Annotated in this window: 55 protein-coding genes, 3 tRNA genes, 1 other RNA gene and 1 pseudogene (1 of these 60 cut by a window edge); 28 read left to right on the top strand and 32 right to left on the bottom strand. The window is 71.7% G+C overall.

Annotated features, from left to right (window positions below; translation table 11 throughout):
- The 8 genes in view from C1I92_RS11935 to C1I92_RS11900 are tightly spaced (at most 45 nt apart) and all read left to right on the top strand, a layout consistent with a single transcriptional unit that may run on beyond the window.
- Nucleotides 1–743, top strand: partial view of a GntR family transcriptional regulator gene (locus tag C1I92_RS11935; protein ID WP_111254883.1) — the 3' portion only. Its footprint begins 19 nt before the window's first position; 743 of the gene's 762 nt are visible here — the last part of the coding sequence; its start codon lies off the left edge, out of view; its stop codon occupies nt 741–743.
- 45 nt (nt 744–788) lie between these two features.
- Nucleotides 789–2,087, top strand: coding sequence for an extracellular solute-binding protein (locus C1I92_RS11930; protein ID WP_111254882.1), 1,299 nt, complete (start codon nt 789–791; stop codon nt 2,085–2,087).
- Between the two features lie 4 nt (nt 2,088–2,091).
- The gene (locus tag C1I92_RS11925; RefSeq protein ID WP_111254881.1) at nt 2,092–3,006 is read left to right on the top strand and encodes a carbohydrate ABC transporter permease; all 915 of its coding nucleotides are present in this window, start codon (nt 2,092–2,094) and stop codon (nt 3,004–3,006) included.
- Complete coding sequence (locus tag C1I92_RS11920) at nt 3,003–3,860, top strand: carbohydrate ABC transporter permease (RefSeq protein ID WP_146605109.1); 858 nt, start codon at nt 3,003–3,005, stop codon at nt 3,858–3,860. Before C1I92_RS11925 ends, C1I92_RS11920 begins: the two co-directional genes overlap by 4 nt.
- Nucleotides 3,857–4,804, top strand: coding sequence for an N-acetylglucosamine kinase (locus tag C1I92_RS11915; protein ID WP_111254879.1), 948 nt, complete (start codon nt 3,857–3,859; stop codon nt 4,802–4,804). Before C1I92_RS11920 ends, C1I92_RS11915 begins: the two co-directional genes overlap by 4 nt.
- Nucleotides 4,797–5,462, top strand: coding sequence for an N-acetylmannosamine-6-phosphate 2-epimerase (locus C1I92_RS11910; protein ID WP_111254878.1), 666 nt, complete (start codon nt 4,797–4,799; stop codon nt 5,460–5,462). The genes C1I92_RS11915 and C1I92_RS11910 overlap by 8 nt, the downstream gene beginning before the upstream one ends.
- On the top strand, nt 5,459–6,679 hold the full coding sequence (locus C1I92_RS11905) for a hypothetical protein (RefSeq protein ID WP_111254877.1): 1,221 nt from the start codon (nt 5,459–5,461) through the stop codon (nt 6,677–6,679). Before C1I92_RS11910 ends, C1I92_RS11905 begins: the two co-directional genes overlap by 4 nt.
- Nucleotides 6,680–6,683: 4 nt before the next feature.
- Entirely contained in the window at nt 6,684–7,454 is a 771-nt protein-coding gene (locus C1I92_RS11900) for a sugar isomerase domain-containing protein (protein ID WP_111254876.1), read from the top strand.
- On the opposite strand, the gene bla is transcribed toward C1I92_RS11900, so the two are convergent.
- Nucleotides 7,455–8,387 carry a class A beta-lactamase gene (gene bla / locus C1I92_RS11895; RefSeq protein WP_111254875.1) on the bottom strand — a complete coding sequence of 311 codons (933 nt, stop codon included), beginning with the start codon at nt 8,385–8,387 and terminating at the stop codon, nt 7,455–7,457.
- A 17-nt stretch (nt 8,388–8,404) separates the two neighbouring features.
- Nucleotides 8,405–9,343 carry an aldo/keto reductase gene (locus C1I92_RS11890; RefSeq protein WP_111254874.1) on the bottom strand — a complete coding sequence of 313 codons (939 nt, stop codon included), beginning with the start codon at nt 9,341–9,343 and terminating at the stop codon, nt 8,405–8,407.
- Nucleotides 9,344–9,495: 152 nt separating this feature from the next.
- Here C1I92_RS11890 and C1I92_RS34870 point away from each other — a divergent pair, with 152 nt between their 5' ends.
- Nucleotides 9,496–9,708 carry a cation:proton antiporter regulatory subunit gene (locus C1I92_RS34870; protein ID WP_111254873.1) on the top strand — a complete coding sequence of 71 codons (213 nt, stop codon included), beginning with the start codon at nt 9,496–9,498 and terminating at the stop codon, nt 9,706–9,708.
- Between the two features lie 77 nt (nt 9,709–9,785).
- Here C1I92_RS34870 and C1I92_RS11880 read toward each other — a convergent pair whose 3' ends face one another.
- The 9 genes from C1I92_RS11880 to C1I92_RS11840 form a co-directional block, all read right to left on the bottom strand.
- Complete coding sequence (locus tag C1I92_RS11880; RefSeq protein ID WP_146605108.1) at nt 9,786–10,718, bottom strand: hypothetical protein; 933 nt, start codon at nt 10,716–10,718, stop codon at nt 9,786–9,788.
- A 126-nt stretch (nt 10,719–10,844) separates the two neighbouring features.
- Entirely contained in the window at nt 10,845–12,305 is a 1,461-nt protein-coding gene (locus tag C1I92_RS11875) for an amidase (RefSeq protein WP_111254871.1), read from the bottom strand.
- Entirely contained in the window at nt 12,302–13,753 is a 1,452-nt protein-coding gene (locus C1I92_RS11870) for a M14 family zinc carboxypeptidase (protein WP_111254870.1), read from the bottom strand. The genes C1I92_RS11875 and C1I92_RS11870 overlap by 4 nt, the downstream gene beginning before the upstream one ends.
- Nucleotides 13,750–15,378 (bottom strand): dipeptide ABC transporter ATP-binding protein, encoded by a 1,629-nt coding sequence (locus C1I92_RS11865; RefSeq protein ID WP_111254869.1) that lies wholly within the window; start codon nt 15,376–15,378, stop codon nt 13,750–13,752. The genes C1I92_RS11870 and C1I92_RS11865 overlap by 4 nt, the downstream gene beginning before the upstream one ends.
- On the bottom strand, nt 15,375–15,995 hold the full coding sequence (locus C1I92_RS11860) for a GbsR/MarR family transcriptional regulator (RefSeq protein WP_111254868.1): 621 nt from the start codon (nt 15,993–15,995) through the stop codon (nt 15,375–15,377). Before C1I92_RS11860 ends, C1I92_RS11865 begins: the two co-directional genes overlap by 4 nt.
- A complete protein-coding gene (locus C1I92_RS11855; protein WP_111254867.1) occupies nt 15,992–16,891 on the bottom strand; it encodes an ABC transporter permease in 900 nt (299 codons plus the stop codon). The genes C1I92_RS11860 and C1I92_RS11855 overlap by 4 nt, the downstream gene beginning before the upstream one ends.
- A complete protein-coding gene (locus tag C1I92_RS11850; protein WP_111254866.1) occupies nt 16,884–17,810 on the bottom strand; it encodes an ABC transporter permease in 927 nt (308 codons plus the stop codon). Before C1I92_RS11850 ends, C1I92_RS11855 begins: the two co-directional genes overlap by 8 nt.
- Before the next feature lie 16 nt (nt 17,811–17,826).
- Complete coding sequence (locus C1I92_RS11845; protein ID WP_111254865.1) at nt 17,827–19,422, bottom strand: peptide ABC transporter substrate-binding protein; 1,596 nt, start codon at nt 19,420–19,422, stop codon at nt 17,827–17,829.
- A gap of 150 nt (nt 19,423–19,572) precedes the next feature.
- Nucleotides 19,573–20,265: a FadR/GntR family transcriptional regulator gene (locus C1I92_RS11840; RefSeq protein WP_111254864.1), complete on the bottom strand. Its 693-nt coding sequence runs from the start codon at nt 20,263–20,265 to the stop codon at nt 19,573–19,575.
- Between the two features lie 83 nt (nt 20,266–20,348).
- Here C1I92_RS11840 and C1I92_RS11835 point away from each other — a divergent pair, with 83 nt between their 5' ends.
- The 3 genes from C1I92_RS11835 (at nt 20,349) to C1I92_RS11825 (ending at nt 23,722) form a co-directional block, all read left to right on the top strand.
- Nucleotides 20,349–21,758 (top strand): carboxyl transferase domain-containing protein, encoded by a 1,410-nt coding sequence (locus C1I92_RS11835; protein WP_111254863.1) that lies wholly within the window; start codon nt 20,349–20,351, stop codon nt 21,756–21,758.
- A 321-nt stretch (nt 21,759–22,079) separates the two neighbouring features.
- Nucleotides 22,080–22,580, top strand: a complete 501-nt coding sequence (locus C1I92_RS11830) for a sigma-70 family RNA polymerase sigma factor (RefSeq protein ID WP_111254862.1) — start codon at nt 22,080–22,082, stop codon at nt 22,578–22,580.
- Nucleotides 22,577–23,722 carry a hypothetical protein gene (locus tag C1I92_RS11825; protein ID WP_111254861.1) on the top strand — a complete coding sequence of 382 codons (1,146 nt, stop codon included), beginning with the start codon at nt 22,577–22,579 and terminating at the stop codon, nt 23,720–23,722. The genes C1I92_RS11830 and C1I92_RS11825 overlap by 4 nt, the downstream gene beginning before the upstream one ends.
- A gap of 335 nt (nt 23,723–24,057) precedes the next feature.
- Here the strand turns inward: C1I92_RS11825 and C1I92_RS11820 are convergent.
- Both C1I92_RS11820 and C1I92_RS11815 read right to left on the bottom strand, forming a co-directional pair.
- Nucleotides 24,058–24,131, bottom strand: a tRNA-Pro gene (locus tag C1I92_RS11820).
- A gap of 63 nt (nt 24,132–24,194) precedes the next feature.
- Nucleotides 24,195–25,118, bottom strand: coding sequence for a metallophosphoesterase (locus C1I92_RS11815; RefSeq protein ID WP_111254860.1), 924 nt, complete (start codon nt 25,116–25,118; stop codon nt 24,195–24,197).
- Nucleotides 25,119–25,164: 46 nt separating this feature from the next.
- On the opposite strand from C1I92_RS11815, the gene C1I92_RS11810 reads away from it, so the two are divergent.
- From C1I92_RS11810 to C1I92_RS11790, 5 genes are all read left to right on the top strand, one after another.
- Complete coding sequence (locus C1I92_RS11810) at nt 25,165–26,670, top strand: MFS transporter (RefSeq protein ID WP_111254859.1); 1,506 nt, start codon at nt 25,165–25,167, stop codon at nt 26,668–26,670.
- A gap of 14 nt (nt 26,671–26,684) precedes the next feature.
- The gene (locus C1I92_RS11805; RefSeq protein WP_111254858.1) at nt 26,685–27,137 is read left to right on the top strand and encodes a GatB/YqeY domain-containing protein; all 453 of its coding nucleotides are present in this window, start codon (nt 26,685–26,687) and stop codon (nt 27,135–27,137) included.
- 2 nt (nt 27,138–27,139) lie between these two features.
- Nucleotides 27,140–27,760 (top strand): CG0192-related protein, encoded by a 621-nt coding sequence (locus C1I92_RS11800; protein ID WP_111254857.1) that lies wholly within the window; start codon nt 27,140–27,142, stop codon nt 27,758–27,760.
- 93 nt (nt 27,761–27,853) lie between these two features.
- The gene (locus C1I92_RS11795) at nt 27,854–28,480 is read left to right on the top strand and encodes a nucleotidyltransferase domain-containing protein (protein ID WP_111254856.1); all 627 of its coding nucleotides are present in this window, start codon (nt 27,854–27,856) and stop codon (nt 28,478–28,480) included.
- Nucleotides 28,477–28,902: a hypothetical protein gene (locus tag C1I92_RS11790; RefSeq protein WP_111254855.1), complete on the top strand. Its 426-nt coding sequence runs from the start codon at nt 28,477–28,479 to the stop codon at nt 28,900–28,902. Before C1I92_RS11795 ends, C1I92_RS11790 begins: the two co-directional genes overlap by 4 nt.
- On the opposite strand, the gene C1I92_RS11785 is transcribed toward C1I92_RS11790, so the two are convergent.
- The 7 genes from C1I92_RS11785 to ffs all read right to left on the bottom strand — a co-directional run bounded on the left by C1I92_RS11785 (nt 28,903) and on the right by ffs (nt 35,892).
- Nucleotides 28,903–29,967 (bottom strand): aspartate-semialdehyde dehydrogenase, encoded by a 1,065-nt coding sequence (locus tag C1I92_RS11785; protein WP_111254854.1) that lies wholly within the window; start codon nt 29,965–29,967, stop codon nt 28,903–28,905. It lies immediately after the preceding gene.
- Nucleotides 29,964–31,238, bottom strand: a complete 1,275-nt coding sequence (locus tag C1I92_RS11780; protein WP_111254853.1) for an aspartate kinase — start codon at nt 31,236–31,238, stop codon at nt 29,964–29,966. Before C1I92_RS11780 ends, C1I92_RS11785 begins: the two co-directional genes overlap by 4 nt.
- A 92-nt stretch (nt 31,239–31,330) precedes the next feature.
- Nucleotides 31,331–31,930, bottom strand: a complete 600-nt coding sequence (locus C1I92_RS11775) for a DUF5063 domain-containing protein (RefSeq protein WP_111254852.1) — start codon at nt 31,928–31,930, stop codon at nt 31,331–31,333.
- Nucleotides 31,923–32,522, bottom strand: coding sequence for a recombination mediator RecR (gene recR, locus C1I92_RS11770; protein WP_111254851.1), 600 nt, complete (start codon nt 32,520–32,522; stop codon nt 31,923–31,925). Before recR ends, C1I92_RS11775 begins: the two co-directional genes overlap by 8 nt.
- 12 nt (nt 32,523–32,534) lie before the next feature.
- The gene (locus C1I92_RS11765; RefSeq protein WP_111254850.1) at nt 32,535–32,987 is read right to left on the bottom strand and encodes a YbaB/EbfC family nucleoid-associated protein; all 453 of its coding nucleotides are present in this window, start codon (nt 32,985–32,987) and stop codon (nt 32,535–32,537) included.
- Nucleotides 32,988–33,119: 132 nt separating this feature from the next.
- Entirely contained in the window at nt 33,120–35,750 is a 2,631-nt protein-coding gene (locus C1I92_RS11760; RefSeq protein ID WP_111254849.1) for a DNA polymerase III subunit gamma and tau, read from the bottom strand.
- A 45-nt stretch (nt 35,751–35,795) separates the two neighbouring features.
- Nucleotides 35,796–35,892: signal recognition particle sRNA small type (gene ffs, locus C1I92_RS11755), an RNA gene on the bottom strand.
- A gap of 84 nt (nt 35,893–35,976) precedes the next feature.
- Here ffs and C1I92_RS11750 point away from each other — a divergent pair.
- Nucleotides 35,977–36,064 (top strand) — tRNA-Ser (locus C1I92_RS11750).
- Nucleotides 36,065–36,129: 65 nt separating this feature from the next.
- Here the strand turns inward: C1I92_RS11750 and C1I92_RS11745 are convergent.
- The 3 genes and pseudogenes from C1I92_RS11745 to C1I92_RS11735 form a co-directional block, all read right to left on the bottom strand.
- Nucleotides 36,130–36,987 carry a glycerophosphodiester phosphodiesterase gene (locus tag C1I92_RS11745; RefSeq protein WP_111254901.1) on the bottom strand — a complete coding sequence of 286 codons (858 nt, stop codon included), beginning with the start codon at nt 36,985–36,987 and terminating at the stop codon, nt 36,130–36,132.
- 120 nt (nt 36,988–37,107) lie between these two features.
- Nucleotides 37,108–37,671: pseudogene (locus C1I92_RS35580) on the bottom strand (dihydrofolate reductase family protein); the annotation flags it as partial.
- 71 nt (nt 37,672–37,742) lie between these two features.
- A complete protein-coding gene (locus C1I92_RS11735; protein WP_111254848.1) occupies nt 37,743–38,522 on the bottom strand; it encodes an alpha/beta fold hydrolase in 780 nt (259 codons plus the stop codon).
- A 65-nt stretch (nt 38,523–38,587) separates the two neighbouring features.
- Here C1I92_RS11735 and C1I92_RS11730 point away from each other — a divergent pair, with 65 nt between their 5' ends.
- The 4 genes from C1I92_RS11730 to C1I92_RS11715 all read left to right on the top strand — a co-directional run bounded on the left by C1I92_RS11730 (nt 38,588) and on the right by C1I92_RS11715 (nt 41,221).
- Entirely contained in the window at nt 38,588–38,932 is a 345-nt protein-coding gene (locus C1I92_RS11730; protein ID WP_111254900.1) for a YciI family protein, read from the top strand.
- The gene (locus C1I92_RS11725; protein WP_111254847.1) at nt 38,929–40,170 is read left to right on the top strand and encodes an RNA polymerase sigma factor; all 1,242 of its coding nucleotides are present in this window, start codon (nt 38,929–38,931) and stop codon (nt 40,168–40,170) included. Before C1I92_RS11730 ends, C1I92_RS11725 begins: the two co-directional genes overlap by 4 nt.
- Before the next feature lie 71 nt (nt 40,171–40,241).
- Complete coding sequence (locus C1I92_RS11720) at nt 40,242–40,583, top strand: type II toxin-antitoxin system VapB family antitoxin (protein WP_111254846.1); 342 nt, start codon at nt 40,242–40,244, stop codon at nt 40,581–40,583.
- A 77-nt stretch (nt 40,584–40,660) separates the two neighbouring features.
- Nucleotides 40,661–41,221 carry a LytR C-terminal domain-containing protein gene (locus C1I92_RS11715; protein ID WP_111254845.1) on the top strand — a complete coding sequence of 187 codons (561 nt, stop codon included), beginning with the start codon at nt 40,661–40,663 and terminating at the stop codon, nt 41,219–41,221.
- A 144-nt stretch (nt 41,222–41,365) separates the two neighbouring features.
- On the opposite strand, the gene C1I92_RS11710 is transcribed toward C1I92_RS11715, so the two are convergent.
- On the bottom strand, nt 41,366–41,953 hold the full coding sequence (locus C1I92_RS11710) for a TetR/AcrR family transcriptional regulator (RefSeq protein WP_111254844.1): 588 nt from the start codon (nt 41,951–41,953) through the stop codon (nt 41,366–41,368).
- Nucleotides 41,954–42,032: 79 nt separating this feature from the next.
- Here C1I92_RS11710 and C1I92_RS11705 point away from each other — a divergent pair, with 79 nt between their 5' ends.
- Both C1I92_RS11705 and C1I92_RS11700 read left to right on the top strand, forming a co-directional pair.
- Entirely contained in the window at nt 42,033–42,809 is a 777-nt protein-coding gene (locus C1I92_RS11705) for a nuclear transport factor 2 family protein (protein WP_111254843.1), read from the top strand.
- 12 nt (nt 42,810–42,821) lie between these two features.
- Entirely contained in the window at nt 42,822–43,106 is a 285-nt protein-coding gene (locus C1I92_RS11700) for a putative quinol monooxygenase (RefSeq protein WP_111254842.1), read from the top strand.
- Nucleotides 43,107–43,128: 22 nt separating this feature from the next.
- Here C1I92_RS11700 and C1I92_RS11695 read toward each other — a convergent pair whose 3' ends face one another.
- The 4 genes from C1I92_RS11695 to C1I92_RS11680 all read right to left on the bottom strand — a co-directional run bounded on the left by C1I92_RS11695 (nt 43,129) and on the right by C1I92_RS11680 (nt 46,882).
- Entirely contained in the window at nt 43,129–44,640 is a 1,512-nt protein-coding gene (locus C1I92_RS11695) for a potassium/proton antiporter (RefSeq protein ID WP_111254841.1), read from the bottom strand.
- Between the two features lie 134 nt (nt 44,641–44,774).
- A tRNA-Ser gene (locus tag C1I92_RS11690) sits at nt 44,775–44,864 on the bottom strand.
- A 55-nt stretch (nt 44,865–44,919) separates the two neighbouring features.
- Entirely contained in the window at nt 44,920–46,380 is a 1,461-nt protein-coding gene (locus C1I92_RS11685) for an ATP-binding protein (RefSeq protein WP_111254840.1), read from the bottom strand.
- Between the two features lie 31 nt (nt 46,381–46,411).
- Nucleotides 46,412–46,882, bottom strand: a complete 471-nt coding sequence (locus C1I92_RS11680; protein WP_233506927.1) for a nucleoside deaminase — start codon at nt 46,880–46,882, stop codon at nt 46,412–46,414.
- Between the two features lie 131 nt (nt 46,883–47,013).
- On the opposite strand from C1I92_RS11680, the gene C1I92_RS11675 reads away from it, so the two are divergent.
- A complete protein-coding gene (locus C1I92_RS11675; protein ID WP_111254838.1) occupies nt 47,014–48,285 on the top strand; it encodes a Glu/Leu/Phe/Val family dehydrogenase in 1,272 nt (423 codons plus the stop codon).
- On the opposite strand, the gene C1I92_RS11670 is transcribed toward C1I92_RS11675, so the two are convergent.
- Complete coding sequence (locus tag C1I92_RS11670) at nt 48,282–48,755, bottom strand: tRNA adenosine deaminase-associated protein (protein WP_199521155.1); 474 nt, start codon at nt 48,753–48,755, stop codon at nt 48,282–48,284. The genes C1I92_RS11675 and C1I92_RS11670 overlap by 4 nt on opposite strands.
- Before the next feature lie 327 nt (nt 48,756–49,082).
- On the opposite strand from C1I92_RS11670, the gene upp reads away from it, so the two are divergent.
- A complete protein-coding gene (gene upp, locus C1I92_RS11660; protein ID WP_111254836.1) occupies nt 49,083–49,724 on the top strand; it encodes a uracil phosphoribosyltransferase in 642 nt (213 codons plus the stop codon).
- Nucleotides 49,725–50,279: 555 nt separating this feature from the next.
- Here the strand turns inward: upp and C1I92_RS11655 are convergent.
- From C1I92_RS11655 to C1I92_RS11645, 3 genes are read right to left on the bottom strand one after another with little or no spacing between them, the layout of a single operon-like run.
- The gene (locus C1I92_RS11655; protein ID WP_111254835.1) at nt 50,280–51,770 is read right to left on the bottom strand and encodes an NAD(P)(+) transhydrogenase (Re/Si-specific) subunit beta; all 1,491 of its coding nucleotides are present in this window, start codon (nt 51,768–51,770) and stop codon (nt 50,280–50,282) included.
- Complete coding sequence (locus tag C1I92_RS11650; RefSeq protein ID WP_111254834.1) at nt 51,767–52,111, bottom strand: NAD(P) transhydrogenase subunit alpha part 2; 345 nt, start codon at nt 52,109–52,111, stop codon at nt 51,767–51,769. Before C1I92_RS11650 ends, C1I92_RS11655 begins: the two co-directional genes overlap by 4 nt.
- A complete protein-coding gene (locus C1I92_RS11645; protein ID WP_111254833.1) occupies nt 52,108–53,232 on the bottom strand; it encodes an NAD(P) transhydrogenase subunit alpha in 1,125 nt (374 codons plus the stop codon). Before C1I92_RS11645 ends, C1I92_RS11650 begins: the two co-directional genes overlap by 4 nt.
- Before the next feature lie 152 nt (nt 53,233–53,384).
- On the opposite strand from C1I92_RS11645, the gene C1I92_RS11640 reads away from it, so the two are divergent.
- Both C1I92_RS11640 and C1I92_RS11635 read left to right on the top strand, forming a co-directional pair.
- Nucleotides 53,385–53,567 carry a tail-anchor membrane protein gene (locus C1I92_RS11640; protein ID WP_111254832.1) on the top strand — a complete coding sequence of 61 codons (183 nt, stop codon included), beginning with the start codon at nt 53,385–53,387 and terminating at the stop codon, nt 53,565–53,567.
- A gap of 79 nt (nt 53,568–53,646) precedes the next feature.
- Nucleotides 53,647–54,855: a family 16 glycosylhydrolase gene (locus C1I92_RS11635; RefSeq protein ID WP_111254831.1), complete on the top strand. Its 1,209-nt coding sequence runs from the start codon at nt 53,647–53,649 to the stop codon at nt 54,853–54,855.
- Nucleotides 54,856–54,958 lie beyond the last annotated feature (103 nt).

Below are 54,958 nucleotides of genomic sequence, written 5' to 3'. Positions count from 1 at the left end.
GATCGGCGGCCGGCAAGGTCGCACAGGTGCGCGGCCGCCTGCTCGAGCTCATCGACCACGAGGACGAAGGCGTGGCGCTGCCGTCGGAACGCCGGCTGGCACACGACTGGGGAGTGGCCCGCATGACCCTGCGGCGGGCCCTCGACGACCTGGCGACGGCCGGGTTCGTCGTACGCGAGCACGGCCGGGGCAACTTCGTCGCGCGACCGAAGCTGACCCGCCGCCTGGCGATGACCTCGTTCTCGGAGGAGATGCGCCGCCGCGGCCTGGTGCCGGGCAGCGAGACGCTGGAGTTCCGGCGGCTGCCGGCCGGGCCACGGCAGGCCCGGACGCTGCGCATCCCCGTCAACACGACGATCGTCCGGTTCACCCGGCTCCGCACCGCCGACGGCGACCCCATCGGCCTGGAGACCACCTGGGTCGCCGACGACCTCGTGCCCGGCCTGGCGCCGGCGGACCTGAACGGCTCCTGGTACGACCTGCTGGCCGGCCGCTACAGCATCCCGATCCTCACCGGCCGCACGACCATCGAGCCGACGCTGCTGGACGAGCACGACGCCGCACTGCTGCACACCGACCCGGGCCGCCCGGCGTTCCAGCTCGACGTCGTCACGTTCGGCACGAACGGACGCGTCGTCGAGTGCGGCACCGACGTCTTCCGCGGTGACCGGTTCCAGTTGACGGCCGAGCTCCGGCCGGTGCCCGCGCCCGCCCTGCGCGGACGCACCCGGCGTTCCGCCTGACCTTCCGCGCCGCCCTCCGGGCGGACCGACGAAAGCGAGCAACCCATGAGCACACGAGCGCGCGCCCGCGCGGTCCTGATCCCGGCCGTGGCCGTGCTGGCGGTGACCGCCGCGTGCGGCTCCGACGACGGCGGCTCGACCGGCGACGGCGGGCAGATCGAGCTGACCTACTGGACCCACACGCACCCGCCGATGAACGAGCTGAACGAGCAGCTGATCGCGGAGTACGAAGAGGCCAACCCGAACGTCGACATCACCTACGAGATGATCCCGAACAACGACTTCGGCACGAAGATGCTGACGTCGCTGAGCAACGGCTCCGGCCCGGACATCATCAACATGGACGACAGCGCGCTGCGCGGCGAGTACATCCCCAAGGAGCTGCTCGCGCCGATCGACCCGGCGGCGTTCGGCGCCGACTCCGTCGAGGAGCTGGAGGCGCTCTACGTCGACGGCACGCTGGACGGCGCGAAGGGCGAGGACGGCACCCTCTACGGCGTGCCGAGCGAGTTCAACGCGACGGCGTTCGCCATCAACACCCAGCACTTCGCCGACGCCGGCCTCGACCCGGCCAACCCGCCGCAGACCTGGGACGACGTCGCCGAGTACGGCCAGCAGCTGGTCGCCGCCGGGCACGAGGGCTTCAACTTCGTCTACCTGCACTCCGGCTGGTACACCCAGCAACTGCAGACGTTGCTGAACGAGACCGGCGGCTCGATCCTCAACGAGGACGGCGACGGGTCGGCGCTCACCGAGCCGGAGTCGGTCGAGGCGCTGCAGATCTGGTACGACCTCATCCGCGAGGACCAGGTCGGCAACGCCGACACCGCCTCCCGCGAGGCGACGTCGCCGTTCGAGGACTTCGCCTCCGGCCGCCGGTCGATGACGATGATCTATCCGTGGGCGGTCGAGCAGATCGCCATCGACAACCCCGAGACGTTCGAGAACCTGGCCGTCGTCCCGCTCCCGCAGGTCGACCCGGCCAACCCGTCCGGGCGCTGGTACGGCTACTACTTCGCCGTGAACAAGGCCTCCGAGCAGCAGGAGGAGGCATGGAGGTTCATCGAGTACATGACGTCGCAGAGCGAGCGCTGGCTCGAGGACGTCAGCTTCGTCCAGCCGCTGCAGGGCTGGGAGGAGTCGCCCGCCGCGGCGGAGATCCCGTTCCTCGAGGTGTGGTCGCAGGCCTACCAGCAGGGCAGGTTCGACGAGGTCGGCCCGCACTGGAGCGAGGTCCAGGACGCCATCAAGGCGGCGATCGAGCGGTCCATCTTCGACGGCCAGCCACCGGCGGAGAGCCTGGAAGAGGCCGCGGAGTCCGTCGAGCAGAGCGTCACGAGCTAGTCGCATGGCGTTGACCAGAACCGCACCGGACCGGGCCCGCGGCACGCGGGCCCGGCCTCCGGGCGCCGGCCGCCCCGGCTGGCGCCGCCGCCGTGACGCGATCGGGCTGGTGTTCGCGCTGCCCGCGCTGGCGCTGTTCGCGGCGTTCGCGATCTACCCGATGCTGCGGGTGTTCCAGCTCAGCCTGTACGACTACAACCTGACCAGCCCGCCGGTGTGGGTCGGGCTGGACAACTTCCGGTTCCTGTTCGGCGACGACCGGTTCCTCGCCTCGCTCGGCGCCTCGCTGTTCTACGTCGTCATCACCTACGGGCCGGCGGTGCTGCTGGCGCTGGTGCTCGCGCTGGGCCTGAACAACCGGATGCGTGGCAGCGCGTTCGTCCGGCTGCTGTACTTCGCGCCGGTCGCGACGTCGTGGGTGGCGGTGTCGGTGATCTGGCGGCTGGTGCTGCAGCCGGAGGGGCTGCTGAACCAGACCCTGAACACCGACATCCCGTGGCTGACGTCGAGCACCTGGGCCAAGTGGGCGATCGCGATCGCGGCGATCTGGAAGGAGGTCGGGTTCTTCCTGATCATCTTCCTGGCCGGGCTGCAGAACGTCCCGAAGGACCTGCTGGAGGCGGCGTCCCTGGACGGCGCCGGCGCGCTGCGGCGGCTGCGCTACGTCACGCTGCCACTGCTCAAGCCGATCACCGTCGTCGTCCTGGTGATGGCGGTGATCCGCGGCTTCCAGTCGTTCAGCCCGCAGGTGGTGCTCACCGGCGGCAGCTTCGGCACCGAGGTGATCAACCTGTTCGTGTACAAGACGGCCTTCGCCAGCGCCCGCATGGGCCGCGCGTCCGCCGTCGCCGTCCTCATGTTCGTGCTGCTGCTGATGGTGACGTTCGTGCAGCTCCGGGCGCTGCGGAGGTCGGCATGAGCACTGGGGCGATGGTCGTCTCGCGCAAGCGCCGCCCGGTCGGCAAGGTCGTCGTGTTCACGCTGCTGCTGGCCGGCGGCCTGGTGTTCGCGTCGGTGTTCGTCTACGCGGCGCTGTCGGCGGTGAAGCCGGCCGACGAGGTGCTGGCCAGCCCGATGCGCTGGCTGCCGTCGCAGTGGCTGTGGAGCAACTTCACGCTGCCGTTCGAGCAGGCGCCGTTCGCCCGCTACTACCTCAACAGCACCGTCGTGGGCGTCTCGGTGACGCTGCTCAACGTCGTCACCTGCACGCTGGCCGGCTACAGCTTCTCCAAGTTCGCCTACCGCGGCCGCAACGTGCTGTTCTTCGTCGTGCTCGCGACGCTGATGGTGCCGCTCGAGGTCATCTACGTGCCGCTGTACGCGCTGGTCTTCGACCTGGGCTGGGTGAACAGCTTCGCCGGCCTGATCATCCCGTCGGCCACCAGTGCGTTCGGGATCTTCCTGATGCGGCAGAGCATCGACGGGCTGCCCGACGAGCTGCTGGAGGCCGCGCGCATCGACGGCGCCGGCGAGCTGCGGATCCTGCGGCACGTCGTCGCGCCGATGATGGTGTCGCCGATGGCGGCGCTGGCGCTGTTCATCTTCATGACCAACTGGGACAGCCACCTATGGCCGCTGCTGGTCGGCAACGACGCCGACCACCAGACGTTGCCGGTCGGGCTGGCCGCGATGCAGGCTAACAACCTCGGCTCCGGCGGTCTGCCGATGATGATGGCGGCCGCGTTGCTGGCGCTGCTGCCGACGCTGCTGCTCTTCCTCGTCCTCCAGCGCAAGTTCGTCGAAGGGATCACGATGACGGCGGGGATCAAGTGAGCCTGGAGCTGGCCGTCGACGGCGGGCAGACGAACCTGCGGATGGCGCTGGTGCACGACGGTGTGGCCGTCGAGATCACGCACGCCGGCGGGTTCGCCTACAGCGCCGAGACGGACCTGCTGGACAGCGTCGCCAACGCGGTGACCGAGGCGTACGAGGCGCTCGGCTCGCCGGCCGCGGTGCGCCGGATCTGCCTCGGACTGACGGCCGCGCCGCTGCAGCCGGACCGGCGCCGTCGCCTGGCGGCCCGGATCCGGGACCGGCTCGGCGACCCGGAGGTGTGGCTCGGCCCGGACATGGTGACGGCGCACGCCGGCGCGCTCGGCGGCGCCCCCGGTGTGGTCACGACGGCCGGCACCGGCGTCGTCTGCCTGGGCATCTCCGCCGACGGCGGGGCGCACCAGGGCGACGGCCACGGCTACCTGCTCGGCGACGCCGGCAGCGGGTTCTCGATCGGCCGGGCGGCGCTGCGGGCGGTGCTGGCCGCCCGCGACGGCCGCGGCCCGGCGACCACGCTGACCGAGGCCGCCCGGGAGGCGCTGGGCGATCTCGCCGGGTTGTCGCAGCGGATCTACACCTCGCCGGCGCCGGTGCGGATGGTCGCCCGGTGCACGCCGTGGGTGGCAGCGGCCGCCCGGGAGGGCGACGCGGTGGCGCAGGCCATCTGGGCCGACGCCGTCGACGCCCTGGTCGTGACGACGGCGGCGGTGCTGGCCCGCTCGTTCCCGTCACCGGAGGGGGTGCCAGTGTCCTGGGCCGGCGGCCTGTTCGCGATGGAGGACCTGGTGCGGCGGCCGTTCACCGACGCCATCCAGGCCCGCTGCCCGGGCGTCGAGGTGCGCGAGCCGCTGGGCAACCCGCTCGACGGCGCCGTCCGGCTGCTGGCCGGGCTCGGCCCGTACGAACCGCTGATGCTGACCGCCGGGAGGGACGCCCATGTCTGACGCCGTGTTCCCGTACCGCTCGATCGTGGTGTCGTGCCAGGCCGGCCCGGAGAACCCGCTGCACGGGCCGGAGCCGATGGCGCTGATGGCGCGGGCCGCGGAGGCCGGCGGCGCGGCCGGCATCCGGGCGAACGGCCCGGCCGACGTCGCCGCGATCAGCGCCGTCGTCTCGGTGCCGGTGCTGGGCATCAACAAGACCGGCGACCGCGACGGCGTCTACATCACGCCGACGTTCGAGTCAGCAGCCGCGGTGGTGCGGGCCGGCGCGACGGTAGTGGCGCTGGACGGGACCGATCGGCCCCGGCCCGGTGGCGACCTCGCCGAGCTGATCGCCGCCATCCACGACCGGCTGGGCGTGCCCGTCATGGCCGACGTCGACACGCTCGCCGCGGGCCGATACGCGCGGGCAGCGGGCGCCGACCTCGTCGGCTCGACGCTGTCCGGGTACACCGGCGGCGAGCCTGTCGACGGGCCGGACCTCGCGCTGGTCCGGACGCTGGTGGACGAGCTGGACTGCCCGATCGTCGCCGAGGGACGGTACTGGACCCGCGACGACGTGCTGGCCGCCTTCGACGCCGGCGCGCACACCGTCGTCGTCGGGACCGCCGTCACGAACCCGATGGCGATCACCCGGCGGCTGGTCGAGGCGGTGCGGTGAGGGTCGGGCACGGGTCCGCGACGCTGGCCGTCCCGGACGGCACGCCGCTGGGCGGGTACGCCGCCCGGACCGCGCCGTCGGCGGGGACGCTGGCGCCGCTGCGGGTCGACTGCGTCTCGATCGCCGCGGGGACGGACCGGTTCCTGCTGGTCGTCGCCGAGCTGGTCGGGGTGAACGCCGACCTCGCCGCCGAGGTCCGCCGCCGGTTGGCCGGCATCGGCGAGACCTGGCTGTGCGCGACCCACACGCACTCCGGCCCCGACGTCGGATCTGGGCCGGGCGGCGGTACGACGCCGGACGGCTGGCTGTCCGCCGTCGCCGACGCGGCGGCCGCGGCGGCACGGGACGCCGTCGCGGCCGAGGCGGAGTGCGTCGCGAGCCACCGCTCGGGCCGGCTGGACGGCGTCGGGTCGCGCCGCGGCGCCGACACCGGCGACCACCGCGTGCCGGTCGACGTGCTGCGCTTGGGCGGCGATCGCGTGGCCGGCGTGCTGGCCGTCGTGCCGGTCCACCCGACCGTCCTGCCGGCGTCGTCGTCGGTGGTGAGCGGGGATCTGACGGCGTGGATCCGGGACGAGCTACGGGACCGGCTCGGCGGGTCGGCCTGGGTCGTCGTCGCGACGGGAGCGGCCGGCGACGTCAGCACCCGCTGGACCCGTCACGCCCAGACCGAGGCCGACGGCCGGCGGCTGGCCGCGCTGGCGGCGGACCAGCTCGCCGAGCTCGTCACCATGCCGGGCCGGGTCTGGACCGCCGACGACGGGATCGCCGCTGCCCGCGCGACGCTGCCGCTGCCGGCCCGGCACGACGACGGCGACCTACTGACCGGGCTGCGCGCGGAGTTCACCGGCCGGCTGGCCGGGCTGGCCGACGACGACCCGGCCGGGCGGGCTGCCGTCACCGCGCTGCAGGGTGTCGAGGCGGCCGCCCGCCGCGTGGGCGGCCCGGAGACGGTGCCGCTGGAACTGGCCGCGGTCCGGCTCGGCGGGCTGACGCTGCAGGGCATCGGCGGCGAGCCGTTCCTGTCGCTGCGCGACACCGCGGCGCCGTCGGTGCTGCTCGGGTACGCCAACGGCTACGCCGGCTACCTGCCCGCCGCCGCCGACTTCGACACCCCCGGCTACGAGGTGCTGATCTCACCGTTCCGTCCCGACGCCGCCGAGCGCGCCGCCGGGGTCCTGCACGAGCTCGTCCACCGAATCACCCACGGAGGCTGACACGATGACCACCGACGCCGAGACGATCGACCAGAACGCCGCCGCCCGGATCCTGCTGGCCGCGGCCGACCGGCTGGTCGCCACCCAGGCCGAGGCCATCTCCGCCGCCGCCCGGCTGGTCGCCGACGGGCTGCGCGCCGGCGGGCTGATCCAGGCGTTCGCGACCGGGCACTCCCGCTCGATCACCGCCGAGATCGTCGGCCGGGCCGGCGGGCTGGTCCCGGCGAACGCGCTGTCGATCAAGGATCTCGTCATGTACGGCGGAGCCGACCCGCGGGAGATCCTCGATCCCACCGTCGAGCGGGACCCGGCGCTGGCGCAGCGCATCCTCGACCTCGTCGAGCTGCACCCCAGCGACGTCTTCGTCATCACGTCGAACTCCGGCGGCAACGGCTCGGTCGTCGAGATGGCCCGGCTGGCCAAGGACGGCGGGCACCCCGTCATCGCGATCACGTCGGCCGAGCACAGCGGGCAGATCACCTCGCGGCACCCGTCCGGCCAGCGGCTGTTCGAGCTGGCCGACGTGGTCATCGACAACGGCTCGCCGCGTGGCGACGCCACCCTGGAGCTGCCCACGGGCGTCCGGATCACGCCGACGTCGTCGCTGACCGGCGTGCTGATCGCGCAGCTGCTGCTGACGGAGGTGTGCGGGCTGCTGCTGGCGACCGGCGACGAGGTGCCGGTGCTGGTCTCGGCGAACGTGCCCGAGGGCGACGCGCACAACGAGGCGCTGTTCGCCCGCTATGGCGCGCGGCTGCGCCCGTCGGAGCCGTGATCAGCCGCTCAGCTCGTCCACCACGATCGCGGTGGCGGCGGCGATGAGCGCGGGGTCGGACTCGGCGTCCGGGTCCAGCCGGTTGGAGTAGACGGCAAGGACGATCGGGGCGGCGCCCGGCGGCTCGATGACGGCGACGTCGTTGCGGCCGCCGTGCGTCGCCGATCCGGTCTTGTCCGCGACGAGCCAACCGGCCGGGACGCCGGCCCGGATCAGCTCGTCGCCGGTCGTGTTGGCGCGCATCGTGTCGTGCAGCAGCGCCCGGTCCTCGTCCGCCAGCAGGTCGCCGAGCAGCAGCCCCTCGACGTTGGCCGCCATCGCCCGCGGCGTCGTCGTGTCCCGCGTCTCGCCCGGCGCCCACTCGCTCAGGTCCGGCTCGATCCGATCGAACGACGTGGTCGCGTCGCCGAACCCGCGCACCGCCGCCTCCAGCCCGTCCGGCCCGCCGAGCTGCTCGAACAGCAGGTTGGCGGCGGTGTTGTCGCTGACGGTGATGGCGGCCTGGATGATCTCCAGCAACGTCAGCCCGGCACCGGCGGCCGGCTCGGTGACCGGCGACCAGCCGACCACCTCGGCGGCGTCGATCGGCACCAGCTGCTCCAGGTCGGCCGGCTCGGTGGCCTGCAGCACCGCGGCGGCGGAGAGCATCTTGTGGGTGGACGCGAACGCGAACCGCTCGTCGGCGCGGTGCTCCACGATCTGGCCGGTCCCGGTGTCGATCGCGTAGACGCCGAGCCGGGCCTGGTAGTCGGCCTCCAGCGCGGTCAGCGCGGCCGCGACCGCCGGGTCGGTCGTCGCCGCCGGGGTGCTGACGGTCGGCGTGGGCGTGGCTGTGGGCGTGGGCGACGGCGCCGCCGGTGTCTCGGCCGGGTCGTCGCTGCAGCCGGCGAGAGCGGCGACAGTGAGGAGGACCAGAAGCGTGGTGCGTCGCATGCCGTGTGCTCTCCGTCTCAGGTCCAGGTCAGGGCGGAGCGGGTGGCCCAGTAGGCCTTCGGGTCCTCGGCGACGTCCGGTTCCGGTGGCGCGTCGAGGTCGCGGGCGGCGAGGTTGCTGGTCAGCTGGCTCTCGGTGGCGGCGCCGCTCAGGGCGACGTCGGTGAACGGCTGCCGCAGCGCGACGGCGAGCGCCAGCGCGTCGGGCGTCGTCCCGGCGGCGTGCGCCGCGGCGCGGAACGCGGGCACGTCGCCGCGCTCGGTGAGCCGGCCGTTGGCGACCGCCTCCTTGACGACGACCAGCCAGCCGGCGTCGTGCGCGCTGGCCAGCGCCGGACCGGCGGACGGCTCGAGCGGGTTCCACGTCGCCTGGATCGCCCGGAACGGCGCGGCGCCGTCCGCCGTCAGGGCGAGCGCGCGGTCGATGACGGCGCCTTGGTCCGGGCCGCTGGCCGAGAACCCCACGGCGACGCCGCCGGCCGCCAGCTCGCCGAGCGCGGCCAGCAGGCCGGCGTCGTCCAGGGCCGGGCTGTCCGACGTCAGGCTGTGCACCAGGTAGACGTCCGGCGGCCCGCCCAGCGCGTCGAGCGTCTCGCGCCACTGCCGCCGGAACGTCGCGAGCGAGTGGTCCTTGACCTCGTGCACGTCGGCGTCGACGCGCCAGCCGGCGGTGTAGGTGTAGCCCCACTTCGAGCCGACGGTCAGCTGGTCGCGGCGGCCGGGATGCGCCGCGAGCCACTCGCCGAGGAACCGCTCGGCGAGCCCGTACGACCGCGCCGCGTCGACGTAGCGCACACCCGCCGCCCACGCGGTGTCGAGCAGCGCATGCGTCCGTCCGCGCAGGTCATCGACCGTCGCGCCGGACCCGAAGTCGTCGCCGTGGCCGAGGTTCAGGTACCCCGGACGGCCCAGCGCGGCCAGCCCCAGCCCGATTCCACGAGCACCCTGCGTCGTCACCGGACCAGCCTAGGACCCGCCGGGGGCGATGAGCCGCGGGGCCAGGCGGGCGACTACAGGGTCACTCTGGGCGCCACTCCGACAGCGCGGATCGCGTGGGGATCTTGACGGTCTCTTAACACCCGGGAAGGGAGGACGGCGCTCCGTGTCGCCTGCGCAGCGATAGGTTCGAGCATCGTGCGGCGATCGGGCGGCGTCTCGGCGATTCGGAGATCAGGAAGAAGCACCGCGTGACCATCGTCGCGGTGAAGAAGCCGGGCGAAGGATTCACCTACGCCACCGCCGACACCGTGGTCGACGAGGGCGACACGCTCATCGCCTCCGGCCTCATCGAGGACGCCGAACCGTTCAGCGACCCGACCTGAGCGCGAACGCTGCGGCGAGCCGCACACCGGCAAGGGTGCCGTCCGGATGCGGCGAACCGCCACGTGCTCTCATTTGATCACGCTCCGCGTGGGATGGTGCCGAAGGGGAAGCTGTTGGTGACGAGCCGGTAGGCCCACTGGCCCTGGAGCTGCCCCCAGCTGGTGATCGGGGTGCCCGTGCCGTTGAGGAGGCCGAGGTGGTAGGCGTAGGCCAGGTCGGTCGCACTGTTGATGGCGACGAGCATCGTGCCGGAGTCGCACACCTCGATGGCGAGCTGGTCGAGTGCGCCCCACGTGCGCGTCCGGATCACCGAGCGGGTGGCGGTCATGGTGGCCGTCGTGGGAATCCTGATCGAGGTCAGCTGCCCTGTGGTCGTGGTGGCCAGCAGCGTGTCGTAGCCCGATCTGCGGCTGATCAACGTCATCGTCCGGAGGTCGCCGAATCCGGCCACGCTGCCGTAGGAGGTGACACTGGGCGTGCCTCCGCCCCAGCTGAGTCGATACCGGTACAAGGCGCCGTTGTCGTGCAGGCCGTAGATCAGGTTGGGCACTGACTCGCCCGGCTGACCGGCTTGCACCAGGTGGCGGAAACCTCCCCATCGCGGCGCCACCAGTTCGGCGGTGACGCTGTCGTGCTCACCGGTCCAGGAATCGCTCTGGGCGCGGATCAGGTACAGCCCGGCCGCGGACGTCGCGAGGTGCCAGTTGTCGTGGAACGGCTGTGGTTCGGCGTGGTCGCCGTAGTCGATGCTGCCCGTGCCCAGGGTTCGGAGGTCGGCCGCGCCAGGAAGGTTGCCGCCCTCGCCGATGACGGTGGCGAGGTTGCTGGACACGTTGAGCTTGCGGTAGTTGCCGCTCTGGTCGAACGTGCCGAGGTGTGTCTGGCACACGGCCGCTGGTGCTGCGGCGGGCGCCGCGGCGGGGCTCGAGGGTGCGGTCGCGCTCGACGTGACACCGCTGCTCACGACGGCCGCGACGATGACGCCGACAGCGGTTGCGGTGAGTCTCATGGCATTCTCCCGGGGTCGAGACTGCATGCGGGGGCCCGAATGTGGTGCCCCTCACCTAGCCATGACCCTCCTGCGGGGTGCCCGGTTGCATTGGAGCTAGGGTCACCCTCTGGACGATCGAACCGATCAGAAGGCCGGTCTCCTGGAATGGTGGCCAGTGAGCTCCTCGAACGCCTGTGCGGCCAGCAGCAGCTCGACGTCCTTGCCCGGCGCCGCGACGAGCTGGACGCCCACGGGCAGTCCGTCCGGGGTGAAACCGGCCGGTACGGAGATGGCGGGACAGTCGGTCGCCGAGATGACCGTCGCCGCTCGCATCCACTCCAGGTAGTCGCGCATAGGGGTGCCGGCGATCTGACGCGGGTACTCCAGGCTCGCATCGAACGGCGCCACCTGACTCGTCGTGAGCACGAGCAGGTCGTGATGCGAGAAGAAGTCCTCGATCGAGGCCAGCAGGCGGACCCGCGCCTCTTCTGCCGCGACGATCTCGTCGACGGTGAGGGCGAGTCCCAGCTCGGTGTTCCAGACGACCGCCTGCTTGACCTCGTCCCGATGGTTGCGGACGATCTCCCGATAGTCGGCGGCGAAGTCGAGGGCCCGATAGACCCGGAACACCTCATCCGCGTCGTCGAGAACCGGCAGGACGTCGTCGACCCGCGCTCCCGCGGCGGCGAGCGTCTCCGCGGCGGAGCCCACGACCGCCGCCACCGCGGGTTCGACCGGGAGCAGCCCGCCCAGGTCGGTGGAGAAGCCGACTCGTACGCCTGCGAGCCACGAACCGGGCTCGTGCCGGCCCGGTTCGGCGAACTCGGGGCGGTCGAACACGGATCCGGGCTCCTGAATCGACAACGGCGCGCCCGGGGCCGGTCCGCAGACGGCGGCCATGAGGAGTGCGACGTCGTCCACGGTTCGCGCCAGGACACCCGGTTGGGCGAGCCACTTCCACGGGTCGGCGGGCAGCGCATGGGGGATGCGCCCGTTCGACGGGCGCAGGCCGACGACGTTGTTGAACGAGCCGGGCGTCCGCAGGGACCCACCCATGTCCGACCCGTCGCCCGACGCCTGGATGCCGGCCGCGATCGCGGCCGCCGCTCCGCCGGAGGACCCGGCGGCCGACTTCGTCGTGTCGTACGGGTTCACGGTCGTCCCGAAGAGCGGATTGAACGTGTGCGAACCGGCGGTGAACTCGGGCACGTTCGACTTGCCGGTGGTCACCACTCCGGCGGCTCGCAGCCGGGCGATGATGAGCGCGTCCCGAGCAGGCACGTTGTCCACCAGCAACGGCGAGCCGCGCGTGGTCCGCAGCCCGGCCGTGTCGGTGGACTCCTTGTGGGTCAGCGGCACGCCGTGGAGCGGGCCGAGCCGTTCCCCGCGGGCATGCCGGGCGTCGGCGCGTTCGGCCCGCTCGTAGGCGCGTTCGTCGTCACGGGTGACGATGGCGTTGATGGCGGGATCGACCGAGTCGATGCGGGCCAGGTGATCGGTGAGCGCCTCCCGGGCGGACACCTCACCGGAGGCGATCCGTGCGGCCAGTTCGCGCGTGCTCAGCCAGGTGAGCTCGGACTCGTAGACAGGTCCCGGCGGCGTCATGGCCGCCCGCCGGGCGCGGTGTCGTGGGTGTGCGCCTCGGGGGATGGCGCATGCGCCACGAGGCCCAGCACCGCGCCGTACTGAACGCCGACGACGTCCTTGACCGGAATCCCCTGCGTCTTCTCGTCGGAGACGCGCTGTTCGAGCCAGCCGCTCCAGACGCGCTCGAGCTCCCTCGCGCAGCGCCGCACCACGACTCGCGCCGACCCCGCGGTGACCTCGGCGTTCAGCGCGCGGACCAGAGCGCCACCGAAACGGAGCCGGTACATCCAGACGACCGCCATGGGCCGCTCCGCCACCGTCGCCGCACGGTCGTTCTCCGGGACCGCGGACCGCGCGATCATCAACTCCCCGGCCCGGGACATGCTGGGAATGAACACGCGGGCGCTGCGAAGGAACGGCGAGTCGAGGGTGAGGTGCGGTTCGACCCGGGCCAGGAGCTCCGCCAGCTGTGTCCCCGTGCCGGTCAGTGCCTCGCCGGCGTCGCGGAGCAGGACGGCGTAGTTCGCGTCGACCGGGCTCGTGTCGTCGGCGCCGAAGGTCCGCCAGATCGGAAGTTCGGCGATGAGGGAGACGGTGCCGTACCTGCGCACGTAGCTGGTGGACGACTGGCCCGCGGCTCCGCTGGGAACCGGGTCGAGGCCGTTCGCCTCGCGCCATTCATAGACGTCCTGCGACGTGCCGGACTCGAAGATCGCCGGAGCCAGAACGGTGAAGTGCGCGGCCTCGGGCTCGCCCAGGTGCAGCGGGATGCCGAACTCCGCGGGGAGACGGTGCAGGAGGGGCACCAGGTCCCCGACCGGCTGGGAGAGGTAGAAGTACGCGCCTCCGGTCTCGGAGTTGTGCAGCGGGATGTAGTAGTCGGGGCGGATCTCGTCGATCACCCGCTGCAGGGCCTGCGTCTCGGGCAGCATCGCGTCGAAATACTTCGACTTGTAGCTGATCGGGAAGGTCCATTCCACCTGCTCGTTCCCCGGCGGCCGGTAGAAGTGCCGGAAGTACCTCTCGTCGTCGAACGGGTCGTCGAACCACCCCTCGTTGAGTCGCATGCCGTCCGGGTCGGCGCACGGGATGAAATGCCAGACGGTGCCCAGCCGCTCACGGAGGGAGGCATCGCCCAGCAGATCGGTCAGCAGGCGGACGACGGTGTGCGATCCGATCGGCTCGTTCGGGTGCACGCCACCGACGACGAGGCAGTGCTTCGCCGGCGCGCCCTCGTCCCCCGCCGCACCTGCACGGCTCAGGGAGAGCGTGTACAGCGTGATCGGCTCACCGAGACGGGAGGTGCCGACCCGCCGGGCCGAGAGCAGGTCGGGGAACTCGAGCCTCAGCTGCTCGACCTGCTCCATGAGCTCGTCCACGCCTGGATACCCCTGGAAGTCCGGGAGCGAGGTGGCCCGCTGGACGATCTCGTCGTCGGACACCGACTGCAGAGTCTCTGTGGTCATACCTTCTCTCGTTCTCTCCTTCGCCTCCGCTGCACATCCGGGTCCGGAACCGGTGCGGCCTCCAGGAGCCGTCTGGTGTAGTCCTCCCGCGGATCCAGCAGGATCTGCCTGCGTGCGCCCTCCTCGACCACGCGGGAGTTGCTCATCACCACGATCCGGTCGGCCAGGCTGTCGACCACGGCGAGGTCGTGGCTGATGAACAGGCAGGCGAAGTGCAGCTCTCTCTGCAGGCTGCGGAAGAGATCGAGAACGGTCGACTGCACGGACACGTCCAACGCGGAGGTCGGTTCGTCCGCGATCAGCAGCACGGGGTCCAGGGCCAGGGCGCGAGCGATGGCGACGCGCTGGCGCTGTCCGCCCGAGAGCTCGTGCGCATAGCGGGTGGACCAGGAGCGGGCGAGCCCCACAGCATCCAGCAGTTCGTCCGTTCGCGCCTTCAGCGCCTTGCCGCGCACGCCGCGGTGGACGCGCAGCGGCTCGCCGATGGACTCCGCCATCGTCCAGCGCGGATCGAGCGCGCCCATCGGGTTCTGGAACACGACGCCGATCTTCTTCCGCAGGTCCGCCGCCCGCCGCCTGCGGGCATTCACCGCGTCCATGCCGTCGACGACGATGGTCCCGCTCGTCACCGGGGCGAGGCCGGTGATGGCCTTGCCGATGGTCGTCTTCCCCGAGCCGGACTCGCCCACGAGGGCGACGACCTCACCCCGCGCGACGGTCAGGCTCGCGCCGGCGACCGCGGTCACGGACTGGAACCGCTGCCGGTACTCGACCGTGAGATCGTCGAGGACGAGAGCCGGCCGGTCGTCGGCGAGCGAGGCGCGGTCAGCCGCGTCGAGGCGTGGCACGGACCGCAGCAGCCGCTGTGTGTACGCGGCCGAGGGGTGCGCGAAGAGTCGCTCGACGGTCTGTGTCTCCTCGACCCGTCCGTCCCTCATCACGACGACCCGGTCCGCGACATCGGCGACGACGCCCATGTCGTGCGTGATGAGGAGGACGGCCGTCCCCTCCCTCTCACGCACACGCATCAGGAGATCGAGGATCTCCCGCTGCACCGTGACGTCGAGGGCCGTCGTCGGTTCGTCGGCGATCAGGATCTCCGGGCCGCAGGCCAGCGCCATGGCGATCACCACCCGCTGGGCCTGCCCGCCGGACAGCTGATGCGGATAGGAGCGGGAGCGCTTCTCCGGTTCACGCAGTTCGACGGCCGCGAGCAGGTCGATCGCCCGGCGCCTGCGATCCCGCGCGCTCAGCTCGGGGAAGTGCTTGCGCAGGACCTCCCGGACCTGGAACCCGATCGTGAAGACCGGGTCGAGCGCCCCGAACGGGTCCTGGAAGATCATCGCGATGCGCCGGCCGCGCACGTTCTGCAGGGTCTTCTCGTCGGCGGTCAGCAGGTCCTCGCCGCCCAGCCGGATGCGGCCGGCCACCTCGGCGTTGTCGGGGAGCAGACCCAGGACGCTCATCGCCGTGACGGTCTTCCCCGATCCGGACTCACCGACGACGGCGACGATCTCGCCCTCGAAGACCTCGAACGACACGCCGTCCACCGCCCGGACCCCGTCGCCTCGTCGCCCGCGGAAGTCCACCGTCAGATCGTCGAGTGCCAGCAGGGGCGCGCTCATGGACTCTCCTCGTGATCCCCGCGCTTGATCGCGGCCAGCATCTCCGCGGGAAGCTCCTGCGGCGGGGGCGTGTCCTCGTCCTGGTCCCGATACGTGTGCCATTGCTCCAGCACGTTGCGGTGATACTGGTCGACCCATGCCATGTAGCGACTGCCGTTCCGGAGGCGCCGGGCGGTCGCCGGCGCCGAGCCGGCCGGCGTCGACCTGGCGGTTCGAAGGACCTCCTCCATCCGCTGAAGGCCCAGCTTCTCGCGGCTGAGGAAGGCTCCCCAGACGTCGTCCTCCGCTCTGAAACAGGTGATCCTGCTGTTCGGGATCGAGACCTTCGTGATGTACCCGGACCCGAGGAGCGCCCGCGTCGCGGTCGAGATGGTGCCGGGACTCGTGTTCAGCAGCCTCCCGAGGTCCGCCGAGGAGAGGTACGGCTCGTCCGTGATGATCAGCAGTGCGAGGACTCGTCCGGTCATCCGCTTTCCGCGCATCAGCTCCCAGGCATCGGTGAACCGATCGATGAAGGTCCGGATCTCGTCACTCAGTTCGCTCATCTCCATGGAAATGCGCTCCTCATGTTCGATGTCCCCAACGGCTAGATCGTCACACGCGACGTCGGCGCTCATGTGCGCCCCCGCGGATCGAGAGCATCACGAAGCGCGTCTCCGAGCATGATGAGACTGATCACGGTGACGGTGAGGAAGATGCTGGGGAAGACGACCGTGTGGGGAGCGCCCTGGAAGTAGGACTGCGCGGTCGAGAGCTGGACTCCCCAGGAGATGGACGGCGGGACGAGGCCGACCCCGAGGAAGGTCAGCGTGGCTTCCGCTCCGATGACACCGCCCACCATGGTCGCGGCGATGGCCAGGGTCGGGGCAAGGGAGTTGGGTAGCACGTGCGTGAGGACGACCCGTGCCTGTGAGAGGCCCAGCGCATGCGAGGCCTGCACGAACTCGCGCTCGCGCACCTCCCTGACCGAGCTACGGATGAGCCTGGCGAAGGTGGGCCACGAGAAGAAGGCCAGCACCGCGGCCAGCAGCAGCGGAGATCGATTCGGCGCGGTGTTGAGCACGATGATCGCACCGAGCAGGAACGGGAAGCCGAGCACCACGTCGGCGGTGCGCGCGATCAGCGCGTCGAGCCACCCTCCGGCATATCCCGCCAGCGTTCCGAGCGTCACGGCGACGACCAAGCAGATCGCCGTCGTCGCGAGGCCGATGAACAGCGACGTCCGCGCACCGAACAGGACGTTGGCCAGGACGTCGCAGCCCTGCACGTCGGTACCGAACAGGTGGCCGGAGGTCGGCGGACGATTCGACGCCGTCAGGTCACAGGCTCGAGGATCGCCCTCTCCGAAGAGGCCCGCGAGCACACCCGGAACCGCCGCGATGATCGCCAGTACGGTCAGCAGAGCGAGGCTCACCCAGAACTGGACCCGGCTGCGCAGCGCGGCCCAGAGGCCCTGTGTGGTGGTGGCCCGGTCGAGGGTGCCGTCGAGCGCCACCGTGGCCGGCTCAGTCATGTCGGATCCTGGGGTCGAGGACGGACGAGAGGATGTCGACGAGCAGGTTGGTGACGAGGAAGATGAACACCAGCGTCGTGGCGACGCCGACGACCAGCGTTCCCTCCTGGTCCTGAATGGCCTTGTACAGCAGCTGTCCCACTCCGTTGATGTTGAAGATGGCCTCGATGACCACCGTTCCTCCCAGCAGCGAGCCCAGCTGGATGGCCAGCAGGTTGACGACGGGCGCCGCGGCGTTGCGCATGACGTGGAGGCCGACGACGTCGCCTTGCGACATGCCCTTGGCTCTCAGCGTGCGCACGAAGTCCGACCGCATCGTGTCGACGAGGCTGCCTCGCATGAGCCTCGAGACGCCTGCGAGCCCGTACACCGCGATGATCAGCGCGGGGAGGAGATAGGCCCGCGGCCATCCGTCGTCCACACCGGCGATGGGCGCCCAGCCGAGCGTGATGCCGACGATGTACTGCGCCATGATGCCCAGGACGAAGATGGGCACGGACTCCGCGACGATCGTGCCGAGAAGCACGCTCCTGTCCAGCGCTGAACCGTGCCGCAGTCCCGCCGCCAGTCCCAGCGCGACGCTGATGAGCACGGTCAACGACCACGCCGTCAGCGCGAGCTTGATCGTGGTGGGCCATCGGCTGGCCATCTGCTCGCCGACGGACTGACCGGTGAAGGTCGTGCCGAAGTCCCCCCGCGCAAGGCCGCCCAGGTAGTCGAGGTACTGCTGCCAGATCGGGAGGTCCAGCCCGTATCGCGACCTCAGCTGCTTTTGCACGGATTCCGGCAGCGGCCGGTCCCCGCCGAGGGCCGCGATCGGGTCGCCGGGAAGAAGGAACACCGCGCAGTAGATGACGAACGTGACACCGAAGAAGACGATGACCAGTTCCAGCAGCCGGCGGGATACGTAGCGCGTCATGGTGCTCCGGTGCGGCTCAGTCGCCGGCGAGGATCACGTCGGTGAGGAGCGGCTCTCCCACGGCCGAGGCCGTGAGCTCCGCGACCTTGTCGGAGGTGACGAAGTTGTACGACTCCTCGAACAGCGGCACGACCGGGAACCCCTCCGCGAGGTGCTGCTGGGCGGCCGCGTACGCCTCGCCGTCCTCGCTGTCGCTCGCGTCGGCGTCGTTCAGCGCCTGCTCCACCTCGGGGATGATCACTCCGCCGCAGTTGGTGCAGCCCGCGGCGCTCGTGAACACCGCCCTCAGGGTCGACTGCTGGCTCGGGTAGAGCGCACCCCAACGGGCGAAGAAGGGCCCGTCGAGCACCTTGTTGTTGCGATCCTCGCTGAACTCGGCCCATCCGACGGAGGGCCGGGCGATGGCGTCGACGCCGAGGTTCTGGCGCAGGTAGTTCGCAATGGCGTTGAACAGGTCGTCCTGGCCCGCGCCGCCGGGGAAGTGGATCGTGAGCTCTCCCTCGAAGCCCCCCGCCTGCGCCAGGAGCGCGGCAGCGGCTTCGGGGTCGTATTCGCAGTACTCCCCGCAGATGCCGTCGGGGTTACCGGGCATGATCGACGGCGTCCACGCCGTGGCGGGTGCGTTCAGATCGCCGAAGAGCGCCTCGTTGATCGCATCCCGGTCGATGGCCATCGAGATCGCCTGCCGGACCCGGACGTCGTCGAACCTGGCGTCCCAGTACGGGAAGCTCAGGTAGCTGATCGCCGGTCCCGAGAAGCTGTAGATGTGATCGTCCTCGAAGTCGTCGGCCACCTGCGTCATCCGGTTGGCCGGAAGCCGCACGATGTCGACGTTGCCGGCGAGGGCATCGGTGTAGGCGGTGAGCCGATCCGAATAGGGCACCCAGGTGATCTTGTCGACCGTCGGCTCGTCGCCGGCATAGTCCTGGTACCGCTCGGCGACGATGGGCTCGCCCTCCGTCCAGCGGGTTGTCACCGCGAACGGACCGTTTCCGATCGGCTGCTTCCCGTACGCGTCCAGATCCTGGAAGGCGCTCTGCGGCATCGGATAGAAGGCGGTCTGGGCCTGCGAGAGCTGGACGGGGAACTGGCTGTCCGCCCGGTTGAGCGTCACGCTGAAGGTCAGGTCGTCGATGACGGCCAATCCGGAGAGCTCGTCCGTAGCCGGCTCGCCCTCTGCCGGGTTCAGATCCGCGTATCCGGCGATCACCGCCAGCTGGCCGGAGTTCTCGAACGCGTTCGGCCCGTACGCCACCGTGTTCCAGCTGTCCACGTAGTCCTGAGCCGTCACCGGGGTGCCGTCGTGGAAGGTCCAGCCGTCGCGCAGCGTGATCGTCCAGGTGATCTGATCGTCACTCTCGACCGACTCGGCCGCTACATAGCTGAGCTCGCCCTCGGCGTCGAGGAAGGTCAGCGGGCTGAAGACCGACATGGTCAGCCCGAACGCGTTGCTCTGACGGCCGGGCACGAGGTTGGGCACCGGATCGGAGGAGCCGATCACCAACTCAGCGGGCGAGCCCTCGCCCCCGTCGGCCTCCGTGCTGCTGCACCCGGTCAGCACGAGAGCGAACGCGACAGATGTGGCACCTACGCCCTTCAACAGACCTCGCATGAAGCGCCTCCTTGTGCGTAAAGGTGAGGGGCGCTGAGCCTACTGGACTTTTAAATATTTTTAAAGACTCGGCACAGCCGAGGGCGCGGTGATGCCGATGCACGTCAGGCAGCGGGCGTGCGCCCGGTCCCCAGCGGCCCGGCTACGGGATCAGGACTCGCGCAGAATGGCCAGATCGCTGACTGTCGTCACATGCGCGTGCATCGCGGCGGCAGCGGCGTCCGCGTCACCGCGCCGGATCGCGTCGGCGATACGGCGGTGCTGGTCGAGAGACTCGTTCGGCCTCCCCGGCTGCCCGAGCGACTCGATGCGCGTCTCGGTGATCTCGGCCGTCAGCTCGAGCATCACGCGGCTGAGCAGCCCGGAGCGTGCGGCCGACGTCACGGCGGCGTGGAACCGCTCATCGCCCTCCACGCCACGCCCACCTCGCTCGACGTCGGCAGCCATCTGCTCGAGCGCGGCGTCCATGGCCGCGAGGTCGGCGTCGGTGCGCCTGGCCGCGGCCAGCGCGGCGAGCTTCGTCTCGATGGCGTCGCGAGCGTCGAGGACGTCGGGCAGCCGGCGGGCATGCTCGCGGATGGCGTCGGCGATCCGGCCCATGCTCGCGCCGGACGTGATCACCACCCCGTCGCCGTGCCGGACCGCGACGGCCCCCACCACTTCCATGGCCACGAGGGCCTGGCTGACCGTGGTGCGGCTGACCCCCAGGCTGCTCGCGAGCTCCCGCTCGGGCGGAAGACGATCTCCGACCCCGAGCTGGTTCTCGTCGACCCAGGCCGCGATCTGCCGGGCGACGGTCTCGTACAGCCGCGGGCGGACGACCGGGCGGATCTGGTTGCGCACGGACCAACCCTATTGACAGGCGCATCCGATGGCATATTGGCTGGGCCACTGAGCCAATAGTTCATCGCCAGAGAGGCGCTCCCATGCCGGCGCACGACGTGATCGAAGCGGTCGTCGACGATGGAACCTTCGAGTCGTGGGACGTGCCGTCCGATGCACCAGAGGCCGACGTCGAGTACGCCGCGACGCTCGCGCGTGCTCGGGCGCGAAGCGGGGCCGACGAGGCGGTGGTGACCGGACTGGGGCAGGTCGCCGGATACCCGGTCGTGCTCATCGTCAGCGAGTTCGACTTCCTGGCCGGCTCCATCGGCGTCGCGGCCGCCGACCGGATCGTCGCTGCGCTGGCACGGGCAACGCGGTCGGGTCTCCCGGTCCTGGCCTCCACTGCCTCAGGAGGAACCCGGATGCAGGAAGGCACACCCGCCTTCGTTCGGATGCTCGACGTCAGCGCCGCCGTCGCGCGCCACCGCGCGGCGGGATTCCCGTACATCGCCCATCTGCGCCATCCCACGACCGGAGGGGTGATGGCGTCCTGGGGTGCTCTCGGACAGATCACGCTCGCGGAGCCGGGTGCGCTCCTCGGCTTCCTGGGCCCTCGCGTCACCGAGATGCTGACCGGATCGGCGCTGCCGGAAGGCGTGCAGACGGCGGCGAATCTCGCCGCCCGCGGTCTCGTCGATGCCCTGACTCCGGTCAGCGAGCTGCGCCGGCTCCTCACCACGATCCTCGGCGCACTCCGCGGCGTTCCCACTCGCATGAGCGGGCCTGCGGCCCGGCAGCCGGTTGCGGCACCGGAACCCGTCGACGCCTGGGCATCGGTCGAGCTGACGCGCCGATCCGATCGGGTGACGCTCAGCGAGCTCTACCGCAACGGCGTCGCGGCGCTCGTCCCGCTGGCGGGGACCGGCCACGGCCGGCCGGCGATCCACGTCAGCCTCGCCGGCGTCCGCGGCATCCCGTGCGTCCTCGTCGCCCAGGACCGACGATCGGACCAGCCCATACGTCCGCACGACCTACGCGCAGCGCAACGCGCGATGACGCTTGCCGAGGAATGGAGGCTGCCACTTCTCACCGTGATCGACACTCCCGGCGCCGACCTCTCCGCCGAGGCGGAGAACGGCGGACTCGCCTTCACGATCGCCCAGTGCACAGCCGATCTCCTCACCCTGACCGCGCCGTCCGTCGCTCTCCTGCTCGGCCAGGGCGCCGGCGGAGCTGCTCTGGCGCTCCTCGGAGCCCAGCAGGTCATCGCGACGGAGCACGCGTGGCTCGCACCGCTCGCTCCCGAGGGGGCCAGCGCGATCGTCCATCGCGATACCGCGCACGCCCCGGACCTGGCCCGGCGACAGAAGATCGACGCCACGCACCTCTTCGTCTCCGGCGTCGTCGATCAGATCGTTCCCGAGCCGCCCGGACAGACCCCGGACGACCTGGCCGCCGCCGTGACCTGGGCTGCAGCCCAAGCCCTCGAGCACGTCCATGAGAGGCGATGAGCCACTGGCCGAACTCGATCACGTCGACGCCAGAGCAGCCTGGAGCGCGCATAGGTACGTGTCCTGGTCCTGCTGCCCGGACGGATTGTCTGCGCCGTACACGATGCTTGAGGCCAGCCAGCGCAGGCCGAGCCAGCAGCATCCCGCCCGGCCTCAGCCACCCTCGATTCGCGCCCTTCGTCCAGGCCGGAACCATTGCCTCGCCGTGCGTCAGGCTGGTTGCTCCACGGCCCCGGGTCGCGCGGTCCAGAGTGAAGGCAGCTAACCGAGACATCTACTCAACATTCTCGGGTCCTCGAAGGTCATGACACCGTGAGGACGATGCAGGACGACTTCGCCGACTGGTACAGCGCGCTGTGGCCGCGCGTGCTGCGGGTCGTCACCGTCGCCGTCGGGGACCGCGACCTCGCTGAGGAGGCGACGGCCGAGGCGTTCGCGCGGGCGCTGGCGCGCTGGCCGGCCACGGCCGAGGTCACCTCGCCCATCGCGTGGTTGCAAACCGTTGCCATCAACCACGTGCGGTCGCGGTGGCGGCGCGGCCGCCTGGAGCGGCGCGCGCTGGAACGGATGGCGGGGCAGCCCCAGCGGCATCCGGACGCGCCGGAGCCGCGGAACGATGCCCTGTGGGATGCGGTTGCGGCACTTCCGAGCCGGACCCGCCACATCGTGGCGCTGCGCTACATCGCGGACCTGCCGGAGGCGGAGATCGCCGTGACGCTCGGGATCACGCGCGGCACCGTCGCGTCCACCCTCAGCCGCGCGCGCCAGCAGCTGGGCAGCGTCCTCTCCTCTCCCACCGCGACCTCCGAGGAGATCTCATGACACCGCTCGACGAGGAACTCGCACGGCACCTACGCAGCTTCCCGGCCGCGCCGCCGCGTCCCCTCGGGGAGATCGAGGTGCGTGCGCGTATGCTCCACCGGCACCGTCGTGTCAGCGCAGTCGGTCTCACCGTCACCGCCGTTGCCGCCCTGACCGTCGCGGGCACAACCACGTCCTGGTGGGGAACATCCAGCCCGTTCGATTCCGGTCCCGACGATCGCGCCGCCGCGGGGCCCCTTGACCACGCTGCGGCGCCGGTCGACTGCCCGCAGACGGTTGGCGACGCACAGGCAGCAGTCGACCAGGCCGTCACGGAGGGCGTGCGCCACGTGGCCGACACCACGGACGTTCCCGTACCGCTGCGCTTGCTGTGGTCCCAGGAGGCGGCGCCGGCGCCCGAGACGGCCTCGGCGACTGACTACACGGCCGCGGCAGACTTGCTCGCACCGTACGAAGACGCTTGCGCGGCGCTACCGATGCAGAACCTCAGGCTCGTCGACTTGGACGACGGCACAGTGACCCGTGCCGTCTCCGTGAGCTACGTCGACGTTCCCTACGTTCGTGATCCCAACGCGGAGGCTCGCACACTGGAAGCCGGATCCACGCTCATTTCCGTCTCTCACCAGGAGGCCGGAAAGGATGGCGTAGCCGCGAGCTGGGGGACTGCCGAGGGTAGCTGGATGGTTGCCGGTAGCCCGTTGTCCGACGACGAAGTCGTCGAACTCGCCCTCGCGGCCCGATACACCGACGGCCAGATTTCGCTCGATCAGTGGTCCATAGCCGCCGACGCCGACTACATGGTGCCCGCGAGAGCCGGCAACGCTGCGGTCGGCGGCGTGTTCTACCAGGTCGAGAACGACGAGCTGATCTTGACCGTCGATAGCGCCAAGGAGAACCTGTGGCTGCGAGCCCGTGTGGGCGACGAGGTCATCGAGGTTAACGGGAAGCCGGGGCTCCTACACGCGGAGCCCGTGCTCGTCTCGGTCACCTGGCAGGTAGCCGAGGAGGTGCTCGCGAGCCTCACGACCCACAACGCCAGCGCTGACACCACACTGGACATCGCACAATCCGTGCATCCCGCACCTGGAGACGACCCACAGCTGATCGCAAGCTGGCAAGCCGATCCCGCATCGAGCGGCTGATCGTCAGCAAAGTGGACATCCCCCGAAAGGCACCCCACCCGCGTTCCCCCGTAGCGGGTGGGGTGTCGTTTGCAGCCCACTGTTTGGACGCGCCTGCCGTCGCTGGCCAGAACCGCGTCGACACGCTGACTGATCAGAGTCGGGCGGCCATTGTCTTCCCCGGCGAGCGGCGCTGCGGCAGAGCACTCGTCATGGATGGGCGGGTTCCCATATTCGGACGATGCTGCGTGAGTAGATCCGCAGCAGTTCTGCGGCGCCCAAGATCGTCCCTCATATTGCCCGCAGAACAAGATCAAATCAGTGTGGCCGAAGATCGAGATACCTTCTGACCTTTGTCGGGGTGACAGGATTTGAACCTGCGACCTCTTCGTCCCGAACGAAGCGCGCTACCAAGCTGCGCCACACCCCGAAGTGCTGGGCCAGCATATCCGAGCCGGGCGCAGGATCGAAATCCGGTTCACCCCTCGGTCGGTCAGCGCTCGCCGGTCAGGGTCAGCAGGGTCGCCTCGGGCGGGCAGGCGAACCGGACGCGGGCATACGGCGAGGTGCCGAGACCGGCCGAGACGTGCATCCAGGAGGCCCCGGGACCGCCGACGCGGGGGTGCCGGGAGACGCCCTTGACGCGGGCGGTGTCGAGGTCGCAGTTGGTGACCAGCGCGCCGTAGCCGGGGACGCACAGCTGGCCGCCGTGGGTGTGCCCGGCCAGCAGCAGCTGGTACCCGTCGCGATGGAAGGCGTCGAGGACCCGCTGGTACGGCGCGTGCGCCACGCCGACCGCCAGATCCGCGCCCGACGGCGGCGGCCCGGCGACGTCGCCCAGCCGGTCGCGACCGAGATGCGGATCGTCGACGCCGGCGAAGGTCAGGCGGCGGCCGTCGACCGTCAGGGAGGCGCGCGTGTTGGTGAGGTCGACCCAGCCGGCGGAGCTGAGCTCGTCGCGCAGTTCCTTCCACGGCAGGTCGACGGCCTCGGCGTGGTCGCGGGCGTTCTGCCGGCGGATCCGATCCAGCGGCAGCAGGTACCGGGCCGGGTTCTTCGGCCGGGGCGCGAAGTAGTCGTTGGAGCCGAACACGAACACCCCGGGCAGCTCCAGCAGCGGCCCGAGCGCGTCGAGCACCGTCGGGATGGCGTCGGCATGCGAGAGGTTGTCGCCGGTGTTGACGACGAGGTCCGGCTCGAGTGCCGCGAGCCGGCGCACCCAGGCCGCCCGGCCGCGATGACCAGGCGTGAGATGCAGGTCTGACACATGCAGCACGCGCAGCGGCCGGCTGTCCGGCGCCAGCACCGGGACGTCGAAACGCCGCAGCCGGTAGGACCGCACCTCATAGCCGGCCGCGTAGACGAGCCCGGCCGCGGCCGTCGCCGCCAGCCCGAGCGCAACCCGCTTCACGACCATGTCTCCAGCGTCCCATAGTCGGACCCCACGGGTACCCTCCTTCACCATGAGCGACGGTGTACGCCTGGCCACTCCGCGCGGGCGGGCCCTGCTCACGGCCACGGCGCTCGGCTCGGGCATGGCGTTCCTCGACAGCACTGTGGTCAACGTCGCACTGCCGACGATCGGCCGCGAGCTCGACGCCGGCCTCGCAGCGCTGCAGTGGACCGTCAACGCCTACACGCTCACGCTGGCCGCGCTGATCCTGCTCGGCGGCTCGCTCGGCGACCGGCTCGGCCGCCGTCGCATCTACCTGGTCGGTGTCGTCTGGTTCACGGTGGCGTCGGTGCTGTGCGCCGCCGCCCCGACGGCGGAGGTGCTGATCGCGGCTCGGGCGCTGCAGGGCATCGGCGGCGCGCTGCTCACCCCCGGCGCGCTGGCGATCCTGCAGACCACCATGCACCCCGACGACCGGCCCCGGGCCATCGGCGCGTGGGCCGGGCTGACCGGCGTCTCCGGCGTCATCGGACCGCTAATCGGCGGCTGGCTGCTGGAGTACGACTGGCGCTGGGTGTTTGCGATCAACGTCCCGCTGGCCGTCGTCACGGTGTGGCTGATCCTCGTCAGCGCGCCGGAGAGCCGCGACGAGGAGGCCACCGGCCGGTTCGACGTGGCCGGTGCCGCGCTCGGCGCCGTCGCGCTCGGGGCCAGCACGTATGCGCTGATCAGCTGGCCCGAGTCCGGAGCCTCCGCGGTCAACGTCGGCATGGCGGTGCTGTCGGTCGCGGCGGCGGCCGGCTTCGTCTACCGCGAGCGTGTGGCCGCGAACCCGATGGTCCCGCTGTCGCTGTTCTCCGATCGCACGTTCAGCGGCATCAACCTCATGACGCTCGCGGTGTACGCCGGGCTGTCCGGCGTCATGTTCTTCCTCGTGATCCAGCTGCAGGTGACGCTGGGCTGGTCGCCGCTGGAGGCCGGCATCGCGACCGTCCCGACGACGATCCTCATGCTGCTGTTCTCCGGCCGCTCGGCCGACCTCGCCAAGCGCTTCGGCGTCCGGCCGCCACTGGTCGTCGGCTCGCTGTGCGCCGCCGTCGGCGTCGTGCTACTGGTCATGGTCGACGCCGGCGACGACTACCTGACCGGCGTCCTGCCCGGTGTGACGCTGCTCGGCATCGGCCTGACGACGCTGGTCCCGACTCTGACGGCGACGGTGATGGCGTCGGCGCCGCAGCACCTGGCCGGCGTCGCCAGCGGCGTCAACAACGGCGTCGCCCGTGCTGCCGGACTGCTCGCCGTCGCCGCCCTGCCCGCCGTCGCCGGGCTGTCCGGTGCGGCCTACGAGGACCCGGAGCTGCTCACTGACGCGTACCGCATCGCGATGGGCGTCTGCGCCGGCCTGCTCGCCGCCGGCGCCGTCGCGGCGATGACGCTGCGGCCGCGCGCGCTCACCGAGCCGCCGGCCACCGAGCCGGCCGCGGAGCCCGCAACCGTGGCCGCCGCCGCGGCCAGGGCGTCGTCGGCGCCCGCACCGTGCTCGGCGCCGGGACTGCCGCCGTCGCACGGCTGCTGAGGCAGACTAGGCGCATGGCAGCCCTCAAGGACCGACTCCGCGCCGACCTCACCTCCGCGATGCGCGCCAAGGACGACGTGCGCAAGGCCACCCTCCGCATGGTGCTCGCCGCCGTCGGCACCGAGGAGGTCGCCGGCTCGGCCGCGCGCGAGCTGACCGACGGCGAGGTCACGGCGCTGCTGACCCGCGAGGTCAAGCGGCGCCGCGAGGCCGCCGAGGCGTTCCGTGGCGGTGGCCGCGAGGACAGCGCGGCGAACGAGGAGGCCGAGGCCGCCATCATCGCCGAGTACCTGCCGCAGCCGCTCACCGACGACGAGCTCGACGCGATCGTCACCGCCGCCATCGCCGAGACGGGTGCGGAGTCGCCGCGCGACATGGGCAAGGTGATGAAGCTCGTGCAGCCGAAGGTGCTCGGCCGGGTCGAGGGCAGCAAGGTCGCCGCCGCGGTGAAGGCCAAGCTGGCCTGACCGTGGCGCGCATCCACCAGGCGACGCTGCGGCCGACCAAGCTGGAGCTGCTGACCGGCTGGCTGCCCGAGCGACCGTGGGCCGGGGCCGGCCCGTACCGGCAGCTCGGCGCCTACCGGTTCGACGACCCGGCCGGCGAGGTGGGGCTGGAGGCGCACCTGATCCAGGACGGCGACGGCGCCGTGCTGCACGTGCCGCTGACCTACCGCGGCGCACCACTGCCCGGCGCCGAGCCCGCGCTCGTCGGCACGATGGAGCACTCCGTCCTCGGCCCGCGCTGGGTCTACGACGGCTGCGCCGACCCGGTCTTCGTGGCGGCGCTGGCCCGCGTCGTCGTCGCCGGCGCGCCGCAGGCCGAGGAGCTGGTCGACGGGCAGTCGGTCCCGCGCGAGCCGTCGGCCCGGGTGAGCGGCAGCGGCCGCGGCCCAGATCCGGCGCTGCCCGAGGACGCAGCCGTGACCACGCGCGACGACGGCCCGGCGACGATCGTCCGGGCCGGCGACCTCGAGCTGGTCGTCGTCCGGGCCGTCGGCACCGAGCCGCCGACCGGCGCCGACGTCCTGACCGGCAGCTGGGCCGGCGCTGGACCGGTCACCCTGGCTACGGTGCGGCGGGCGTGCTGACCAACGGCCAGCGGCAGAGATGCGAACGGCGGCAATGCGCACTATCCTGAGCGTGTGCGCACAAAATTGCGCACGTGCTCAGGATGGTGATCAATGGATGTCGCCCTGCCGATACGTTCCGTCATCTCCACTCTCGACGGACCGGTGCTGTCCGTGCTGGCGCGCACGACTCGTCCACTGACGGGACGTGAGGTCCAGCAACTGGCCGGAGTCGGATCCCCGAACGGAATCCGACTGGCTCTCGCACGCCTGGTGCACCAGGGCGTCGTTCGCGCCGACGAACGAGCCGCGGCCGTCTTCTACCAGGCCAATCGCGACCACCTCGCATGGCCCGCAGTCGAGATCCTGACCTCTCTTCGGCGTACCCTCCTCGCACGACTCCGCGCGGAGTTCGAGGCCTGGCAGGAGCAGCCCACGCATGCGTCACTCTTTGGCTCGGCAGCCCGTGGCGACGGCGACGCCGACTCCGACATCGACATCTTGCTCGTTGAACCTGACCACCACGACGAGACGATCTGGCTCGAGCAGATCGACCAACTTCGACAACGTGTAGAGACCTGGACCGGTAATCAATGCCAGGTCTACACCCTCGCCGTCGCTCGCCTTGCCGAGCACGTCGCAGCGGGAGACCCATTGGTCGACGGATGGCTCAGGGACTCCGTCGCGCTCGCTGGCGCGAGCCTGCAGGACGTCGTACGCGAGGTCAGGAGGCTCGGGTGAACACCAGGTCCACCGGCCGTACGGCCGCCTGCAGTCCGGCCGAAGCGACCACCCGGCTGGTCCACGCTCGTGCCTTCCTCGAGGTCGCGGACTTGGTCGGCGAACAGGACGATGAGTTGGCCACGCCGAACGTCGCCGCGTCGCTCGCCGTCCTGGCTGGCATCGCGGCCTCTGACGCGGTGTGTTGCGCAGCACTGGGCCGGCGTTCGCGCGGACAGGATCACCGGCAGGCCGCGGACCTCCTCGGCCAGGTCGCGGGCATCGGCGAGGCCATGGCCCGCGACCTGCGCCGACTGCTCTCCGTCAAGGACGATGCCCACTACGGGGTCCTGACCGTCAGCCACCAGCGTGTGACCGCAGCGCTCCGCCAGGCCCGCCACCTTGTCGAGGCGGCCGAAGAGCTCCTCGAAGAGTCCCCGTGATCAGGCGGGCGTGAGCTCGGCGGCCAGCAGCTCGGCGATCTGTGCGGTGTTCAGGGCCGCGCCCTTGCGGAGGTTGTCGCCGCAGACGAACAGCTCCAGCGAGTGCGGGTCGTCCAGCGAGCGGCGGATCCGGCCGACCCAGGTCGGGTCGGTGCCGACGACGTCGGCCGGGGTCGGGAACTCCCCGCGGGCCGGGTCGTCGTAGAGGACGACGCCGGGCGCGTCGCGCAGGATCTCCCAGGCCCGCTCCGTCGTGACCTCGTTCTCGAACGTCGCGTGCATGGTCACCGAGTGCGTGGTGACGACAGGCACGCGGACGCACGTCGCCGAGACCTTGAGGTCGGGCAGGTCGAGGATCTTGCGCGACTCGTTGCGGATCTTCAGCTCCTCGGAGCTCCAGCCGTCGTTCTTCAGCGAGCCCGCCCACGGCACGACGTTCAGCGCGAGGGGCGCCGGGAACGGGCCGAGGTCGGAGCCGATGACGCGGCGGACGTCGCCCGGGTGGGTGCCCAGCTCGCGGTTGCCGGCGACCTTGTTCAGCTGGTCGTGCAGCGTGTCGATGCCGGCCTGACCGGCGCCGGAGGCGGCCTGGTACGACGACGCGTGCAGCGCCGTCAGCCCCAGCTCGGCGTGCAGCGCGCCCAGCACCACGATCATCGACAGCGTGGTGCAGTTGGGGTTGGCGATGATGCCCTTGGGCCGCTGCCGGGTCATGCGCGCGTTGACCTCGGGCACGACCAGCGGGACGTCGGGGTCCATGCGGAACGCGCCGGAGTTGTCGACCACGACGACACCGCGCTCGGCGGCGACCGGCGCCCACTCGGCGGACACCTCGTCGGGCACGTCGAACATCGCGACGTCGACGCCGTCGAAGACGTCGGCGGTCAGCTCCAGGACCTCGACCTCCTCGCCGCGGACAGAGAGCCGGCGCCCGGCCGAGCGGGCCGACGCGATGAGCCGGATCTCGCCCCAGACGTTCTGCCGGGTCGAGAGGATGTCGCGCATGACGGTGCCGACGGCGCCGGTGGCCCCGACGACGGCGAGGGTGGGACGGTTGTCGGTCATCGCCCGGTACCCCCGTACACGACCGCCTCGACCTGGCTCGCGTCGAGGTCGAAGGCCCGGTGGATGGCGGTGACCGCGGCGTCGACGTCGTCGGCGCGGACGACCACCGAGATGCGGATCTCCGACGTCGAGATCATCTCGATGTTCACGCCGGCGTCGGCCAGCGCGCTGAAGAACTTGGCGCTCACGCCGGGGTGGCTGCGCATGCCGGCACCGATCAGCGACACCTTGCCGATGCCGTCGTCGTAGCGCAGCGACTCGAAGCCGACCGTGTCCTGGATCGCCGTCAGCGCCTCGACGCCCTTGCGCCCGTCGCTGGCCGGCAGCGTGAACGAGATGTCGGTGCGGTTCGTGTCCACGGCCGAGACGTTCTGCACGATCATGTCGATGTTGACGTCGGCCGCGGCGACCGAGCTGAAGATCGTGGCCGCCTCGCCGACCTTGTCGGGCACGCCCACGACGGTGATCTTCGCCTCACTGCGGTCGTGCGCCACGCCGGAGATGATCGCCTGCTCCATGTCGGCCTGTTCACTTCCCTCGGAATCGGACACCCACGTGCCGGTGAGCGTCGAGAAACTGGAACGCACGTGGATCGGGATGCTGTACCGGCGCGCGTACTCCACGCAGCGCAGGTGCAGGATCTTCGCCCCGCACGCGGCCATCTCGAGCATCTCTTCGTACGTGATGCGCGGAAGGCGGCGCGCGGCCGGCACGATCCGCGGGTCGGCGGTGAAGACGCCGTCGACGTCGGTGTAGATCTCGCACACGTCGGCGTTCAGCGCCGCCGCCAGCGCGACGGCCGTGGTGTCGGAGCCGCCGCGGCCGAGCGTCGTGATGTCCTTGCTGTCCTGGCTGACGCCCTGGAAGCCGGCCACGATCGCGATCGCGCCGCCGTCGAGCGCCTGGCGGATCCGGCCCGGCGTGACGTCGATGATGCGGGCCCGCCCGTGCGCGGAGTCGGTGATGACGCCGGCCTGGCTGCCGGTGAAGGACCGGGCCTCGTGGCCGAGATCGCCGATCGCCATCGCCAGCAGCGCCATCGACATCCGCTCGCCGGACGTCAGCAGCATGTCCAGCTCGCGCGCCGGTGGCAGCGGTGAGACCTGCTGAGCGAGATCGAGCAGCTCATCGGTGGTGTCACCCATGGCGGAGACGACCACGACGACCTCGTGGCCCTCCTTCTTGGTGGCGACGATGCGCTGCGCCACCCGCTTGATGGCCGCGGCGTCGGCAACGGAGGAACCCCCGTACTTCTGCACAACCAGCCCCACGGCACACTCCTCCCACAGCCAGCACGTGCCGATGGCAGTCTAGGCGACGTGCTGGCTGTGCCCCGAGACGTCCGGATCGCGGGACAAGGTGTTCAGAGTTCGGCCTGGGCGGGAAGCAGCTCCTCCTGCGTGACCTCGATCTGCTCGTCGTGGTGATCGAGCCGCGTGTGCGCGATCAGCGAGTGCAGCGCGCGCAGCGCCGAACCGGCTGTCGACCCCCAGGACGACAGGTAGGAGAACTGCCACCACCACAGCGCCTCGATGACCCGGCCGTCCTTGTAGTGGGTCAGTCCGTGCAGCAGGTCCTGGGCGATGCTGGCGAGGTCGTCGGAGAGCCGGAACCCGGTGGCGCCGCGCTCCGGGTCGACCGGGTCGACGACCTCGACGTACCCGTCGACGGGCTCGAGCAGGGCGGCGATGCGCAGCCGGAGCTCGTCGACGTCGGCGTCCGGGCCGGCGTCGGGCTCGAACCGCTCGTCCGGCACGACGTCGCTGATCGCGCCGAGCCGGCCGCCGGCCAGGCACAGCTGGCTGACCTCGAGCAAGAGCAGCGACAACGTGCTGCCGGGGTCGGCGCCGCGGGCGATCTCGCGGACGGCCAGCAGGAAGCTCTCGATCTGGTCGGCGATCTCCGCGGCGAAGTCGCCGTACTCGGTGGCCCGGTCGTCGGCAGTTCGTGCAGCGCTAGACATCCAGCAGTCTCCGTCCCTCGAATGCGCGGCCCAAGGTGACCTCGTCGGCGTACTCGAGATCACCGCCCACAGGCAGTCCACTGGCCAGCCGCGTCACGCGCAACCCCATCGGCTTGATCATCCGGGCCAGATACGTCGCCGTCGCCTCGCCCTCGAGGTTCGGGTCGGTGGCCAGGATGATCTCCTGCACGGTGTCGTCGGCCAGTCTGGTCATCAGCTCACGTACCCGAAGATCGTCCGGACCGACACCTTCGATCGGGCTGATCGCACCGCCGAGCACGTGATAACGGCCGCGGAACTCGCGGGTCCGCTCGATCGCGACGACGTCCTTCGGCTCCTCGACGACGCAGAGGATCGACGGGTCCCGACGCGGGTCGAGGCAGATGCGGCACTGCTCCTGCTGCGCGACGTTGCCGCAGGTCGTGCAGAACCGGACCTTCTCCTTGACCTCGGTGAGCGCGGCGACCAGCCGGCGCACGTCGTCGGCGTCGGCGGCGAGCAGGTGGAACGCGATGCGCTGGGCGCTCTTCGGCCCGACGCCGGGTAACCGTCCCAGCTCGTCGATCAGGTCCTGGACGACGCCTTCGTACACGACGGCCTCGGCTCAGCTGCCCTGGCCGAGGCGGTCGTCGCCCTCGATCTCACCGCGGATGGTGTTGCCCTGGGGGCCACCACCGGGCGCGCCGCCGCCGGGCGCGCTGCCGGGTGTGCCGCCGCCGCCGAACAGGCCGGCCAGGGGGTTGCCCGCTGCGCCGGCGCCGCCGAGCAGGCCGGCGACGTCGTCGTTGATCGAGTCCAGCTGCTCGTTGGCGCGGCGCTGGATCTCCGCGTGCGCGTCGCGGACCGCCGCGATGATGAGGTCGGCCAGCGTCTCGACGTCCTCGGGGTCGACGACGGACGGGTCCAGCTGCAGGTCGGTGAGCTCGCCGGCGCCGGTGACGGTGGCCCGGACCAGGCCGCCGCCGGCGCTGCCGGTCGCCTCGGCCTCGCTGAGGTCCTGCTGGGCGGAGAGGAGCTGCTCCTGCATGCGCTGGGCCTGTTGCAGCAGCTGGCTCATGTCGAAGCCTTCGGAACCAGGCGGAAACACGGCTGCCTCCTCACCCACGCGGGTGTCTTGTCATGGCACTTGGTCACAGCGAGCCTACGTCACCGACCCGGCCCGATCTGACCAGGTGCGTTGACGATGCGATCACTCGTGCTCGATCTCCGCGATGACGGTGGCGCCGAGGGTCCGCTCCAGCAGCTCGCGCTCGGACACACCGTCGTCGGCCAGGTCGGCGTCGTCGTCCGGGTCGGCGTCGTCGTCGGTCGCCCGGTGGCTCGCCGCGGCGCCGGCACCGGCGGCGGCCGCCGTGGCCCTGGCGGCCTCAGCGGCGGTGTTCTGCTGCACCCGGCGGGCGGCCTCCCGGGCGGCGGCCGCACGGCTCGGCTGTGGCTCGCTCGGCGGGGCCTGGTCGGCGCCGGGCGCGCCCGGGCCGGCGGTCGAGCCTGGATCGCCGCTCTGGGCTCCGCCGGGCGGGGGCTGCGGCGCCTGCTGTCGCTGGGCCGGTTGCTGCTGCTGCGACGACGACCCGGCCGGGCCGCGGTTCTGCGCCGCCGGGTCGGCGGACGGGTCGACGATGGCCTCGATCCGCAGGTCGAGCAGCAGCACGTCCTTGATCGCCTGCTGCAGACACTCCTGGAAGTCGGCGCGCCGGGCGAACGTGTCGCGCAGCGTCGGCTGCCGGAAGGCGAGGGTCAGCACGCCGTCGGCGACGTCGGAGACGACCGACTCCTGCGAGATCAGGCTCCACGGGGTGCGCTTGATCTCCCGGAGTCGGACGAGGACCTCGGGCCACATGCGCCGCAGGTCGGCGACCCCGCCGGAGGCGCCGGCCGCCGCGATCGGCTGCGGCGTGGCGGGCTGCGGGCCGGTCGGTTGCGCCGGCGCCCGCGTCGGCTGAGCCGGCGACGGCGCGCCCGGTGGCGGTGCCGACGGAGCCGGCTCGCCCGGCGGCTCGGTCGCGGCAGCGGCGGCGGCCGGTTCGGGCGCGGCCGCCGGCGGCTCGGCGAACGGCTCGGGATCGGACGGCCACGGGTCGGAGGGCTCGGGGCCGGTGGCGAACGATGGCTCATCAGTGCCGGGAGCGTCCGCCGGCGTCGCGGGCGACGACGGCTCCGGCGACGGATCGGCCGGGCCTGACCCGGCCTGAGTCTTCGGCGCAGACCCGGCTGAGGGCGTCGGCTCCGGGCCTGCCGTCGGCAGGACCGCGTCGGGCCGTGTCGGTTGTGTGCCCCGTGGAGCGTCGGCCCCACCGGCCGATACGGACTCCGCCGTCGGCGGGCCGGCGTCGGGCCGCGTCGGCTGTGTCGTTGGCGAAGTGGCGCCGGCTCCGAACGTCGCAGCGCTCTCGGCCGCCGGCGGGACCGCGTCCGGTCGCGTGGGCTGCGAGTCGCCTGGGCTGGCCGCTCCGGTCGTCGGCGCCGGCTCGGCCGTCGACTGGGCCGCGGGCGCGGCCGGTCCCGTCGCCGGGGGCTCGGCCGCCGGGCTGACCCGCGCGAACGCCGCCTGTCGCCTGGACATACCTGGCGGCACGTCAGGGATCGGCGTCGCCTGTGCGGCTGGGCCGGGGTCCGCGGCGGCAACCGGCGCACCGGCCGCCGGAAGCGGCTCGCCGCCGGTCAGCCGTCGCTCGACCCGGTCGAGGCGGGCCTGCACCCCGGCGACCGTGTCCTCTGCGCCGGGCAGTAGCAGCCGGGCGCAGACCAGCTCCAGTTGCAGCCGCGTCGGCGTGGCGCCCTTCATGGCGGTGATGCCCTCGTCGACGACGGCGGCGAGCCGCACGAGGTCGGCCGGGCCGAACTGCGATGCCTGGATGGCCATCCGCTCGGCCTGCTCAGGCGGCAGGTCCAGCAGCCCCTCGGCGACGGCGTCGGGCGCGGCGCGCAGGACGATGAGGTCGCGGAACCGCTCCAGCAGGTCGGTGAGGAAGCGGCGCGGGTCGTGGCCGGCGTCCATCACCTGGTCGACGGCGGCATAGACGGAGCGGCCGTCGACGGCGGAGATCGCCTCGACCACCTGGTCGAGCATCGCGGCGTCGGTGAACCCCAGCAGCGCCACCGCCAGGTCGTACGTCACCCCGTCGTCGCCGGCCCCGGCGATCAGCTGGCCGAGGATCGACTGCGCGTCCCGGGCCGACCCGGCGCCGGCGCGGGCGACCAGCGCCAGCGCGGCCGGCTCGATCGGCACGCCCTCCTGCTCGCAGATCCAGCCGAGGTTCTGCTGCAGCGTCTTCGTCGGGATGAGGCGGAACGGATAGTGGTGCGTGCGCGACCGGATGGTGTCGATGATCTTGTCCGGCGCCGTGGTCGCGAAGATGAACTTGAGGTGCGCCGGCGGCTCCTCGATCAGCTTGAGCAGCGCGTTCGCCGCGCCCGGCCCCAGCTGGTGCGCCTCGTCGATGATGTAGATCTTGAACCGCGACGACACCGGCGCGAAGTGCGCCTTCTCGCGCAGGTCCCGCGCGTCGTCGACCAGACCGTGCGTCGCCGCGTCCAGCTCGACGACGTCGATGTTGCCCGGCCCGTTCGGCGCCAGGTCCAGGCACGACTGACACTGCCCGCACGGCTCGTCCGTCGGGCCCTTCTCGCAGTTCAGCGACCGCGCCAGAATTCTCGCCGACGACGTCTTGCCGCAGCCGCGCGGCCCGGAGAACAGGTACGCGTGGTGGACGCGGTCGTTGGCCAGCGCTCGCATCAGCGGGACGGTGACATGCTCCTGCCCCACCACGTCAGCGAACCGGCCTGGCCGATAGGTGCGATACAGAGCGAGCGACGACACCTTGCGAACCCTAGTCGCCCGGACCGACAGAATCCCATCCGGACGCAGAAGGACCCCTCGCGCACCCGGTAGAGCCCACTTACCCTTGCTGCCTTCCGGCCCTGGGGGAGTTAGGCGGGGTGCCGCCACGCGAGGGGTCGGCTGCCAGTGTACGTGGTCTCAGGCGAGGGACCACATCCGTACTCCGATTTCAGGCGGAGCGCCCTCGTCCGATAACCTCTCCGGCGGAGGATTCGCCTAGTGGCCTAGGGCGCACGCTTGGAAAGCGTGTTGGGAGCAATCCCTCAGGGGTTCGAATCCCCTATCCTCCGCCAACCCCATGAGGGAAGGCCCGCGGCGCCGGGCGCTGCGACGTGCGCAACGCCCGGCACGGCCGAGCTCAGCCGCGGCGCAGGATGTCGCGGAGCACCTGCGGGTAGTTCGTGATGATGCCGTCGACCTGCCAGTTGATGGCCCGGCGCATGTCCTGACCGCCGTTGACGGTCCAGACGTTGATCTCCATGCCGGCGGCGTGGACCTGCTCGACCGTGGCCTGATCGATCACGCCGAGGGCCGGGTTGACCTGCTGCGCCCAGGTCGCCGCCGCCGCGATGTCGGCCTCGGTGGGCTTGACGCCGTAGAGCAGGCCGACCGGGACATCGGGGGCGAGGTCCTTGTAGACGCGCAGCCAAACGTGGTTGAAGGACTGCAGGACGACGCGGTCGGCGCGGAGGGCGCGGTTGAACGCCGGCAGCGAGCGCAGCTCCTCGTCGAGGTCGGCCTCGATGCCGGGGTAGAGCTCCGGCGACTTCGGCTCCAGCAGCATCCCGGCGCGGTCGCCGACCGCGTTGACCCACTCGGCCAGCGTCGGCACGCGCTCGCCCGCGAACTCCGGAGCGAACCACGAGCCCGCGTCGAGCTGCTTGATCTCGGCGAGGGTGAAGTCGCGAACGTTCCAGGGCGCGCGGTCGGGGAAGACCTCCTCGACGTCGGTCGTGCGGGCCAACGTCAGGTCGTGCATGATCACCAGCTCACCGTCGCGCGTGCGCTGGATGTCGTTCTCCACGACGTCCGACTTGTGCGCGAGCGCCAGGCGGATGGCCGCGATCGTGTTCTCCGGCGCCGCGCCCGACGAACCGCGGTGGGCGATGACCTCCACTTCGGGTTCGGCTCCGCCGGCCGTGGCCGGTCCGGCCGCGGCGAGCACCGGCACCAGTGCAACCAGGGCCGCACCGAAGACGCGAGCAGTGCGAGACATGATGTCTCCTCTCCGTCGGTGATATCTCGGACAGATCGCCCGAAACCACGCTCGACCCTGGCCCATCAACGGGAACGTGGGGTGACCCCTGGTCGAACCTGCTGTGACACACCCGCTCAGGACCGCCATGCGATAGGCCACGTGCGTCACTGAGCTCGCCGCCCGCGATTTCACCTGCTCGAGCTTCAGCGACATCGGCACGATGTGCAGCCGCAGCTCGTCGACCAGACCGGCGAGGTACTGGTTGATGGTCGTCGCACCGCCCGTGATCGCGACATCGCCGTCGCGGGCCGCCGCACGGGCCTGTGCCAATGCCGACTCGATTCCGTCGGTGACGAAGTGGTACGTGGTGCCGCCCTCCATCGGCTGCGGTTCGCGCGCGTGGTGGGTAAGCACGAAGATCGGCGCTTGGTACGGCGGATCGTCGCCCCACCAGCCGTTCCAGTGCCGGTCCCACTCACCACGCACCGGGCCGAACATGTTGCGCCCCATGATGAAGGCGCTGGCGGCCGTCATCTGCTCGATCTCGGCCTGGTTCTCGGCCCTGTCGGTGAACCAGGCGTGCAGCTGGTCGCCCCAGCCGTCGCCGCCGAAGGGACGTTCCTCGGTCTGGTTGAGCCCGGCCGTTTACCCGTCGGCCGTCATCGTGATGTTGCAGATGACCTGGCCCGTGCGCGTCGTCATCGCTCTGGCCTCCTTCGCGAGTGAGGGTTCTGCCGAGCATCCGACCCGTACAACCTGCCTGGACATCACAGCTAGGCGAGGAACTCCCGCACGACGGCGGCTGTCGCCTCCGGCGAGATGGTGTGGTTCTCGCCGCCGGGGACGGTCTCGTACCGGGCGTCGGCGAGCAGGGACGGGAGCGCCTCGGCCGTCCGCCGCAGCACGGGCCAGGTCTCCTTGCCGGTCAGGACCAGGATCGGCACGCCGACCGCACGCATCTCGGGGGTCGGGCGGTCGTACGGCGGCGCGGTGAGGGTGGCGTCGTAGACGACGGTCGGGGCGATCGCCTCCAGTTGCGGGAAGAACGGCGACCGCCGGATCCCGGCGACCATCTCCGGCGGCAGCCCGATCCCCTCGAGCTGGAACGTCGTCACGGCGCCGGCCCGATCGCCGGCCGCGATCAGCACCGCCAGCCGCTCCGGCAGGTCGGCGGGACGGCGGTCCTCCGGCGAGAGCGCGAACGGCGCCTCGTAGAGCACGAGGGCGGTGACGGCGACACCGCGCGACGCGGCGAGCAGGCCCAGATTCGCCCCCGACGAGAAGCCGAACACGGCCGCCGAGCCGCCCACGACCTCCAGCACGGCGGCCAGGTCCTCGACCTCTCGGTCGACGGTGTAGGGCGGCGTGTCGGAGCTGTCGCCGCGGCCGCGGCGGTCATAGCAGACGACGGTGTGCGACGACGCCAGCTCGGCGGCCACGGGGGCCAGCGTGTGCCGGTCGTTGAACGCGCCGGAGACGAAGACGATCGGCGAGCCGGAGCCGGCGAGGTCGTAGGCGATCGTCGTGCCGTCGGCGGACGTGGTGGCAGGCATGGGTCACTCCTCGAAGTCGGGACGGTTCGACCCCACGACGAACGGGAGGGCGCACGATGGACACCATGAGCCAGCCGACCCGCTACCTGTTGCTGATCAGCGCCGACGAGGACCTCGCGCCCGAGATCGTCAGCGACGAGGGCCTGCACCGGTTCCACGAGTGGTTCGCCGACCTCGAGCGACGGGGCGTGCTGCGGGCGCACGAGGGCCTGCATCCGAGCTCGACGGCGACGACGGTGCGGGTGCGCGACGGCGAGGTGCTGCGCACCGACGGGCCGTTCATGGAGACGAAGGACCAGGTCGGCGGGTTCGCGCTGATCGAGTGCGCCGGCCTGGACGAGGCGGTCGAGATCGCCGCCGGTCACCCGGCCGCACGGTTCGGCCAGGTCGAGATCCGCCCGGTCCGATGAACGACGCCGACGTCGAGGCGGCGGTCGCGGCCGCGTTCCGGGACGAGTGGGGCCGGATCGTCGCGACGCTGATCGCCCGCACCGGGGACTGGGACCTCGCCGAGGAGTGCGCCGCCGACGCGTTCGCCGCGGCGCTGGAGACCTGGCCCCGCGACGGCGTCCCGGACCGGCCCGGCGCCTGGCTCACCACGACGGCACGCCGGCGGGCGCTGGACCGGCTACGACGAGCGAAGGCCGGCGCGGTGAAGCTGCGGCTGCTCGCGGCGACGGCGGACGAGCCGGCGGCCCTCGGCACCGAGCCACCGGACGGACCTGACGACGACCGGCTCCGCCTGCTCTACACGTGCTGTCATCCGGCGCTGGCCAAGGAGGCGCAGGTCGCGCTGGCGCTGCGCACGCTCACCGGCCTGACGACGGCGGAGATCGCGCGGGCGTTCCTGGTGCCCGAGGCGACGATGGCCAAGCGGCTGGTCCGGGCGAAGCGGAAGATCCGCGTCGCCGGCATCCCGTACCGCGTCCCGCCGCCGGACCAGCTGCCGGCCCGCACCGGCGCCGTCCTCGGCGTCGTGTACCTGCTGTTCAACGAGGGCTACGGCGCCACGAGCGGCGACGGCCTGATGCGGCCGGAGCTGACCCGTGAGGCGCTCCGGCTGGCCGGGCTGGTCGCCGAGCTGCTGCCGGACGAGCCCGAGGCGCTCGGCCTGCTCGCCCTGCTCCGGCTGCACGACGCCCGCGCCGCGACCCGGGTCGGCGCCGACGGCGCGCTCGTCCCGCTGGAGGAGCAGGACCGCGGCCGCTGGGACCGCGCAGAGATCGACGCCGCCGTCGATCTGCTGCGGCGCGCCCTGGACCGCGAGCGGCCCGGCCCGTACCAACTGCAGGCCCTGATCGCGGCCTGCCACGCGGTCGCCGCCCGGCCGGAGGACACCGACTGGCCGCGGATCGTCCGCCTCTACGACCAGCTGCTGGAGTACACGCCGACGCCGGTGGTGCGGCTGAACCGGGCGGTCGCCGTCGCGATGGCGGACGGCCCGGCCGCCGGGCTCGCGCAGGTCGACGCCGTCGCACCAGAACTGGCCGGCTACCCGCTGTTGCCGGCGACGAGAGCGGACCTGCTGCGCCGCGCCGGCCGGGCCGACGACGCCGCGACGCAGTACCGCGCGGCCCTCGCCGTCGCCGCGAACGCGGGCGAGCGTCGCTACCTCGCCCGCCGCCTGGCCGAGCTGGACGACCGGTGATCGCGGGCTGAGTTCCGCCCGGTCGCGGCATATGCCTGGCGAATCGACGGGCGCAGTTTAGACTGCGCTAGGTGATTTTCAAGCGCGTCGGAGATGGCCGGCCCTACCCCGAGCACGACACGGGACTGCGGGCGTGGTCCGAGCTCCCCCCGCGCCAGATCCGCCTGGACGAGCTGGTCACCACGAAGCGCACGCTGAACCTCGAGACCCTGCTGGCCGACGACTCCACGTTCTACGGCGACCTCTTCGCCCACGTGGTCGAGTGGCGCGGCGAGCTGTACCTCGAGGACGGGCTACACCGTGCTCTGCGAGCGGCGCTGCAGCAGCGTCCGGTGATCCACGCCCGCGTTCTCCTCCTGCAGGACAAGACGCCCGAACCGGCACCGGCAACGGACGCCGACACCGAGGCATGACCTGCGGAAACAGTTAGGCTTGGTAGATCACCATTCCCCGACCCAGCGGCACCGCCGCCGCCGACCCCGGAGCACCCATGGCCTTCGAGGATGAGCAGCTGACCGAGGAGGAGGCTGCCCGGCGGCATCGTTGGCGGCGCATCCGCACCTCGGCGACGCTGCTGATCCTGATCGGCGTGGTCATCGGCGCCGCCTGGTACAGCTGGTCGAACGTCGTCGACGAGGGCGAGACCTCGGCGGCGTCGAGCGGCGAGCCGTGCGCCCTGGGGGTGCCGACGGCCGCGCCGGCTCCGGCCGACGTGCTGGTGAACGTCTACAACTCCACCGACCGCAACGGGCTGGCGTCGGCGATCGCCCGCGAGGTCCGCGGGCGCGGCTTCACCGTCGTCGACGTCGACAACGACCCGCTGGACCGGACCATCGCGGGGACGGCCGAGGTGCGATCGCGTCCCGACGATCAGGCCGCCGCCGAGCTCGTCGCGACGATGGTTCCCGGCGCGGTGTACGTGCCGGACGAGCGGACCGAGGCCACCATCGACCTCGTGCTCGGCGAGGCGTTCGAGGCCCTGGCCGACCCGGCCGCGCCGCCGCCCACTCCGGCGGCCGGCCTGGAGCCGTGCACGCCGGTCGCGCAGTGACGGGCTAGCTCCCGGCCGGTCGTGCGGGCGATGTGCCCAGGGCACGTCACCCTTGTGGACGCCGGACTCAGGGCCGCCGGCCTGCGGGTGCGGTTCGTATCGCGAGGGCCTGGAGCCGCGTGGGTGGCGACGATCCTGCCGTCGTCACGAGCCGCCGGTGCTGAGGCGGCGGTCGCCGACGGTGTGTTCGGCGAGCCGGCGGGCCGCCGCGGCCGGGCGCGAGTCGGGCCGGATGGCGCCGACGGCGAGGACGCCGTCGATGAGGAGCACGAGCTGGTCGGCCGCGCCAGCCGGTTGCGGGTGGCCGAGCGCGCGCAACTCCCGCTCGAACAGCTCGTGCAAGTGCTCGCGATACCCGCGGATGACGGCGTGCGCCGGATGGTCCGGGTCGGCGAGGGCGAGCTCAGCGCCGAGGTACCGGCAGCCGCGGAAGTCGGGCGCCGCGACGACCTCGCCGAGCCAGTCGAAGACGGCCAGAAGGCGTTCGCGCGGATCGTCGCCGGCCGCCCGCATGGTCTGCTCGTACGCGGCCTCGTCCTCGGCGGCGGTCAGCCGGAGCACCTCGGCGATCAACCCGTCCTTGCCGCCGAAGTGCTCGTAGAGCGACCGCCGGGCCACATTCGCCGACTTCAACAGCGCGTCGACACCCACGCCGACGCCCTGGGCGTAGGTCAGTTCCTTGGCCGCTTCCAGCAGGCGTTCCCGCGGTCCCGGCACGGCTCGTGTGGTCACGTGCGCCAGTCTACTTGACGAGTAGATCGACCGGTCTATATGGTCGATAGACCGAACGGTCTATCTAGGAGGAGTTCCGATGACTCGCACCACGGCAGACACGATCGACCGATTCAACCGCGCCTTCGCCGACCACGACCCCGAGGCGCTCACCGGCCTGATCGGGGCGGACTGCGTGATGGAGGCCATCCAGCCGGCCCCGGACGGCACTCGCACCGAAGGGCGGGACGAGTGCCTGGCGTTCTGGCGGGCGCTGGCATCCGACCGCGGCACGCTGTTCGAGCCCGAGGACGTGAGCATCGACGGCGAGCGAGCGACGATCCGCTGGCGGTACCACTTCGGCGACGGCCCTGGCGACTCGGTCCGTGGCGTGACGCTCGTGCGGGTCCGCGACGGGCTGATCGTCGAGGCGCTCGCGTACAGCAAAACCGGCGACGTCCCGCTGGCCGCCGAGACCGGCGGCCCAGGCGGTGTGGACGGCGCGGCCGCCGGCGGCGCGGCGGGCGTGCGGACCACCCGCGAGGTCCTCGACCGGTACAACGAGGCCTTCCGGCTGCACGAGCCCGGGCTGCTCACCGATCTGATCGCCGACGACTGCGTCATCGAGGACTCCGGCCCGGCTCCGGACGGGGTGAACCGGGTCGGTGGCGCGGCGTGCCTGGCGCGGTGGTCCGAGCTCGCCGGCGACCCAGCATTGACGTTCACGCCGGAACCGGCCGACGTCCACGGGGATCTCGCCGTGCAGCCGTGGGGGCTGCGATGGGGCGACGGCGAGCAGGACCGGGTCCGCGGCGTGAACCTCCTTCGCATCCGCGGCGGTCGGATCGTCGAGGCACGCGGCTACGTGAAGGCGTGAGGAGCAGCAGCCATGATCATCATCGCCGGCCACGAACTCGTCGACGCCGACCAGCGCGATGCCGTCGTCGCGGCCTTCCGTGGTCTCGTCACACGCGCCCGCGCCTCCGACGGATGCATCCACATGGCGATGACCGCCGACTCCGTCGATCCCGAACGCGTCAACCTCATCGAGATATGGCGCGACGCCGACGCGCTGAACGCATGGCGCCGGCGGGCCAGGGGCCCGAAGGTCGGCACGCCGAAGCATGTGGAGATCAAGCGTTACGACGCGACCGACGGCGGGCCGCTGTTCTGACCCGGCCGACCGCCGGCTTGTCCTAGTCGTCGTCGGGTTCGGCTTGCCCCCGCTCGCCGAACCAACCGGCCAGCCGGCCCCGTCGGCCGACGGCGCGCAGGCGGGACTCCGTCGCCCGCCGCAGCGCCCGCGGCGCGACGATGAGGATCTCGTCGCCCTGCTGCAGCTTCGTGCGCGGGCCGGGAACCATCGACGTGTCGCCGCGGACGATCAGCGCGATCCCGACACCCGGCGGGACCCGTAGCTCGTTGACCTCGACGCCGTGCAGCTTCGAGCCGGGCGGCACGCGGACGTGGATGAGGTCGGCGTCCAGGCGCTCCAGCGGTGCGGACTCGACGTCGGCGTCGCGGGTCGCGAACGCCGGCACCATGCCGAGCCGTCCGGCCAGCCACGGCAGCGTCGGCGCCTGGATCAGCGTGTAGAGGATGCTGACGATGAAGACGACGGCGAACAGCCAGTCCGCCCGGTCGACGCCCTCGGCCAGCGGGATCGTCGCGAACACGACCGGCACCGCCCCGCGCAGCCCCGCCCACGACAGGAACACCTTCTCGCGGACGGACATCAGGAACGGCGCCGTGGCGGCCCACACCGAGATCGGCCGGGCGACGAACGTCAGCACGGCCCCCGCGACCACGGCGGCGACGAACGCGCCGGGCATGTCCGACGGCGACGCCAGCAGCCCCAGCATCACGAACAGCCCGATCTGCGCCAGCCAGGCCAGCCCCTCGACGAACGACCGGGTCGCCGCGCGGTGCGGCAGGTGCGAGTTGCCCAGCACGAGCGCCGCGATGTACACCGCCGCGAACCCGCTCATGTGCGCGTAGGCCGCGACGCCGTAGGCCAGCACCGTCAGCGTCAGCACCACCAGCGGGTACAGCCCCGACGCCGGCAACGCGGTGCGCCGCAGGATGGCCGCACCCACCCGCCCCACCACGTAGCCCAGCACCGCGCCGCCGATCAGCTCGTACACGACCGTCAGCCCGATCAGCACGAACCCGTCGCCGCTGCCGTGACTGACGCTGAGGATCGTCACCAGCACGATCGCCGGCGCGTCGTTCAGGCCGGACTCCGCCTCCAGCGCGCCGGACAGCCGTCGTTTCAGCGGCAGCCGCCGCAGCGTCGAGAACACCGCCGCCGCGTCGGTCGGCGCGAAGATCGCACCGAGCAGGATCGCCGGCAGCCAGTGCAGGCCGAGCGCGTAGTGCGCGACGACCGCCACGACCGCCGTGCTCACGACCACGCCGACGGTCGCCAGCGACAGGCCGATGCCGAACACCGGCCGCACCTCGTCCCACTGCGTCGTCAGGCCGCCCTCGGCCAGGATCACGATGAGCGCGGCGTAGGCGAACGACCGCGCCAGCTCGGGGTCGGAGAACTGGATGCCGATGCCGGACTCGCCGAGCGCGACCCCGATCAGCAGATACAGCACGAGGCTCGGCAGGCCCAGCCTCAAGCTGACCCGTACCGCGACGACGGCGACGATGAGCACGGCGGCGCCCGCGAGCAGGGCGACGTTGAGCGAGTCGACGGTCATGTCGCCGCACCCCCGTCCCCTGTCGGCGAGCCGCATCGCGGCAGGTCTAGAGCGTAGAGCGCGGGCAGCCGTGGTCGCGCGACAAGTGAGAGCGACAGAGCCCGCCCCGGACTGCCGGGGCGGGCTCTGCACACTGGCGGTAGCGGTGGGATTTGAACCCACGGTGGAGTTGCCCCCACACACGCTTTCGAGGCGTGCTCCTTAGGCCGCTCGGACACGCTACCGCCGTCGAGGGTACCGGAGGCGCGGGCGCTGACGGAAATCGAGCAGGCCTCGCGATCATGACGCGCGGACGCCCCAGGCGGCCAGGAGGTCGTCGGCGCGAAGGACGAGGTCCACACCGGCCTCGTCGGTGACGCCGGCCGGGCACACGGCGACGAGCGCGGCGTCATCGGCGCCCGGGACGACCTGGCGAACCCCGCGCAGGACAGCGGCGTCGTCGGCGTCGAACGGGGTGGTCGTCCGCCACTTGACCGACCCGACCGCCCGGACCCGCGGGCCGTGCGTCGCGACGAGATCGACCTCCGTCGAGTGGTCGCGGTTCCACCACCCGCCGACGGCGTCGGCGTCGTCCAGCCGGTCGAGGTCGGACGCCAGTCGCAGCACGGCGGCCCGCACGACCGGTTCGATCGCCTTGCCCCGCCACGACGGCCAGCCGCGACGGAAGGCGTCGATCGCGAGGTCCCCGCGTCCGCGGGCGATGTTGGCCAGCTGCGGCGCGACGAACCGGAACCAGAAGCGCAGGTACGGGTCGGCGACGCGGTAGCGCCGCAGCCGGCTGTTCGGCGCCGCACCGGCCGGCACGTCGACCGCGATCACCCCACCGACGCCGGCGAGGATCTTCAGGCCGCGGGTGACCGCGGTCTGCACGGTCGCGGTGTCGCCGTCGATGGTCTGTGTGACCCGCGAGAACGTGACCGGCCCGACCTCGGCGGTGCCGATGGCGGCGAGGATCCGGCGGGCCTGCGAGTCGGGCGGGAACTCGGCGTCGAGGCTGAGCTGCGCCTGCACGGCGAGGTCCGAGGTCTCGTCCCGCAACTGCTCGAGGACGAAGTCCTCCGCCGAGGGGGACGCGGCGAGGCGGCCGAGCAGTCGCGGGTAGCCGCCGGTGACGAGGTGCGCGTCGAACGCTTCGACCGCAGTGCGATCCGCGCCGAGCAGCTCCGCACACTCGTACGGGTCGAACGGCTGGACGACGACGATGCCGGCGCGGCCGAACAGCGGCCGGTCGTGCTCGGTCAGTCGCTCCATCATGGCGATGTCGGACCCCACGACCACGAGCAGGACCGGCAGGCCTTCCAGCGTGCGATCCCAGGCGTTCTGCAGAGTTCCCTCCAGCGTCGGGTCGGCCTGCGCGGCCCAGGGAAACTCGTCGATGACGACAACTGCCGGCGAGCCCTGCAAGGTGAGCCGCAGGCGGCCGAAGAACTCGTCCCACGACCCGGGCGGCGAGGCGAACAGCACGGGCACCTCCGGGAGCGGCGTCGTCGATGCCAGGACGTCGCGGGTCAGGGCGGCGAGCTGCGCGCCCGGCGAGGCGTTCTTGACGGCCGTCGTGTAGAGGTACGGCCGCCCGCAGGTCTCGACGAAGTGCGTCAGCAGGCGCGACTTGCCGACCTGTCGCCGGCCGCGCACCGCGAGCATGCGGCCCCGCCCCGTCGCGGCGACCTGGGCAAGCTCGCGCTCCAGCCGGGCCAGCAGTGCCCGCCGGCCGTAGAACCCTCCGGCGTCAACATTCATCTAAGTATCATACATAAATGAATGTTAAGGCTCAGCGCTGCTCGGCGAAGAAGCCGCGGACGAGGGCGCCGCACTCGTCGGCGAGGACGCCGGCGATGACCTCGGGGCGATGGTTGAGCCGGCGGTCGCGGACGAGGTCCCAGAGCGAGCCGACGGCGCCGGCCTTGGGATCGGCGGCGCCGTAGACGAGGCGGTCGACGCGGGCGAGGACGAGGGCGCCGGCGCACATCGAGCAGGGTTCCATCGTCACGATCAACGTGCAGCCGGCCAGCCGCCAGGAGCCGAGGGCGGCGGCCGCGGACCGCAGCGCCAGCACCTCCGCGTGCCCCGCCGGGTCGGCGTCGGCCTCGCGCCGGTTGTGGTCGCGGCCGAGCACCTCTCCATCGGCCCCGACGACGAGGGCGCCGATCGGCACGTCGCCGGTCATCGGCGCCAGCCCGGCCTCGGCCAGCGCGAGGCGCATGAGCGGCTCGTAGCCCCGCCCAGCCGGTCCAACGGACATGTCCCGACCCTAACGGGCGAGGAACCCGGAGATTCTCAGCGTCACCACAGGAACGAGAAGAAATCCTTTGACGAGATCAGGACAACAATGCGAAGCTAAGAAGAACGAGCGTTCGCTTTACGGGAGATCTCATGACCCTCACCTCCCTTTCGATGATCGACCACGGCCTCGGCGCCGACATCGCCGTGGACCGTTCCGTCGACCGGGCCGCCGAGCTGCTGGAACTGCGTCCGGGCGTCAACGAGTTGCTCAAGCTGCACGACCGCGAGCTCGGCGTCCAGCTGCCACTGCGCCGCGACGACGGCAGCCTCACCATCGTGCAGGGGTACCGCGTGCAGCACAACGGCGCCCGCGGGCCGTACCTCGGCGGGCTGCGGTTCCACCCGCGGGCCGACCTGCACCAGACCCGGGCGCTCGCGTCACTGATGACGTGGCGCTCGGCGCTGCACAGCCTGCCGTTCGGCGGCGCCCAGGGCAGCCTGCTGATCGACCCGTCCGACTACTCGACGACGGAGCTCGAGGCGCTGACGCGGCGCTACGCGCTCGCCGTCAGCCACGTGATGGGGCCGCGGCTGGACATCGCCGCGCCCGACCTGAACACCGACGCACGGGTGATGGCGTGGTTCCTCGACGCCTACGCGAGCCGGCACGGGCACGCACCCGGTGTGGTGGCAGGGAAGCCGGTCGGCCTCGGCGGCGTTCCGGGCGGCGAGGCGGCGGCCGGGCGCGGGCTGGTGTACGTGCTGGAGGCGGCGGCGCGGCGGTGGGGACTGGACCTCGCGGCGCAGCGGGTTGCGATCCAGGGGTTCGGCCACGTCGGCTCGTGGGTGGCGCGCGAGCTGTACGTCCGCGGCGTGCGGGTGGTCGCCGTCGGCGACGCGGGCGGCGCGGTGCTGAACGAGCGCGGCCTGGACGTCCCCGAGCTGCTGCGCGCCACCGCCGCCGGCTACTCCGTCGCGGACTCCGGCGCGCCGTCGCAGCGGATCGCGCCGGACGAGCTGCTCACGCTCGGCAGCGACATCCTCATCCCGGCGGCGACCGGCCAGGTGCTGACGGCGTTCAACGTCGACGGCGTCCGCGCGGGGATCGTGGTCGAGGGCGCGGCGCACCCCGTCACGCCGGAGGCCGACGCCGTCCTGGCCGCGCGCGGGGTGCGGGTGATCCCGGACCTGCTGGCCGGCGGCGGCGCCGCGATCGCCGCCTACGCGGAGTGGGCTCAGGGCGTCGCCGGCATCGCGTGGGACGAGCTGCGGCTGGCGACGGAGCTGCGCGGCCGCATCGAACGGACGTTCACCGAGGTGGCCGAGTTCAGCGAGGAGCACCACTGCGGCTACCGGCAGGCGGCCTACGCGATCGCCGTCGACCGGGTCGCCGAGGCGCTGGCCCTTCGCGGCGGGATCTAGGGCAGGACGTCGTCGAGCTGGGGTCCGAAGCCGGCCCGGGCGGCGATCCGCATGAGCATCTCGTCGGGATAGCAGTCGATGTCGTCGCAGATGGCGGCCAGCGCCATCGGGTCGACGCCCAGGTCGGCGAAGATCGTGAGGTCGCCGGCCGGCTGCACGGCGTCGTCGTCGTCCGGGAGCGGCAGCCTCAGCCGCTCCACGACGTCGCGGGCCATCGGCCAGTCGGTGGCCGCGGTGACGTCGGACAGCAGCAGCCGCACGTCGGCGCCGGCCAGGCGCACCGCGTAGAAGAAGTCTTCGTCGACGGAGACGAAGGCCAGCGCGCCACCGTCGCCCGGCCGCTGACGCAGCACCTCGACGATGCGGCCGAGGTCGTGCCCGAACTGCCGTGACACCGACTCCACCTGCCAGTGGCCCGCCTCGCGGTACGCCACGACCACGAAGTCGACGACGCCCTCACCGTCGGACACCAGCGGTGGGGTTCCTACATGCTCTGCCGTAGCCGGCGGCGCAGTCCGGCCGTGCGGCCGTGCCACGGCGTGGAGCGGGCCAGCAGTGCACGGGCTTCGGCCAGCTCACGGAGGAAGACCGCCCGCTGACGCAGGCGTGCGGCGTCGGCGACGAGCTCGCCGCCTGGGGTTGTGGGTTCGTCTGCACCCGAGCCGACAGGCTCGGCTATGGCGCCCTCGGGCATCTGGCCTCCGTTCTTCAGACGCAACCCCTGCACACTCCGGGGACGCTAGCACCAGCGGACCCAACTGGTCGAGAGCGTGCCCGTATTCATATAGGTTCCTCGCATGCGTCTCCTGGCCGTCGACCATCCGCTCGTCGCGCACAAGCTCACCGTGCTGCGCAACGTCCGCACCGACTCGCCCACGTTCCGGCGCCTGGCCGACGAGCTGGTCACGCTGCTGGCCTACGAGGCCACCCGCGAGGCGCGCGTCGACACCGTCGAGATCGAGACCCCGGTCGCGCGGACAACGGGCGTGAAGCTCAGCTCGCCGAAGCCGCTGATCGTGCCGATCCTGCGCGCCGGCCTCGGCATGCTCGACGGCATGGCCCGGCTGGTGCCGACGGCCGAGGTCGGCTTCCTCGGCATGATCCGCGACGAGGACACGCTGCAGGCGACGACGTACGCGACGCGGCTGCCCGACGACCTGACCGGCCGGCAGTGCTACGTGCTCGACCCGATGCTGGCGACGGGCGGGACGCTGGCGGCGGCGGTGCGCTTCCTGGTCGAGCGGGGCGCGGACGACATTACGGCGGTGTGCCTGCTGGCGGCGCCGGAGGGCGTGCAGCACCTGGACGACGAGACCCGCGAGCTGGGCGTGCCCGTGACGGTGGTGACAGCGGCGGTGGACGAGCGGCTGAACGAGAAGGGCTACATCGTGCCCGGCCTCGGCGACGCGGGCGACCGGCTCTACGGCGTGGTCGACTGACCCGACGTTGAAGTGAGGCTCGTCCGCTGCGTCCGTGGGTGAATGGGCTCTACGTTCTGTCTCGTGGCGGGGCGACCCGTGGGGGACCAGTCGAGCCCGCGAAACCGGCGAACGTACGCCACACCGGCGGTCTTGGGCTGGCTCAGGCCTGTGTCCGGCGGTTTCGCGGGCAACGGCCGTCCTCGGGGGTACCGACGCCCACGCCGACCCCTGCCCTTTGTCACCGGCCGGTGAGCACCACCGCGGGACAGCGCGACCGGCAGCAACGATGTGCCATTTCTGTGAGAACGCTGCGGTATCACTGTCGTGGGGACGACAGCTATCTCACACCGTCGCCGCAGTGACCCCACAGCCGTGCGGCCACGGGCCGTCGCAGCGTCCCGACGCACGGCCGGGTGGATTCGCCGTCGTCAGGCCCACACCGTTCCCACCCACCACGTGCAGCAGAAGAGCAGGAAATGATCGTTAAGCAGGCCCGCCCCCGTCTCCCTAGGAATGCATGCCTGGGGAAGCGAGCGCACCCCACTTGACGTGATCATTTCCAAGCGGAGCGGGTCAGAGTGACTTCAGCGCCGTCACGAGCGCCGTCAGCGACGCCTTCGCATCGCCGAACAGCAGCGTCGTCTTCGGGTCGAACAGCAGCTCGTTCTCGATGCCGGCGAACCCGGGCCGCATCGACCGCTTGAGGAACACGATCGCGCCGGCGTGGTCGGCGTCGAGGATCGGCATGCCGTAGATCGGCGAACCGGGCGACGTCCGCGCGGCCGGGTTGACCACGTCGTTCGCGCCGACGACGAGGGCGACGTCGGCGGTGCGGAGCTGGCCGTTGGCGGTGTCCATCTCCAGCAGCTGTTCGTAGGGCACGTTGGCCTCCGCGAGCAGCACGTTCATGTGCCCGGGCATCCGGCCGGCCACCGGGTGGATCGCGTAGCCGACCTCGACGCCGCGCTTCTCCAGCAGGTCGACCAGCTCGCGGATCGTGTGCTGCGCCTGCGCGACCGCCAGCCCGTACCCGGGGACGACGATGACGCGGCGCGCATACGCCAGCATGATCGCCACGTCGTCGGGGCCGGCCGAGCGGACCGGGCGGTCCGACGCCTCGCCGCCACCGGCCGTCGAGCCGCCCTTGAACGCGCCGAACAGGATCGACGAGACCGAGCGGCCCATGGCGCGGGCCATCGCCCGGGTGAGGATCGTGCCGCTCGCGCCGACCAGTGTGCCGGCGACCAGCAGCAGCGCGTTCTCCAGCACGTAGCCGCCGGCGGCGACCGCGAGGCCGGTGAACGCGTTGAGCAGCGAGATGACGATCGGCACGTCCGCGCCGCCGACGGGGAGCACCAGCAGCACGCCGGCCAGCAACCCGACGATCGCCAGGATGATCGCCAGCGTCACGCTGCCGGTGGCGACCGTCCAGACGCCGAGGCCGAGCGCCGCCACGAGCACGCCGCCGAACACGAACGGCCCGCCCGGGAACGTGATCGGGCGCCCGGTCATCAGCTCCTGCAGCTTGAGGAACGTGATGACCGAGCCGGAGAACGACACCGCGCCGATCAGGATCGTGAACGCCGTCGCCGTGAGCGTGCCGGTCGTGAGCAGCTGCGCGAGCCGCTCCAGCTCCTCGAGGCTGTGCCCGCCCGACTCGTCGTTCAGCGGCGAGTACGCGAACCAGCCGGCGTCGTTGTTGAAGAAGCCGTCGGGCTTGACCAGCCCGGCGCGGGCCGGCTCGGACAGCTCCAGCAGGGCCACCAGTGCCGCCGCGCCGCCGCCGACCCCGTTGAAGAGCGCGACGAGCTGCGGCATGGCGGTCATCGCGACCCGGCGGGCGCCCCAGGCGCCGCCGATCGCGCCGACGGCGACCGCGGCCAGGATCCAGCCGAGGTTGTCGATGTCGTAGGCGATGAACGTGACGACGACGGCGAGCAGCGCGCCGAACGCGCCGATCAGGTTGCCGCGGCGCGCGCTCTTCGGCGACGAGAGCCCCTTGAGAGCGAGGATGAAGCAGACGGCGGCGACGACGTAGCAGACCTGGGCCCAGACCGGGATCACTCGCCGCCCTCCTTCGCCGGCAACTGAGCCGACGCCGACGACTGAGCCGGCGCGTCGGGCGGCCGTTTCCCGCCGAACATCTCCAACATCCGGTCGGTCACGACGAACCCGCCGACCAGGTTCAGCGTCGCCAGCACGACCGCGATCAGCGCGACCACCAGCACGCCGGCCTCGTCCGCCGTCCCGGCCACGATCACCGAGCCGACGAGGATGACGCCGTGGATCGCGTTGGCGCCTGACATCAGCGGCGTGTGCAGCGTGGACGAGACCTTCGACACGACCTCGAACCCCACGAACACCGCCAGCACGAACACCGTCAGCAGCGCGACGCCCTCGGTCACTCGGCCTCCAGGAGCTCGCGGGTCGGTGCATGCCGCACGACGCCGTCATGCGTGACGGCGGCGCCGTCGACGATCTCGTCGGCGAAGTCGGGCGTGACCTTGCCGTCGGCCGTCATCAGCAGCACGAGGTTGACGACGTTCGCGGCGAACAGCCGGCTCGCGTGCACCGGCAGCTGGCTCGGCACGTTCTGCGCGCCCCACAGCAGCGCGCCACCGACCGGCACCTCAGCACCCGCGACGCTCCCCTCGACGTTGCCGCCGGACTCCGCCGCGAGGTCGACCACGATGCTGCCCGGCTTCATCGCCTCGACGGCGGCCCGCTCCACCAGCAGCGGCGCCGAACGGCCCGGTACGGCAGCGGTCGTGATCAGCACGTCGGACCCGGACACGTGCGGCGCGAGCAGGTCGCGCTGCAGCTGGGCGCGCTCCTCGGTCATCTCGCGGGCGTAGCCGCCGGCACCCTCGAGACTGGGCAGGTCCAGCTCGACGAACTGCGCGCCGAGGCTGCGCACCTCGTCGGCCGACGCCGCGCGGACGTCGTAGGCCTGGACGCGGGCGCCGAGCCGGCGCGCCGTCGCGATCGCCTGCAGCCCGGCCACACCGGCGCCGAGCACGAGCACCTCGGCCGGCGGGATCGTCCCGGCGGCGGTCATCGAGAGCGGGAAGAACCGCGGCAGCTTCTCCGCGGCGACGAGCACCGCGCGGTAGCCGGCGACCAGCGCCTGCGACGTCAGCGCGTCCATCGACTGCGCCCGCGAGATGCGCGGCACCAGCTCGAGCGAGAACGCCGTCACACCGGCGTCGCGGGCGGCCCGCACGACGTCGAGCTCCTGCGTCGCGGGCAGGAAGGAGACGGTGACGGCGCCGGAGCGCAGCCCGGCGAGGCGATCAGGCGGCAGCGGCTGCACCGACACGACGACGTCGGCGCTGCCCAGCGCGTCGCCGCCGGCGACGGACGCGCCCGCGGCCTCGTAGGCGGCGTCGGTGTGCAGGGCGCCCAGCCCGGCGCCGGACTCGACGGCGACCTCCAGGCCGGCGCTGGTCAGCCGCCCGACGAGGTCAGGGACGAGCGCCACCCGGCGTTCATGGTCACGGGTCTCGGCAGCGACGACGACCTTCATCGCCCGCAGACGTTACCCGTACGGCCGGGGTGATCGACAGGGGCTCGCCACGGGTTGGTCGGTCCCGTAGGGGACGCGCCCTCCCCGGGATGGAGACGAAACGCCGTTCACCGGGGAGAATGGAAGAGCAACGTTCCTAGAAAGGACACGCCATGAGCAAGAACACCACTTGGCTCATCGGAGGAGCGGCCGCGGTGATCCTCGCGCTCTGGCTGCTGCCCTGGTGGCTCTTCCTGGTCGTCGTGATCGGCATCCCGGTCGCCGGCTACCTCATGCTCGACCCGTCCCAGCGGCGCAAGCTGCGCAACCGCCGGAACCGGCAGATCGGGCAGTAGCAGCGGCGTAGATGCCGCATTCACATTGTAGACATCGGACCCGCATGGTCGTAGTCTCCTCGGTGACGAGGAGGTCATCATGCGGGTTCGTGTGCTCATCACCCTGGTCACGGCCGGAACGCTGCCGCTGGTCGGCGGCGGGCCGTCAACGGCGGCCGACGCGGAACGGCTCCCGGCGGCGGACGTCCTCGCGGCACCAGCCGGCTACACCCTGAGCTGGGCCGACGAGTTCGACACCACGTCAGTCGACACGACCCGCTGGTCGTACCGCACCACCAAGCCCCATGACGGCTGGAGCACGCAGCGGCCCGAGAACGTCAGCGTCGGCGGCGGCGTGATGACCGTCCACCTGTGCCCCAAGGGCACCTCCGGACCGCAGTGCCTTCCGACCAGCGCGACCACGGACTACACCGGCGGCGGGCTGATCAGCAAGGCCAGGCCGCGCTACGGCTACTACGAGACGCGGGTCCGGACCAACGTGGGTAGCGGCTGGCACTCGGCGTTCTGGTCGGCCGAGGTCGGGGCCACGGGCGCGTTCACCGAGATCGACGGCTTCGAGATCGACTCGCACATCCCAGACCAGGTCATGCACAACGTCATCGCCTGGAACCACGGCGGCTACCTCAGCAGCGACCTCCTGCGACTGGGCTTCGACAGCTCGGCCGGCTGGCACGTCTACGGCTTCGAGTGGACCGAGGATCGGGTGCAGTTCTACGTCGACGGCCAGCGGACCTGGTACGCCGACTACGCGCCGGGCACGTACGTCCACAACTTCCTCAACGTCTGGCTGACGACCATCGCCGTCGGCCGCAACGGCAGTCCCGGCGTCGACGACAGCGCGCTGCCGGGCCAGGTGCAGTGGGACTACTTCCGCTTCTACGAGCGCGACGCCTACGGCGACAACGACTCGCCCACCGGCGGATACGCCGAGTCCGGCACCGGCTGGGGCAGCTCCGGGCTGCCCGCGTTCGCCCGGTTGACCAGCCGGTACAGCTGCGACCCGGGCACGTCGGCGCACTGGACAGTCCGGCCGCCGGCCACCGGCAGCTACCGCGCGTACTTCTACCGGGTCGGCGGCGACGGCGGGCAGACCGGCGCGCCGGTGACGGTGTCCGACGGCGGCACGACGCTCGCCTCGGCGCCCGTCGACTTCGGCGCCGCCGGCAACGCGTGGGTCCCGGTCGGTGGCGCGCTGAGCCTGGTCGAGGACCGCCCGTACACCGTCCGCGTCGAACGGACCGGCGCCGGCTGCATCCGTGCCGACGCCGTCAAGCTCGTCCGGCAGTGAGCCCGGCCGCGTGCCCGCCACGCGCCACGCCGGCCCGGCCCACACCTCTCCAGCTCGTCACCCCGACCGCCCGTCCAGGAGGCCGCCCGTGATCGTTCTGCCC

Source organism: Jiangella anatolica (assembly GCF_003236295.1).
GTDB lineage: Bacteria > Actinomycetota > Actinomycetes > Jiangellales > Jiangellaceae > Jiangella > Jiangella anatolica.
The sequence above is the reverse complement of the archived record's forward strand: the minus strand, read 5'-3'. Positions and strand labels throughout refer to the sequence as shown.

Bases quoted from the DNA above. Each gene is read 5' to 3' on its own strand.
- C1I92_RS11930 (WP_111254882.1), top strand. From the start codon at position 789: ATGAGCACACGAGCGCGCGCCCGCGCGGTCCTGATCCCGGCCGTGGCC.
- C1I92_RS11870 (WP_111254870.1), bottom strand. From the start codon at position 13,753: ATGACCACAGAGACTCTGCAGTCGGTGTCCGACGACGAGATCGTCCAG.
- C1I92_RS11825 (WP_111254861.1), top strand. From the start codon at position 22,577: ATGACACCGCTCGACGAGGAACTCGCACGGCACCTACGCAGCTTCCCG.
- C1I92_RS11875 (WP_111254871.1), bottom strand. From the start codon at position 12,305: ATGACGCCGCCGGGACCTGTCTACGAGTCCGAGCTCACCTGGCTGAGC.
- C1I92_RS11730 (WP_111254900.1), top strand. From the start codon at position 38,588: ATGAGCCAGCCGACCCGCTACCTGTTGCTGATCAGCGCCGACGAGGAC.
- C1I92_RS11865 (WP_111254869.1), bottom strand. From the start codon at position 15,378: ATGAGCGCGCCCCTGCTGGCACTCGACGATCTGACGGTGGACTTCCGC.
- C1I92_RS11855 (WP_111254867.1), bottom strand. From the start codon at position 16,891: ATGACTGAGCCGGCCACGGTGGCGCTCGACGGCACCCTCGACCGGGCC.
- C1I92_RS11685 (WP_111254840.1), bottom strand. From the start codon at position 46,380: ATGAATGTTGACGCCGGAGGGTTCTACGGCCGGCGGGCACTGCTGGCC.
- C1I92_RS11795 (WP_111254856.1), top strand. From the start codon at position 27,854: ATGGATGTCGCCCTGCCGATACGTTCCGTCATCTCCACTCTCGACGGA.
- C1I92_RS11785 (WP_111254854.1), bottom strand. From the start codon at position 29,967: ATGACCGACAACCGTCCCACCCTCGCCGTCGTCGGGGCCACCGGCGCC.
- C1I92_RS11860 (WP_111254868.1), bottom strand. From the start codon at position 15,995: ATGAGCGCCGACGTCGCGTGTGACGATCTAGCCGTTGGGGACATCGAA.
- C1I92_RS11705 (WP_111254843.1), top strand. From the start codon at position 42,033: ATGACTCGCACCACGGCAGACACGATCGACCGATTCAACCGCGCCTTC.
- bla (WP_111254875.1), bottom strand. From the start codon at position 8,387: ATGCGACGCACCACGCTTCTGGTCCTCCTCACTGTCGCCGCTCTCGCC.
- C1I92_RS11725 (WP_111254847.1), top strand. From the start codon at position 38,929: ATGAACGACGCCGACGTCGAGGCGGCGGTCGCGGCCGCGTTCCGGGAC.
- C1I92_RS11695 (WP_111254841.1), bottom strand. From the start codon at position 44,640: ATGACCGTCGACTCGCTCAACGTCGCCCTGCTCGCGGGCGCCGCCGTG.
- C1I92_RS11920 (WP_146605109.1), top strand. From the start codon at position 3,003: ATGAGCACTGGGGCGATGGTCGTCTCGCGCAAGCGCCGCCCGGTCGGC.
- C1I92_RS11745 (WP_111254901.1), bottom strand. From the start codon at position 36,987: ATGTCTCGCACTGCTCGCGTCTTCGGTGCGGCCCTGGTTGCACTGGTG.
- C1I92_RS11640 (WP_111254832.1), top strand. From the start codon at position 53,385: ATGAGCAAGAACACCACTTGGCTCATCGGAGGAGCGGCCGCGGTGATC.
- C1I92_RS11645 (WP_111254833.1), bottom strand. From the start codon at position 53,232: ATGAAGGTCGTCGTCGCTGCCGAGACCCGTGACCATGAACGCCGGGTG.
- C1I92_RS11900 (WP_111254876.1), top strand. From the start codon at position 6,684: ATGACCACCGACGCCGAGACGATCGACCAGAACGCCGCCGCCCGGATC.
- C1I92_RS11765 (WP_111254850.1), bottom strand. From the start codon at position 32,987: ATGAGCCAGCTGCTGCAACAGGCCCAGCGCATGCAGGAGCAGCTCCTC.
- C1I92_RS11925 (WP_111254881.1), top strand. From the start codon at position 2,092: ATGGCGTTGACCAGAACCGCACCGGACCGGGCCCGCGGCACGCGGGCC.
- upp (WP_111254836.1), top strand. From the start codon at position 49,083: ATGCGTCTCCTGGCCGTCGACCATCCGCTCGTCGCGCACAAGCTCACC.
- C1I92_RS11680 (WP_233506927.1), bottom strand. From the start codon at position 46,882: ATGTCCGTTGGACCGGCTGGGCGGGGCTACGAGCCGCTCATGCGCCTC.
- C1I92_RS11805 (WP_111254858.1), top strand. From the start codon at position 26,685: ATGGCAGCCCTCAAGGACCGACTCCGCGCCGACCTCACCTCCGCGATG.
- C1I92_RS11635 (WP_111254831.1), top strand. From the start codon at position 53,647: ATGCGGGTTCGTGTGCTCATCACCCTGGTCACGGCCGGAACGCTGCCG.
- C1I92_RS11910 (WP_111254878.1), top strand. From the start codon at position 4,797: ATGTCTGACGCCGTGTTCCCGTACCGCTCGATCGTGGTGTCGTGCCAG.
- C1I92_RS11735 (WP_111254848.1), bottom strand. From the start codon at position 38,522: ATGCCTGCCACCACGTCCGCCGACGGCACGACGATCGCCTACGACCTC.
- C1I92_RS11810 (WP_111254859.1), top strand. From the start codon at position 25,165: ATGAGCGACGGTGTACGCCTGGCCACTCCGCGCGGGCGGGCCCTGCTC.
- C1I92_RS11850 (WP_111254866.1), bottom strand. From the start codon at position 17,810: ATGACGCGCTACGTATCCCGCCGGCTGCTGGAACTGGTCATCGTCTTC.
- C1I92_RS11845 (WP_111254865.1), bottom strand. From the start codon at position 19,422: ATGCGAGGTCTGTTGAAGGGCGTAGGTGCCACATCTGTCGCGTTCGCT.
- C1I92_RS11815 (WP_111254860.1), bottom strand. From the start codon at position 25,118: ATGGTCGTGAAGCGGGTTGCGCTCGGGCTGGCGGCGACGGCCGCGGCC.
- C1I92_RS11715 (WP_111254845.1), top strand. From the start codon at position 40,661: ATGGCCTTCGAGGATGAGCAGCTGACCGAGGAGGAGGCTGCCCGGCGG.
- C1I92_RS11835 (WP_111254863.1), top strand. From the start codon at position 20,349: ATGCCGGCGCACGACGTGATCGAAGCGGTCGTCGACGATGGAACCTTC.
- C1I92_RS11675 (WP_111254838.1), top strand. From the start codon at position 47,014: ATGACCCTCACCTCCCTTTCGATGATCGACCACGGCCTCGGCGCCGAC.
- C1I92_RS11700 (WP_111254842.1), top strand. From the start codon at position 42,822: ATGATCATCATCGCCGGCCACGAACTCGTCGACGCCGACCAGCGCGAT.
- C1I92_RS11880 (WP_146605108.1), bottom strand. From the start codon at position 10,718: ATGAGACTCACCGCAACCGCTGTCGGCGTCATCGTCGCGGCCGTCGTG.
- C1I92_RS11775 (WP_111254852.1), bottom strand. From the start codon at position 31,930: ATGTCTAGCGCTGCACGAACTGCCGACGACCGGGCCACCGAGTACGGC.
- C1I92_RS11830 (WP_111254862.1), top strand. From the start codon at position 22,080: ATGCAGGACGACTTCGCCGACTGGTACAGCGCGCTGTGGCCGCGCGTG.